The 55,219-nt window shown below is 60.9% G+C and carries 54 protein-coding genes (2 of these 54 cut by a window edge); 29 read left to right on the plus strand and 25 right to left on the minus strand.

Features of this window, described 5'->3' with window-relative positions; all coding sequences use genetic code 11:
* The 5 genes from norR to ASC85_RS24885 all read left to right on the plus strand — a co-directional run.
* Window positions 1–222: the final stretch of a nitric oxide reductase transcriptional regulator NorR gene (gene norR / locus ASC85_RS24865; RefSeq protein WP_057451775.1), read on the plus strand. The gene continues 1,335 nt to the left of window position 1, outside the view; the window shows 222 of its 1,557 coding nt (coding positions 1,336–1,557); the start codon falls outside the window, past its left edge; the stop codon is at window positions 220–222.
* A gap of 345 nt (window positions 223–567) precedes the next feature.
* Window positions 568–1,470 carry a chemotaxis protein CheV gene (locus ASC85_RS24870; protein WP_057451776.1) on the plus strand — a complete coding sequence of 301 codons (903 nt, stop codon included), beginning with the start codon at window positions 568–570 and terminating at the stop codon, window positions 1,468–1,470.
* Window positions 1,471–1,571: 101 nt separating this feature from the next.
* On the plus strand, window positions 1,572–1,898 hold the full coding sequence (locus ASC85_RS24875; RefSeq protein ID WP_057451777.1) for a hypothetical protein: 327 nt from the start codon (window positions 1,572–1,574) through the stop codon (window positions 1,896–1,898).
* Window positions 1,899–1,977: 79 nt separating this feature from the next.
* Window positions 1,978–2,727, plus strand: coding sequence for a YkgJ family cysteine cluster protein (locus ASC85_RS24880; RefSeq protein WP_057451778.1), 750 nt, complete (start codon window positions 1,978–1,980; stop codon window positions 2,725–2,727).
* A gap of 208 nt (window positions 2,728–2,935) precedes the next feature.
* A complete protein-coding gene (locus tag ASC85_RS24885) occupies window positions 2,936–3,907 on the plus strand; it encodes a 2-hydroxyacid dehydrogenase (RefSeq protein ID WP_057451779.1) in 972 nt (323 codons plus the stop codon).
* Between the two features lie 45 nt (window positions 3,908–3,952).
* On the opposite strand, the gene ASC85_RS24890 is transcribed toward ASC85_RS24885, so the two are convergent.
* Window positions 3,953–4,855, minus strand: coding sequence for a DMT family transporter (locus ASC85_RS24890; RefSeq protein WP_057451780.1), 903 nt, complete (start codon window positions 4,853–4,855; stop codon window positions 3,953–3,955).
* A gap of 136 nt (window positions 4,856–4,991) precedes the next feature.
* On the opposite strand from ASC85_RS24890, the gene ASC85_RS24895 reads away from it, so the two are divergent.
* Window positions 4,992–5,867 carry a helix-turn-helix domain-containing protein gene (locus ASC85_RS24895; RefSeq protein ID WP_057451781.1) on the plus strand — a complete coding sequence of 292 codons (876 nt, stop codon included), beginning with the start codon at window positions 4,992–4,994 and terminating at the stop codon, window positions 5,865–5,867.
* 134 nt (window positions 5,868–6,001) lie between these two features.
* Here the strand turns inward: ASC85_RS24895 and ASC85_RS24900 are convergent, their stop codons facing one another.
* Window positions 6,002–6,412 (minus strand): HPF/RaiA family ribosome-associated protein, encoded by a 411-nt coding sequence (locus ASC85_RS24900; RefSeq protein WP_057451782.1) that lies wholly within the window; start codon window positions 6,410–6,412, stop codon window positions 6,002–6,004.
* 507 nt (window positions 6,413–6,919) lie between these two features.
* Between ASC85_RS24900 and ASC85_RS24905 the strand changes: the two genes are divergently transcribed.
* Window positions 6,920–7,237 (plus strand): DUF3509 domain-containing protein, encoded by a 318-nt coding sequence (locus ASC85_RS24905; protein ID WP_003205408.1) that lies wholly within the window; start codon window positions 6,920–6,922, stop codon window positions 7,235–7,237.
* Here the strand turns inward: ASC85_RS24905 and ASC85_RS24910 are convergent.
* Window positions 7,234–7,734: a phosphate-starvation-inducible protein PsiE gene (locus ASC85_RS24910; protein ID WP_047699631.1), complete on the minus strand. Its 501-nt coding sequence runs from the start codon at window positions 7,732–7,734 to the stop codon at window positions 7,234–7,236. The genes ASC85_RS24905 and ASC85_RS24910 overlap by 4 nt on opposite strands.
* Before the next feature lie 322 nt (window positions 7,735–8,056).
* Here ASC85_RS24910 and ASC85_RS24915 point away from each other — a divergent pair, with 322 nt between their 5' ends.
* Window positions 8,057–8,317 (plus strand): YebG family protein, encoded by a 261-nt coding sequence (locus ASC85_RS24915; protein WP_003205410.1) that lies wholly within the window; start codon window positions 8,057–8,059, stop codon window positions 8,315–8,317.
* Between the two features lie 67 nt (window positions 8,318–8,384).
* On the opposite strand, the gene ASC85_RS24920 is transcribed toward ASC85_RS24915, so the two are convergent.
* Window positions 8,385–9,773 (minus strand): aminotransferase-like domain-containing protein, encoded by a 1,389-nt coding sequence (locus ASC85_RS24920; RefSeq protein WP_057451783.1) that lies wholly within the window; start codon window positions 9,771–9,773, stop codon window positions 8,385–8,387.
* Between the two features lie 321 nt (window positions 9,774–10,094).
* Between ASC85_RS24920 and ASC85_RS24925 the strand changes: the two genes are divergently transcribed.
* Both ASC85_RS24925 and glyA read left to right on the plus strand, forming a co-directional pair.
* Window positions 10,095–11,300, plus strand: coding sequence for a benzoate/H(+) symporter BenE family transporter (locus ASC85_RS24925; RefSeq protein ID WP_057451784.1), 1,206 nt, complete (start codon window positions 10,095–10,097; stop codon window positions 11,298–11,300).
* A gap of 128 nt (window positions 11,301–11,428) precedes the next feature.
* Window positions 11,429–12,667: a serine hydroxymethyltransferase gene (gene glyA, locus ASC85_RS24930; RefSeq protein WP_057451785.1), complete on the plus strand. Its 1,239-nt coding sequence runs from the start codon at window positions 11,429–11,431 to the stop codon at window positions 12,665–12,667.
* 138 nt (window positions 12,668–12,805) lie between these two features.
* On the opposite strand, the gene ASC85_RS24935 is transcribed toward glyA, so the two are convergent.
* Entirely contained in the window at window positions 12,806–13,825 is a 1,020-nt protein-coding gene (locus ASC85_RS24935) for a Glu/Leu/Phe/Val dehydrogenase family protein (RefSeq protein ID WP_018604214.1), read from the minus strand.
* A gap of 187 nt (window positions 13,826–14,012) precedes the next feature.
* Here ASC85_RS24935 and ASC85_RS24940 point away from each other — a divergent pair, with 187 nt between their 5' ends.
* Window positions 14,013–14,816 carry a SirB1 family protein gene (locus ASC85_RS24940; RefSeq protein WP_057451786.1) on the plus strand — a complete coding sequence of 268 codons (804 nt, stop codon included), beginning with the start codon at window positions 14,013–14,015 and terminating at the stop codon, window positions 14,814–14,816.
* 84 nt (window positions 14,817–14,900) lie between these two features.
* Here ASC85_RS24940 and maiA read toward each other — a convergent pair whose 3' ends face one another.
* The 3 genes from maiA to hmgA are packed head-to-tail and all read right to left on the minus strand — an operon-like array spanning window position 14,901 to window position 18,159.
* Window positions 14,901–15,536, minus strand: a complete 636-nt coding sequence (gene maiA, locus ASC85_RS24945; protein WP_057451787.1) for a maleylacetoacetate isomerase — start codon at window positions 15,534–15,536, stop codon at window positions 14,901–14,903.
* A 10-nt stretch (window positions 15,537–15,546) separates the two neighbouring features.
* Complete coding sequence (fahA, locus tag ASC85_RS24950) at window positions 15,547–16,851, minus strand: fumarylacetoacetase (RefSeq protein WP_057451788.1); 1,305 nt, start codon at window positions 16,849–16,851, stop codon at window positions 15,547–15,549.
* Between the two features lie 3 nt (window positions 16,852–16,854).
* Window positions 16,855–18,159: a homogentisate 1,2-dioxygenase gene (gene hmgA / locus ASC85_RS24955; RefSeq protein ID WP_057451789.1), complete on the minus strand. Its 1,305-nt coding sequence runs from the start codon at window positions 18,157–18,159 to the stop codon at window positions 16,855–16,857.
* Between the two features lie 151 nt (window positions 18,160–18,310).
* Here hmgA and ASC85_RS24960 point away from each other — a divergent pair, with 151 nt between their 5' ends.
* The gene (locus ASC85_RS24960) at window positions 18,311–19,108 is read left to right on the plus strand and encodes an IclR family transcriptional regulator (RefSeq protein WP_057451790.1); all 798 of its coding nucleotides are present in this window, start codon (window positions 18,311–18,313) and stop codon (window positions 19,106–19,108) included.
* Here the strand turns inward: ASC85_RS24960 and ASC85_RS24965 are convergent.
* From ASC85_RS24965 to ASC85_RS24980, 4 genes are all read right to left on the minus strand, one after another.
* Window positions 19,097–19,798, minus strand: a complete 702-nt coding sequence (locus tag ASC85_RS24965; RefSeq protein ID WP_057451791.1) for a hypothetical protein — start codon at window positions 19,796–19,798, stop codon at window positions 19,097–19,099. The genes ASC85_RS24960 and ASC85_RS24965 overlap by 12 nt on opposite strands.
* A gap of 200 nt (window positions 19,799–19,998) precedes the next feature.
* Window positions 19,999–22,548, minus strand: coding sequence for a LuxR C-terminal-related transcriptional regulator (locus tag ASC85_RS24970; RefSeq protein ID WP_057451792.1), 2,550 nt, complete (start codon window positions 22,546–22,548; stop codon window positions 19,999–20,001).
* 300 nt (window positions 22,549–22,848) lie between these two features.
* Window positions 22,849–24,216 carry a DUF1329 domain-containing protein gene (locus ASC85_RS24975; protein ID WP_003205434.1) on the minus strand — a complete coding sequence of 456 codons (1,368 nt, stop codon included), beginning with the start codon at window positions 24,214–24,216 and terminating at the stop codon, window positions 22,849–22,851.
* 22 nt (window positions 24,217–24,238) lie between these two features.
* Complete coding sequence (locus tag ASC85_RS24980; protein WP_057451793.1) at window positions 24,239–26,032, minus strand: DUF1302 domain-containing protein; 1,794 nt, start codon at window positions 26,030–26,032, stop codon at window positions 24,239–24,241.
* A gap of 653 nt (window positions 26,033–26,685) precedes the next feature.
* Here ASC85_RS24980 and ASC85_RS24985 point away from each other — a divergent pair.
* Window positions 26,686–27,453, plus strand: coding sequence for an N-acetylmuramoyl-L-alanine amidase (locus ASC85_RS24985; protein ID WP_057451794.1), 768 nt, complete (start codon window positions 26,686–26,688; stop codon window positions 27,451–27,453).
* A 45-nt stretch (window positions 27,454–27,498) separates the two neighbouring features.
* On the opposite strand, the gene ASC85_RS24990 is transcribed toward ASC85_RS24985, so the two are convergent.
* The 4 genes from ASC85_RS24990 to ASC85_RS25005 form a co-directional block, all read right to left on the minus strand.
* Window positions 27,499–28,410 carry an SDR family oxidoreductase gene (locus ASC85_RS24990; RefSeq protein WP_053181805.1) on the minus strand — a complete coding sequence of 304 codons (912 nt, stop codon included), beginning with the start codon at window positions 28,408–28,410 and terminating at the stop codon, window positions 27,499–27,501.
* Between the two features lie 323 nt (window positions 28,411–28,733).
* Window positions 28,734–29,636, minus strand: a complete 903-nt coding sequence (locus ASC85_RS24995) for an alpha/beta fold hydrolase (RefSeq protein ID WP_057451795.1) — start codon at window positions 29,634–29,636, stop codon at window positions 28,734–28,736.
* Window positions 29,636–30,418 carry a class II aldolase/adducin family protein gene (locus ASC85_RS25000; protein WP_057451796.1) on the minus strand — a complete coding sequence of 261 codons (783 nt, stop codon included), beginning with the start codon at window positions 30,416–30,418 and terminating at the stop codon, window positions 29,636–29,638. The genes ASC85_RS24995 and ASC85_RS25000 overlap by 1 nt, the downstream gene beginning before the upstream one ends.
* A gap of 136 nt (window positions 30,419–30,554) precedes the next feature.
* Complete coding sequence (locus ASC85_RS25005; RefSeq protein ID WP_057451797.1) at window positions 30,555–31,010, minus strand: flavodoxin; 456 nt, start codon at window positions 31,008–31,010, stop codon at window positions 30,555–30,557.
* Between the two features lie 153 nt (window positions 31,011–31,163).
* Between ASC85_RS25005 and ASC85_RS25010 the strand changes: the two genes are divergently transcribed.
* Together ASC85_RS25010 and ASC85_RS25015 are read left to right on the plus strand one after the other, a co-directional pair.
* On the plus strand, window positions 31,164–31,637 hold the full coding sequence (locus tag ASC85_RS25010; protein WP_057451798.1) for a PAS domain-containing protein: 474 nt from the start codon (window positions 31,164–31,166) through the stop codon (window positions 31,635–31,637).
* Window positions 31,638–31,691: 54 nt separating this feature from the next.
* Window positions 31,692–32,297: a hypothetical protein gene (locus tag ASC85_RS25015; RefSeq protein ID WP_057451799.1), complete on the plus strand. Its 606-nt coding sequence runs from the start codon at window positions 31,692–31,694 to the stop codon at window positions 32,295–32,297.
* Between the two features lies 1 nt (window position 32,298).
* Here the strand turns inward: ASC85_RS25015 and ASC85_RS25020 are convergent, their stop codons facing one another.
* Complete coding sequence (locus ASC85_RS25020) at window positions 32,299–33,258, minus strand: MerR family transcriptional regulator (RefSeq protein ID WP_057451800.1); 960 nt, start codon at window positions 33,256–33,258, stop codon at window positions 32,299–32,301.
* Between the two features lie 220 nt (window positions 33,259–33,478).
* Here ASC85_RS25020 and ASC85_RS25025 point away from each other — a divergent pair, with 220 nt between their 5' ends.
* The 7 genes from ASC85_RS25025 (at window position 33,479) to ASC85_RS25060 (ending at window position 38,182) form a co-directional block, all read left to right on the plus strand.
* The gene (locus ASC85_RS25025; RefSeq protein WP_057451801.1) at window positions 33,479–34,048 is read left to right on the plus strand and encodes an antibiotic biosynthesis monooxygenase; all 570 of its coding nucleotides are present in this window, start codon (window positions 33,479–33,481) and stop codon (window positions 34,046–34,048) included.
* Window positions 34,049–34,259: 211 nt separating this feature from the next.
* The gene (gene folM / locus ASC85_RS25030) at window positions 34,260–34,970 is read left to right on the plus strand and encodes a dihydromonapterin reductase (RefSeq protein WP_057451802.1); all 711 of its coding nucleotides are present in this window, start codon (window positions 34,260–34,262) and stop codon (window positions 34,968–34,970) included.
* A gap of 20 nt (window positions 34,971–34,990) precedes the next feature.
* Complete coding sequence (folE, locus tag ASC85_RS25035) at window positions 34,991–35,551, plus strand: GTP cyclohydrolase I FolE (protein ID WP_003205453.1); 561 nt, start codon at window positions 34,991–34,993, stop codon at window positions 35,549–35,551.
* On the plus strand, window positions 35,552–35,932 hold the full coding sequence (gene folX, locus ASC85_RS25040) for a dihydroneopterin triphosphate 2'-epimerase (protein WP_025211888.1): 381 nt from the start codon (window positions 35,552–35,554) through the stop codon (window positions 35,930–35,932).
* 99 nt (window positions 35,933–36,031) lie between these two features.
* Complete coding sequence (locus tag ASC85_RS25045; RefSeq protein ID WP_003205454.1) at window positions 36,032–36,328, plus strand: DUF1244 domain-containing protein; 297 nt, start codon at window positions 36,032–36,034, stop codon at window positions 36,326–36,328.
* A complete protein-coding gene (locus ASC85_RS25050; RefSeq protein WP_003205456.1) occupies window positions 36,321–36,659 on the plus strand; it encodes a HopJ type III effector protein in 339 nt (112 codons plus the stop codon). Before ASC85_RS25045 ends, ASC85_RS25050 begins: the two co-directional genes overlap by 8 nt.
* A gap of 272 nt (window positions 36,660–36,931) precedes the next feature.
* Complete coding sequence (locus ASC85_RS25060) at window positions 36,932–38,182, plus strand: 2-aminoadipate transaminase (RefSeq protein ID WP_057451804.1); 1,251 nt, start codon at window positions 36,932–36,934, stop codon at window positions 38,180–38,182.
* A 197-nt stretch (window positions 38,183–38,379) separates the two neighbouring features.
* Here ASC85_RS25060 and trxB read toward each other — a convergent pair whose 3' ends face one another.
* Entirely contained in the window at window positions 38,380–39,342 is a 963-nt protein-coding gene (gene trxB / locus ASC85_RS25065) for a thioredoxin-disulfide reductase (RefSeq protein ID WP_057451805.1), read from the minus strand.
* Between the two features lie 311 nt (window positions 39,343–39,653).
* Between trxB and cysZ the strand changes: the two genes are divergently transcribed.
* Together cysZ and ASC85_RS25075 are read left to right on the plus strand one after the other, a co-directional pair.
* Window positions 39,654–40,409, plus strand: a complete 756-nt coding sequence (gene cysZ / locus ASC85_RS25070) for a sulfate transporter CysZ (protein WP_057451806.1) — start codon at window positions 39,654–39,656, stop codon at window positions 40,407–40,409.
* Between the two features lie 40 nt (window positions 40,410–40,449).
* The gene (locus ASC85_RS25075) at window positions 40,450–41,649 is read left to right on the plus strand and encodes a glycosyltransferase family 4 protein (protein ID WP_057451807.1); all 1,200 of its coding nucleotides are present in this window, start codon (window positions 40,450–40,452) and stop codon (window positions 41,647–41,649) included.
* Between the two features lie 118 nt (window positions 41,650–41,767).
* Here the strand turns inward: ASC85_RS25075 and ASC85_RS25080 are convergent, their stop codons facing one another.
* The 3 genes from ASC85_RS25080 to ASC85_RS25090 all read right to left on the minus strand — a co-directional run bounded on the left by ASC85_RS25080 (window position 41,768) and on the right by ASC85_RS25090 (window position 44,218).
* A complete protein-coding gene (locus ASC85_RS25080; RefSeq protein WP_057451808.1) occupies window positions 41,768–42,871 on the minus strand; it encodes an NADH:flavin oxidoreductase in 1,104 nt (367 codons plus the stop codon).
* A 257-nt stretch (window positions 42,872–43,128) separates the two neighbouring features.
* Window positions 43,129–43,611 carry a glutathione peroxidase gene (locus tag ASC85_RS25085; protein WP_057451809.1) on the minus strand — a complete coding sequence of 161 codons (483 nt, stop codon included), beginning with the start codon at window positions 43,609–43,611 and terminating at the stop codon, window positions 43,129–43,131.
* 121 nt (window positions 43,612–43,732) lie between these two features.
* Complete coding sequence (locus tag ASC85_RS25090; RefSeq protein WP_003205467.1) at window positions 43,733–44,218, minus strand: FKBP-type peptidyl-prolyl cis-trans isomerase; 486 nt, start codon at window positions 44,216–44,218, stop codon at window positions 43,733–43,735.
* Between ASC85_RS25090 and ASC85_RS25095 the strand changes: the two genes are divergently transcribed.
* From ASC85_RS25095 to ASC85_RS25105, 3 genes are read left to right on the plus strand one after another with little or no spacing between them, the layout of a single operon-like run.
* The gene (locus ASC85_RS25095; protein ID WP_082534492.1) at window positions 44,187–44,525 is read left to right on the plus strand and encodes a DUF3565 domain-containing protein; all 339 of its coding nucleotides are present in this window, start codon (window positions 44,187–44,189) and stop codon (window positions 44,523–44,525) included. The genes ASC85_RS25090 and ASC85_RS25095 overlap by 32 nt on opposite strands.
* Window positions 44,526–44,579: 54 nt before the next feature.
* Window positions 44,580–46,679: a phosphate acetyltransferase gene (gene pta / locus ASC85_RS25100; protein WP_057451811.1), complete on the plus strand. Its 2,100-nt coding sequence runs from the start codon at window positions 44,580–44,582 to the stop codon at window positions 46,677–46,679.
* 3 nt (window positions 46,680–46,682) lie between these two features.
* Window positions 46,683–47,591: an acyltransferase gene (locus ASC85_RS25105; RefSeq protein WP_057451812.1), complete on the plus strand. Its 909-nt coding sequence runs from the start codon at window positions 46,683–46,685 to the stop codon at window positions 47,589–47,591.
* A 178-nt stretch (window positions 47,592–47,769) separates the two neighbouring features.
* Here ASC85_RS25105 and cysN read toward each other — a convergent pair whose 3' ends face one another.
* The 4 genes from cysN to ASC85_RS25125 all read right to left on the minus strand — a co-directional run bounded on the left by cysN (window position 47,770) and on the right by ASC85_RS25125 (window position 52,114).
* Complete coding sequence (cysN, locus tag ASC85_RS25110; protein ID WP_057451813.1) at window positions 47,770–49,668, minus strand: sulfate adenylyltransferase subunit CysN; 1,899 nt, start codon at window positions 49,666–49,668, stop codon at window positions 47,770–47,772.
* A 53-nt stretch (window positions 49,669–49,721) separates the two neighbouring features.
* On the minus strand, window positions 49,722–50,063 hold the full coding sequence (locus ASC85_RS25115; protein ID WP_057451814.1) for a four helix bundle protein: 342 nt from the start codon (window positions 50,061–50,063) through the stop codon (window positions 49,722–49,724).
* A gap of 104 nt (window positions 50,064–50,167) precedes the next feature.
* Window positions 50,168–51,085 (minus strand): sulfate adenylyltransferase subunit CysD, encoded by a 918-nt coding sequence (gene cysD, locus ASC85_RS25120; protein WP_003178041.1) that lies wholly within the window; start codon window positions 51,083–51,085, stop codon window positions 50,168–50,170.
* A gap of 270 nt (window positions 51,086–51,355) precedes the next feature.
* Window positions 51,356–52,114 carry a Nif3-like dinuclear metal center hexameric protein gene (locus tag ASC85_RS25125; RefSeq protein ID WP_057451815.1) on the minus strand — a complete coding sequence of 253 codons (759 nt, stop codon included), beginning with the start codon at window positions 52,112–52,114 and terminating at the stop codon, window positions 51,356–51,358.
* 104 nt (window positions 52,115–52,218) lie between these two features.
* Here ASC85_RS25125 and algW point away from each other — a divergent pair, with 104 nt between their 5' ends.
* Window positions 52,219–53,379, plus strand: coding sequence for a Do family serine endopeptidase AlgW (algW, locus tag ASC85_RS25130; RefSeq protein WP_014340162.1), 1,161 nt, complete (start codon window positions 52,219–52,221; stop codon window positions 53,377–53,379).
* A 237-nt stretch (window positions 53,380–53,616) separates the two neighbouring features.
* Window positions 53,617–55,219, plus strand: the 5' portion of a protein-coding gene (locus ASC85_RS25135; RefSeq protein ID WP_057451816.1) for a TonB-dependent siderophore receptor. It continues 503 nt past the right edge of the window; only the first 1,603 of its 2,106 coding nucleotides appear in the window; it begins with the start codon at window positions 53,617–53,619; its stop codon lies off the right edge, out of view.

Consider the following 55,219-nt stretch of genomic DNA (forward strand, 5'->3'; position numbering starts at 1 on the left):
CCCCAGGCGCCAGTGGATACCCCCACGCCTTCGTCCATCAGCCTCGCGCCGACCGCGCAGGGCGTAACGGGGGACTTGCGCGAAGCGGTGGACGAATTCCAGCGCAAGCTGATCGCTGCCTGCCTGGAACGTCACCAGCACAACTGGGCCAGCGCCGCCCGGGAGCTGGGGCTGGATCGGGCGAACCTGGGGCGGATGGCAAAACGGCTTGGCCTGAAATAGTGGCTGCGGACGCTTTTGTGGCGAAGGTGCTTGCTCCCGCTGGGCTACGCCGTAGGAGCTGTGTAGGAACTGTGTAGGAGCTGTCGAGTGCAACGAGGCTGCGATCTTTCCACAGCCAATTGAGTCCAGAGCGAAAGATCAAGATCAAAAGATCGCAGGCTTCGCCAGCGCCTACAGAGCCGAGCGGAAGCAAGCTCCCTCGCCACAAAAGCGGGCTTGTTACAGCGATCCTCGTTATTGACGGCTTTCGTCCTAAAGCCTGTCCCCAACAAGTCGATAACCCAATATCACAAGCTGTTCTGGCGATCGGTATGCTCGCCCCACCTTTTTCCACAGAAGGTTTTTATGTCTTCCAACAAAGCCCGCGCAGATTCACTTTCGCTTCTGCTGTTTACCTTGCGCAGCGGCAAGCTGATGGCAATCAACCTGCTCAAGGTCAGTGAAATCATTCCCTGCCCACCGTTGACCAAGCTGCCGGAGTCCCATCCACACGTCAAAGGCATCGCCACCCTGCGCGGGACATCGTTGTCGGTGATCGACCTGAGCCGCGCCATTGGCGAGCGGCCGCTGGAAGACCCGGACGGCGGCTGCCTGATCGTCACTGACGTCAGCCGTTCCAAACAGGGTTTGCATGTGCAGGCGGTGAGCAAGATCGTGCATTGCCTGACCACCGACATCAAACCGCCGCCCTACGGCTCCGGCGGTGTGCGTTCGTTCATCACCGGCGTGACCTCAGTGGATGGCACGCTGGTGCAGGTGCTGGACATCGAAAAGGTCATCCACGGTATCGCCCCGGCGCAGATCGAAACCGCGCCGACCGAACTGAGCATGGAAGACGCCGAGGTGCTGGGCAACGCACGGATCCTGGTGGTCGATGACAGCCAGGTCGCGCTGCAGCAATCGGTGCACACCCTGCGCAACCTCGGCCTGCAATGCCACACCGCGCGCAGCGCCAAGGAAGCCATCGAGTGCCTGCTGGACCTGCAAGGCACGGCCGAACAGATCAACCTGATCGTCTCCGACATCGAGATGTCGGAGATGGACGGCTATGCCCTCACCCGGACGCTGCGCGAAACCCCTGACTTCGCCCACCTCTACGTGTTGCTGCACACCTCGCTGGACAGCGCCATGAACAGCGAAAAAGCCCGGCTGTCGGGGGCCAACGGCGTGCTCACCAAGTTCTCCTCGCCGGAACTGACCAAGTGCCTGATCACGGCGGCCAAGGCCGTTGCCGAGCAGGGTCACTGAGTCATCTCGGTTGCTCGCTTCTGCGTTCCGGCGCGGGAGCGATCACCGTCCGACAACCTCAGGCATACTCTTGTCCTGGCTTCCCGGAACAAGGCTCCCTGATGAAAATCCGCCTATTGACTCTCCTTGGCCTCACCGTCCTGGCCTCCCAGGTTCATGCTTCCAGCACGGACGCCTGGGCCGCCCACGACAAAGCCGTGCTGGCCAGTTGCATCAAGGCCAGCGGTTTGAAGAGCGCTGAACCGGTAGGTAGCGCCGCTCGATTCGACGACCGCGTCGGCTACACCGCGCTGTTGCTGCAAGGCCAATATCCGCAGAAACACATGAAAGGGGCGATCGGCACCGAGTTGTGTCTCTACCGCAAGAAAACCAAAACCGCCTACGTGACCGAGTGGGACTCGATCCGCCCGGCCGCTACCGACCGGTGAATGGCGCATAACTTGCTTCGCACGGTCCATCACGGCGTTTTTCTGTCGCCGTCTCCAGCTTTCTGCGACCGGGCGCTCAATGAACACAACATTTTCCTGTGTAGGGTGCGGCAAATGCTGCACCGATCACCACGTCCCCCTGACCCTCGACGAGGCCCGGATGTGGGCGGACGACGGCGGCCAGGTGATTGTCCTGGTGGAAGCCTTCCTGCCCAACGGCCTCGGCCTGCCGGCAGGGCAACGCGAGCATGCCGAGCGCCGCTCGGCGGTGGTCCACAGCGGCGGCACCGAGGCCCTTGTGGCGATCACCTTTGCCGCCTACAACGTCGGCCGCTGTCGGAATCTTGACGATGAAAACCTGTGCCGCATCTATGAGCGCCGCCCCTTGGTGTGCCGCATCTATCCGATGGAAATCAACCCGCACATTCCCCTCAATATCGCCGTCAAGGAATGCCCTCCAGAGTCGTGGGAAACCGGGCCACAACTGATACTCGGCGGTGAACTGGTCGATCAGGAACTGGTCCGGTTGATCGAGCGTTCACGCCAGGCCGACCGTGAAGAGATCGCCATCAAGGACCGCATATGCGCCGCCCTGGGCATCCGCACCACCGCGCTCAAGGGCGACGGGTTCACCGCGTATCTGCCGCAGATGAGCGCATTCGTGGCCGCCTTCGATCAGGCACGCCTGCAACCTGCGCAACAGCACACCAGTGAATGGCAGTTCCATCTGTCTGGCGATGATGTGGCCAGCCAGGTATTGGCCAGCGGCGCGCGGGTGGTCACTGAAGCGCCGGTCAATTACGCCTTTATTTCGCTGCGGGCGGCGTAGATACCCAAAGGATGAAGTAGAGCCCTGTGGGAGCGAGCCTGCTCACGATAGCGGTCTGTCAGCCCCCTCTATGTGACTGATGCAACGCCATCGCGAGCAGGCTCGCTCCCACAAGGGATTTGCTACGCTCAATCGCTTTCCCCTCTCGCCTAACCCTCGCCAGGAATGTTAGCGTGCTTGGTATCTTCTCCCCGACGAGCCTTGCACGATGAAAAAAACCGTACTTGCCTTCAGCCGTATCACGCCCCAGGTGGTCGAGCGCCTGCAACAGGACTTCGACGTGATCGTGCCGAGCCCGTCCAAGGGCGATATCAGCGCACAGTTCAACGAAGCCCTGCCCCACGCCCACGGGCTGATCGGGGTCGGTCGCAAGCTCGGGCGCGAGCAATTGCAAGGCGCCGCGAACCTGCAAGTGGTATCCAGCATATCGGTGGGTTACGACAACTATGACCTGGCCTACTTCAATGAGCGCGGGATCATGCTCACCAATACCCCCGACGTGCTCACCGAAAGCACCGCAGACCTGGCCTTCGCCCTGCTGATGAGCAGCGCCCGGCGCGTGGCCGAACTGGACGCCTGGACCAAGGCAGGCCAATGGCAGGCGACAGTCGGCCCGCAACTGTTCGGCAGCGATGTACATGGCAAGACCCTGGGTATCGTCGGCATGGGCAACATCGGCGCAGCCATTGCCCGGCGTGGCCGGCTGGGGTTCAACATGCCGATCCTCTATAGCGGCAACAGCCGCAAGACCGAACTGGAAAACCAATTGGGCGCACAATTTCGCGAACTGGACCAGTTGCTGGCCGAAGCGGACTTCGTCTGCCTCGTCGTGCCATTGAGCGAGAAGACCCGCCATCTGATCGGTCAGCGTGAGCTGGGCCTGATGAAACCGAGCGCCATCCTGGTCAACATTTCCCGGGGCCCGGTGGTGGATGAACCGGCGCTGATCGAAGCCCTGCAGAACAATCGCATCCGCGGCGCCGGGCTGGATGTCTACGAGAAAGAACCGCTGGCCGAATCGCCGCTGTTCCAACTGAAAAATGCCGTCACCCTGCCCCACATCGGCTCGGCCACCCACGAAACCCGTGCCGCCATGGCCGATCTGGCTGTGGATAACCTGCGCAGTGCATTGCTGGGCGAGCGACCGCAGAACCTGGTCAACCCGCAAGTCTGGAAGTAAACCCTTAGGCCGGCCCGCCTGAGCGGGCCGGCCAACGCGGTCATTTCAACGTGCGCCCAAGGCGGCCTTCATGGGCTGTGGTCGAGGCTTGCGAAACACAAGCACGTTCCCCAGCATCACCAACACCAGCCCCACCAACGCCGGCACCGTCCACTGATAGCCCTCGACAAACGCCGACACGTTCAACGCCACCACCGGGAACAACACGGTGCAATACGCCGCCCGCTCCGGCCCCATGCGCCCCACCAGCGTCAGATAGGCAGTAAAGCCGATCACCGAACCCGGGATCACCAGGTACAACAGTGAGCCGATGTAGCGCGTGTTCCATTCCATGTCGAACGGGATGCCTTTGAATGCGCACCACACCGCCAGCATCGCCGCGCCATAGGCCATGCCCCAGGCGTTGGTGGTCAACGGCTTGAGGCCGGCCTTCTGTTGCAGGCTCGACAGCATGTTGCCTGCCGAGAAACACAAGGTGCCCAGCAACGCCAGCGCCAAGCCAAGCAAGGTTTGCGGGCTTGCACTATGGCCAGCCAGTTCCGGCCAGAACAGCAGCGCCAGCCCCGAAAGCCCCAGGGCGCCACCCAACAGCACGTTACGGGCAATCCGCTGACCGAAGAACACGCGGGCATTGAGGGCATTCCAGAGCGTAGCGGTGGAAAACACCACGGCGACCAACCCACTGGGAATCCACTGGCTGGCGGTCAGGAAGCACATGAAGTTGATGCAGAACAGACACAGGCCCTGGGCAACGCAAATCAAATGGCCGCGCCGGTTCATCACCTGCAAGCGCCGGCTGAGCAAGAGCATCGCAAACAGGATCAGGGCCGCAAGGCCGAAGCGATAGACAATCGACACCGGGATGGCGACGACGCCCAACTGCAGTTTCAGGGCAATCCAGGTGGTGCCCCAGATGAGCACGGTAAGCAGGTACAACGAGAGGTTCATGGTGACGGCTCCTGACAATGACGTTCAGTGTCCCGCCGCCATTGACCCGGCGCTTGCGTAAACTTGCGGTTTTGTCAGCTGACAGGCTGGCACGGACCGGCCGACGGAGTAGGATGCAAGCGTTGGAGAACCGATCATGTCCACACTGCAAACCCTGCAAGTCTTTCAAGCCCTCAACAGCTCGCCCAATGCTCGCCTGGAGCACAGCGCCGAGCTCGGGGACGGCTTGGCGGCCGCTTTGTGGAGCAATCACCACGACGCCCGGGACTACGAGGCGCCAACGCACCATACGCTGTCGTGCTACATCGCTGGCGGCACCGGTACGTTTCGCCGCGAGCGGCCCGACACTACTGGGGCACCGGACAAACTCTGCATCCTGCCGGCCGGGCATGAATCAGCCTGGGTCATCAACGGCGATATTCGCCTCGCCCACCTGTATTTCAGTGCGGAACAATTTGCCCTTGGTTGCGTCACGCTGCTGGACCGCGAGCCCCGGCAGGTGCAACTGCACGAGGAAACCTTCCTCGACGACCCGCGACAGGCACAGCGTTTTCGCCAGTTGATCGCACTGAACTGGGACGAACCCGGTGAACGCCTGCTGACCACCAGCCTGGCCCATGAATTGCTCAATCACCTGCTGCTCAGCCAGGTGGGCCAGCGCCAGGGACTTCGCCTCAAAGGCGGCCTGGCCGCTCATCAACGGCGGTTGCTGGTGGATTACGTCGACAGCCACTTGGCCGATGCCATCAGCCTCGGCCAATTGGCGGCGCTGTGTGCGTTGTCCGAATACCACTTCGCGCGGATGTTCCGCGAAAGCTTCGGGCTGCCGCCTCATCAATATGTGCTGGCCAGACGCTTGACCTGCGCGCGGCATTTGCTGCGCACCACCTCACAACCGCTGGGCGACGTGGCGCTGGCCTGCGGATTTGCCAGCGCCAGCCACTTCACCAATCGATTCCGTCAGGCCCTGGGCGCGACGCCTGGGGAGTATCGGCAGGCGTTCTTGCGCTAGCGCCGGCTATTGCCATCGCGAGCAAGCTCGCTCCCACAGGAGAAGGTGATCAATGCAGGAGTGGAAACCGATAAAAACAAAACGGGCCTGCGATTGCAGGCCCGTTTTCAGTCGCAAGTGAAATGAACGAGGTTTCAGCCGTGAAGCGCGGCCCGTTCGTTTTCCAGGAATTCCTCTTCCAGCATCGCATCGGCCAAGGCTACGGATTCGCTCGGCTCATCAATGACGGCGCGCTTGCCGCGCAGTTTGCCGAACAAATGCTCCAGGGCATTTTCAAGTTTGGTGGCCGCGCCTTCGATCGCCAGTTCCAGCGATTCGGCCTTGTGCGTCACGGAAATCGGCTGATGGCCCTTCGGCCGTGCTTCAAGCTGGCAACGCAGATCATGGGGACCAGGCTTATCGCCGTTCTCGTCCCGCAGATGAACCTCGACCCGTGTCAGGTCCTCTTCATAACGTTCGAGCGTGCTTTCGATGGTAGTACGTACCCACTCCTCCAGTCGGATGCTGCTTTGAATATGGTTATCGCTGTTGACTTGGATTTGCATAGTTCATCCCTTATTTCAGCTAGCTCGCCGGGGGCCGTCGACGTTGATGCAACGGCCCCTTGAATACAGAGTCGGGCTGGCGGAAGAACAATTCAACCCCTAAAAAAAGATAAATATTCATATGCAAATAAAGCCAGACAACAGGCAAAAGCGCTGTTAATGTCGGGAGTTACCCCTGCCCTGCCTACCCACCGCAAATCGCCTCCCCTCCTGCACCGTCAGCGAACATCCGCGCGTTATTGCCCCGAAACGGGCAGCGGCCACAGCCGCATTCCAGAGCGTTTGGCGCCCAGGCGCCGTGATCATTGTCCGACAGTTTTTCCGGCATGCCACTTGCTAACTCCCTGTAGGAGCTGCCGCAGGCTGCGATCTTTTGATCTTGGGCCTACCTGGCCCCCGGAATCTTGAGATGAACACGATCATGGAATGGCCGATGGTCCGGTGTTGCGAACTAATCCCGATCATGGCCGGTCAACAACTGCACGTTCAATCAGGCGGTGACGCATCATGGACAACCCTTTTCAGATCATTACCGACGCCTTTGCGCCGCATTATCAAATCAACCTGAGCATTCAGGGCCTGGACGGCAGCATCATGCTGACCCTGTCCAAGAGCGGGCGCATCGTTGCCAAACGCATGATCAGCGCGCAGCAGCGCAACGACCCGGAGCGGCTCAAGCGCCTGGTGCAAAGCATTCAGTTCGGCATCGCCATCGAGCAGGGCCACAGCGCCGTGGCCATCCTCGAAGCCATGACCGGCGGTGACAGCATCAAGCTGCCACCACCGCACGCACAGGGGCCGGCGCCCTCTGCCGCCGGGATCTAGATTTCTCCTTTCTCCACCTCGGCATGCTCGCTGGAACCCGCGCCGACCTTGCGGTGCGGGTGCTCGATCTTCACCGAGGGGAACTGCGACGAAGCGTAGCGCACCACCAGGATCGAAAACGCCAGCAGCAGGATGCCACCGCACAAGTAGATGATCCCCAGGTCTGGCGGGCTGTGGTGGGAAACGTTGGAAATCAGCAGCCGCGTCAGCGCCGTGATCGCCACGTAGATCAGAAACCGCACCGGCATGTGGTTGGTCTTGAAGTAGATCCCGACCATCGCCCCCAATTCCAGATAGATGAACAGCAGCAGGATGTCATCGATCTTGATGTGTCCTGCTTCGATCATCTGCAAGAATTCCATCACCGCCGCCCACGCGGTCACCGCACCAATGGCGAACAGCGCCAGGTAGTGGAAGGTCTCGACGAACAGGTTTCCCAGGGACTCGGCCAGTTGATGGACGTTCTGGCGCAGGTTCTCGGCCCAGTTGATTTTCACGATGTAGTTTCCTTAGGTCGACTCGACCGGATGATGCGGATTGGACGTGACGGTTGTTCTGCATGCAGAAAAAAGGCCAGCGACTGAGGGTGAGATGGCGATAGGCTGGTATCCGGCACTTTTGTGATCGTCATGCGGCCTTATCGCGAGCAAGCTTTGCTCCCACACAAGCTTTCACTCCCACAAGCTTTGCTCTCACATGCAGAAACCGGTCTACATTAAAAAGCCACTATCCAAAGCAACAGGATTCGCTTATCCTTTTGCCTGTATATAAATACAGTAGTCACAAAGACAACCAATGTGAAGGCATGTGAGGTGGTGAATGGCCGTCGAAGTGGTATACCGCAGCAGCCGAGATCTGGAGCGCTTGTTCATGGATAAAGCCGAAGCTGACCGTCATGACAAAATGCTGGAACTCGCCGAATTACTGGCAGAGGTGTTGCAAAAAGCCGTTCCATCGCTGAGCGAGCAACAGGTCGAAGAAGCCGGGATCTACATGGCGAAGAATCGCGATGTGTTCGCCAAGGCATTCAAGAGCCAGCCGGACGCCTTGTCAGAACTGCTCAATCCGTCGGACGAATGACCAAAAAAGATCGCAGCCTTCGGCAGCGCCTACACCGCGTAGGAGCTGCCGAAGGCTGCGATCTTTTTCAATAATAACGGCGCGGGTCTGAATCGATCAGGCTGGCCAGCTTGGTCAGGGCGAAACGCAATTCGTCCTGGCTGGTGGGGGACATCAACACCAGCCGTACACAGCGGGTGGTCCCTGAGCGCTCAGCCTGGAACTGGGTACCGCTGAGGACCAATACGCCGTTGGCCCGGGCGAGCATGGTGAACTCGTCGCTGGTCCATGGCTCCGGCAGCGTCAACCAGACGTGATAGGAATATGGCTGGGTCTTGAGTTCGAAATTGGCAAAGATTTCCCGGGCGATCGCTTGTCGCCCCGCCGCCTCGTTGCGCTGGATACGGACCAGTTTTTTGTCCAGCCCTTCGGTGATCACATTGCTGGCCAGTTGCGCGGTCAACGGCGATGGCATCCAGACGCTACTGCGCACCATCGAGGTCAAGCGTGACAGCAATTTCGGCGGGCTATAGAGATAGCCGATGCGAAGCGCCGGCATGATCGACTTCGACAAGCTGGTCAGGTACACCGAACGCTCCGGCGCAAATGCCGCCAGCGGCTTGATCGAAGGATCGGTGGCAAGGAAGCCGTAAATGTCATCGTCCAGGATGATGAAGTCGAACTCTTCGGCCAGTGCCGCAATTTGGGCCCGACGCTTCTGCGACATGATCGCTGCCGTCGGGTTCTGGCAGGTCGCCACGCAGACCAGCATCGCCGGTTTCTCTCGCAGGCACAGCTCACGCAGTGCTTCGGGAATGATGCCTTCATCGTCCATTGGCACGCCACGCAGGCGGCGCTCAAGGCCATGGGCCAGGGAAATGATGCCGGGGTAGCAAAGCGCTTCGCAGAGCACCAGGTCACCGGCGTTGGTCAGGGCGCTCATCGCCACCATCAAGCCATGCTGGGCACCGGCCGTGATCACCACTTGCTGCCATTGCGCGTCGGGCAACGAATGACGCAACCATTGCGCCCCCGCCTCGCGATGCGCCGGGTGACCGCCATCCGGCGCGTAATCCAGTGCGCGCGCGAAATCAGTGCTCTTGGCCATGCCCACCAGCGCATCGCGCAACCAGTACTCCAAGGTTTCACTGGACGGCTTGATGATGGAGAGGTCGAGTAATTCGGCCTGCCCCAGATTCAGCGGCGCAACGCCGGTGCTCGCCGGCGATTCCAGCGACTTCTGGCCGAGTACATAAGTGCCACGCCCCACCTCCCCTTGCACCAGCCGGCGCCGATGGGCCTCGCTATAGGCCCGGCTGATGGTACCGGGGGTGACATTCAGGGTGGTGGCCAGCTCGCGCAGAGTCGGCAAGCGATCACCTTCGTTCAACACGCCATTGCTGATATCGCGCGCCAACGCATCGGCAATCGACAAATACATCGGCTGGTTGGACTCGCTTAGCTGGGGAACCCACATGAATGATCGCTGCCATCGTAGAAATGATGAATATCCGAGCATATCACATGGAGGTAAAACCCCTGACAAATCGACAGAACCTAAAAATTGAGTCGATTGAGTCGATACACAAATCAGTAACCCCGCCTGATACAAATTATAGAAAAAATTATATCTATATAAATCAATCAATTAATCAGAAATAAACGGTAAAACAAGTAAAACAAATCACCCCTCAATTGAATCAACTCAATTCTTTCAAATACACTGATAAAGAATCGAACCAATCGACTCAATTCTCCCCTGATCACCGCGCGACCTGCCGCGCCCAGTCGAGGCATCATGGACACACTCAGAAAGGATCTATCCCTGTCGGCGATCATCGCGGGCTTCATCGCCGTGATCATTTCCTACGCCGGCCCGCTCATCATCGTGTTCCAGGCTGCCAAGGAAGCGCACCTGCCCAACGACGTGGTGTCTTCATGGATCTGGGCCATTTCCATTGGCAGCGGGATTACCGGCCTGTTCCTGAGCTGGCGCCTGCGTGTTCCGGTCATCACCGCGTGGTCGACACCGGGGGCAGCGTTACTGGTGTCGATGCTGCCCACCGTGACCCTGCCCCAGGCCATCGGTGCCTATGTGGTAGCGTCGGTGATCATCGCGCTGGTCGGCCTGTCCGGTGCGTTCGACAAACTGATGAGCCGCCTGCCCAAGGCCATTGCCGCCGCCATGCTCGCCGGTATCCTGTTCCGCTTCGGCGCCGAGCTGTTCACCTCGATCAAACTGCAGCCGGCGCTGGTGTTGGCGATGATCGCGGCGTACCTGATCTTCAAGCGTTTTTCGCCACGCTACGCGATCCTGTCGGTGCTGATCGTCGGTTGCGCGGTAGCCGCGTCCTTCGGTGAACTCAACAGCACCTCGATCACCATCGCCGTGGCCCAACCGGTCTTCATCGCTCCTGAATGGAACTGGCATGCAATCATCAACATCGGCCTGCCACTGGCGCTGGTGACCTTGACCGGCCAGTACGTGCCAGGCATGGCGGTGTTGCGCACCTCGGGCTACAACACGCCAGCACGCTCGATCATTTCGGTCACGGCGATTGGCTCGATCCTGATGGCCCCGTTCGGTTCCCATGGTTTGAACCTGGCGGCCATTACCGCAGCGATCTGCACTGGCCGCGAAGCCCACGAAGACCGCGACAAACGCTACATGGCCGGGATCGCCTGCGGGGTGTTCTACATTCTGATGGGTACCTTTGGCGCCACCCTGGCCTCGGTGTTCTCTGCACTGCCGAAAGAATTGATCGCCTCCCTCGCCGGCCTCGCCTTGTTTGGCGCGATCAGTGCCGGGCTGACCGGCGCCATGGCTGACGAGAAACAACGCGAAGCGGCACTGATCACCTTCCTGGTGACGGCTTCGGGCATGAGTTACCTCGGCCTGGCCGCCGCGTTCTGGGGCTTGATATTCGGCCTAGTGGCGCACTTCGTGCTGACCTACACCCGCGAACGCAAAGCCGTCGTTATCGCCGAGGGCAGCCGACCATGACCGCTCGATGCAACCAATCGAACGCCGGCCATCCACCAGCCTGACCGACTCGACTGAAGCCAGCCACGGGTGTTGCCGCACTACGTGATTGCGCCACTGGCCGAAGCACTTACCCAAGGAATCACACCATGAGCCTGCACAATTTCGACCCCGCCATTGCCCGCCTGATCGACCGCGAGCGCAACCGCCAGGAAACCCACCTGGAACTGATCGCTTCGGAAAACTATGTCAGCGAGGAAGTGCTCCAGGCCCAGGGGTCCGTGCTCACCAACAAGTACGCCGAAGGCTATCCGGGCAAGCGTTACTACGGCGGCTGCAAGGTCGTCGATGAAATCGAGAACCTGGCCATCGAACGCGCTCGCAAGTTGTTCAATTGCGAATACGTCAACGTGCAGCCGCACTCCGGCTCCCAGGCCAACCAGGCGGTTTTCCTGGCGGTACTTGAGCCCGGCGACACCATCCTGGGTATGTCCCTGGCCCATGGCGGCCACCTGACCCACGGTGCCTCGGTGAATTTTTCCGGCAAGAACTACCGGGCATTTTCCTATGGCCTGGACACGGAAACCGAAACCCTCGATTACGAAGAAATGGAAGCCCTGGCCAGGGAACACCGGCCGAAGATGATCATCGCCGGGGCCTCGGCCTATTCGCGGACCATCGACTTCCAGCGCTTTCGCAAGATCTGCGATGAAGTCGGCGCCTACCTGATGGTGGACATGGCGCACTACGCCGGGTTGATCGCTGCGGGCGTGTACCCGTCGCCGGTTGGCATCGCCGACTTCATCACTTCCACCACCCACAAGACCTTGCGCGGCCCGCGCGGCGGTCTGATCCTGGCCAAGGCGCAATATGCCGCCCTGCTCGACAAGACGATTTTCCCGGTGTACCAGGGCGGCCCGCTGATGCACGTCATCGCTGCCAAGGCCGTGGCATTCAACGAAGCCTTGGGCGACGGGTTCAAGCATTACCAGCAGCGGGTGATCGACAACGCCCGCGTCATGGCCGACGTCCTGACCCGCCGCGGCTTGCGGGTGGTGTCCGGCGGTACCGATTGCCACATGTTCCTGCTCGATCTGCGCTCGATGAACATCACCGGCAAAGACGCCGAGGCGCTGCTGGAAAGTGCCCACATCACACTGAACAAAAACGCGATCCCCAACGATCCGCAGAAACCGGCGATCACCAGCGGCATTCGCATCGGCACGCCAGCACTGACCACCCGCGGCTTTGGCGAAGCGGAATGTGCCGAAGTGGCGAATTTGATCGCCGACCTGCTGGAACAGCCGGACAACGCAGCACGCCTGGATAACACCCGGCGCCGGGTGATGCATTTGTGCGAATGCTTTCCGGTGTATCTGCTGAGGTAATTGCATCTGTGGGAGCAAAGCTTGCTCGCGATGAGCGATGACTCGGTTAGCCTGAACAGTCGCGGCGCCTGCATCGCGGGCAAGCCTTGCTCCCACAGATAGGCTGCTTCACTGCTACCCATTACTTCCTTTTGATTTTCAGCGGTACAACAAACGCTCCGCCAGCTCATCGGCCACCCGGGCCGGTGAGCGCTTCTCTGCCTGGGCGTGGGCAAAGACTTCCGTGAGCCGGGCACCGATCTTCGACAAATGCGCGGTGATCGTCGACAGTTCTTCGCCGCGATGCTTCAGCGCGACGTAGATCAGGCCACCGGAGTTGATCACATAGTCCGGCGCATAGAGAATTCCACGCCTTTCCAACTGGTCGGCCACTTGCAGGTTGCTCAACTGATTATGGGCCGAGCCGGCAACGGCCGAGCAGCGCAGTTGTGCCACGCTTTGGCTGTTGAGCACCCCACCCAGGCCGCAAGGAGCAAGGATGTCGCAGGGTGTGCTGAGCAACGCGTCGTTGGCGATCGGATGGGCGCCCAGCTGCTCCATCGCCAATTGCACCTTGCCGGGGTCGATGTCGCTGACCAGCAACTCGGCACCGGCCGCGTGCAGTTGTTCGGCCAGGGCATAACCGACATTGCCCAAGCCCTGGATCGCCACCCGCAGGCTTTCAAGGTTATCGCTGCCCAGACGGGCCATGGCGGTGGCACGGATGCCGGCAAAGACCCCCATTGCCGCGTGCGGCGCGGGGTCTCCCGAGGCCGTGGTGCTGGTGACATGGCGAGTCTGCTGGGCGATGCAATCCATGTCGGCCACCGACGTGCCGCTGTCGATGGCCGTGATGTAGCGCCCGTCCAATTGCTCGATACAACGGCCGAAGGCTTCGAACAGCGCCGCCCGACTCTCGACATGGGCCGGACGCATGATCACCGCCACCCCGCCGCCCACGGGCAAGCCGGCCAGCGCCGCCTTGTAGCTCATGCCTTGGGCCAGGCGCACGGCATCGACCACGGCACTTTCGTCGTCGGGGTAGGCAAGGTAACGACAGCCTCCCAGGGCAGGCCCCGGACGACTGCAATGAATGGCAATCACCGCCTTCAACCCGGTTGCCGGGTCTACGCTTAGGTGCAGCGATTCAAGGCGGGAGCTTTGCATGAGAGCAAACATCGAAAGGCTCCCGAATCACTTTTGTTTGTTTCGCCAGTATAGGCGTGCAGTCGAAATTTGCTGGAGCACGCAGGAATAAGTCGCCTCGGTGGTCAGTCTTTTTCGGCATAACCTGTTACAGCCTCTGTCCGAGACTGGACGAAAATCCACGGCAGGGCTAAAACGGGAGCATAGCCCGGAGAGTTTGATGAAACCGCGCCAAGCCTTTTTTGATTGCCTGCACCGCTCGCCACCAGCGCTGTTCGAAGCGGCGCTGTGGATCGCTGCCGAACATGATCGCGAGGTCGAGGTACCGGCCTTGCTGAAGGATTTCAAGGAGCTGCAACAGCGGGTCAGCCATGGCCTGCCGATGTTGCCTGTCAGCGAACTGGGCCAGCCCTTGCTGCGACGGCTCAATGACTTGGGCTTCGCCCAGGACGACTTCACGCCTCTGCGACCACGAGCGGCGCTGCTGGACAAAGTCCTGGCACGCAAACGCGGGCAACCCCTGGCGCTCGGCCTGATTGCCCTGGAACTGGCCCGAGGCCTGGAAATTCCGATGGTCGGTGTCAATTTCCCCGGGCATTTCCTGTTGAAGGTGCCCGGCGCCGATCACCTGCTCGATCCGTGCGGTGGCCGCCGGTTGTACCCCAATGACTGCCGGGAACTGCTACAGCGCCAATACGGCGCGAACATGCAGCTCAAGGCTGAACACTTGGTCAACGCCGAGCCGATGCAGATGCTTCAGCGCCTGTCGCGCAACCTGCGTCAACTGCATCTGGCGAACGACGATTACATCGCGGCCTTGATCGACGCCGAACGGGTGCTGGAACTGGGCAACGCCAGCGCCGCCGACTACCTGGCCCGGGCCAGCCTGTATCAGCGACTCGATTGCCCCAACGCCGAACGCTTCGACCTGGAGCATGCCCTGATGCTCAGCGACGATCCGATCCAGCGCATCCGACTGACGGAGCGGCTGGGGCATTTGCCGCCGAATTCAGTTGTGCATTGAGCTGTCGTAAGGCTGCACATCGTTGTCGACGGTTGAATCGCCTTCGCGAGCAAGCTCGCTCCCACAGGGACAAGAGACGGGCCCTTATGGAGTATCCGGCTGCTTCGCCGGGTGCGCCTGTTGGAACGCCGCATGTCCAGCCGCCAACGCCGCAACACGACGGATCCGCGGATATGCCTGCAACGAAACATTGAACCGCTCGGCGGCGTACAACTGCGGGATCAAGTACACATCCGCCAGCCCCGGCGCTGCACCGAAGCAATAGCCGTCGTCGCCGATCAACTGCTCCACCGCCGCCAAGCCCTGGCTGATCCAGTGCCCGATCCACTCCGTCACCTGCGTTTCATCGTGGCCCCACTGCCGCAGTTTGTTGAGCACGCTGACGTTGTGCAGGGGGTGAATGTCGCAACCGATCAGCGCGGCGACGCCACGCTCATGGGCGCGCACCGTCAGGTCGGCGCTGAGCAGCGGCACCTGTGGATAACGTTCCTCCAGGTATTCGATGATGGCGGACGATTGCACCAGCAGCGCGCCCTCATCGGTACGCAACGCCGGCACCCGGCCCTGGGGATTGATCGCCAGATAGGCCGGCTGGCGATGCTCGCCCCCAGGCGCAGCGATCAGGTTGACGGGCAAGGCCTGGTAATCCAGACCCTTGAGCGCCAACGCAATGCGCACCCGATAGGACGAGGTGGAGCGGTAGTAGGTATAGAGTTCCATGCCCAGCCCCTCAACGCGCCGGCAGGATCTTGCCCCGGCACTCGCCGAAGCCGATGGACGCGAAACCCTCGCGGCGGCAACGGGCCCGCAAGATGATTTCGTCACCGTCCTCAAGGAATCGGCGCACTTCGCCAGACGCCAGTTCGATCGGTTTTTTACCGCCTTCGGTGATTTCCAGCAGACTGCCGAATTGATGGTTTTCAGGGCCCGACAGGGTGCCCGAGCCAAACAGGTCGCCGGCCTGCAACTGGCAACCGTTGACGCTGTGGTGCGCAACCATTTGCGCCACGGTCCAGTACATGTACTGGGTGTTGCTCAGGGTCAGGCGCTGGGCCGGCAGGTTTTGCTCGCCCATGGCCTCGGTCAGCAACAGGACTTCCAGCTCGATGTCGAAGGCACCGCCGGCCTGGTCACGCTTGTCCAGCAGATACGGCAGCGGTTGCGGATCGCCTTGCGGGCGTGCCGGTTGCGGGCGACGGAACGGTTCCAGGGCTTCAGCCGTCACCACCCATGGCGAAATACTGGTCAGGAAACTCTTCGACAGAAATGGTCCCAAGGGCTGGTATTCCCACGCCTGGATATCCCGGGCCGACCAGTCGTTGAGCAGGCAGAACCCGCCGATGTGCTCGGCGGCATCGCCGATGGGGATCGGTTCGCCCAGGGCATTGCCCTTGCCGATCCAGATGCCCAGCTCCAGCTCATAGTCCAGCCGCGCACACGGGCCGAAGGTCGGCTCGCTCTGGCCGGCCGGCAGGGTCTGGCCCTTGGGACGGCGCACGCCGGTGCCGGACGGGCGAATGGTCGAGGCGCGACCGTGGTAACCGATGGGGACGTATTTGTAGTTGGGCAGCAACGGATTGTCGGGGCGGAACAGCTTGCCGACATTCTGCGCGTGCTCGATACCGACGTAGAAGTCGGTGTAGTCGTTGATCCTGGCCGGCAAGTGCATCTGGCAGTCGGCAGCGAGGAGCAGCAATTTCGCGCCCTGGGCTTCGACCTTGCCCCTCAGGGGACTGTCCTCGCGCAGCAGTTCCAGCAGTCGTTCACGCAGGGCAACCCGGGCGCCTCGGCCCAGGTCGAAAAACCCATTCAACTGGCCGTCGGCCATGGCCTCGACAGCTTGGCGTGCCGCGCCGTCAAACAAGCCCGCGTGCAGCGCCGCCTGCAGATCGAAAATCCGCTCGCCAATCGCCACACCACTGCGCAGGGCTCCGCCATCGACACTGAAGATACCCAATGGCAGGTTCTGCAGCGGGAAGTCCGCATGGCCGTTGGCACAGGCGACCCAGCTACGGGCAGGGGAAAGTTGAGTCATGGGTTATCTCCGGGTCGGGTCGAACGTGACAGGCAGTGAGGCCCAACATGCATCGTAGTCGGTTTGCAGTTGCGGGCAGTCCAGGGCGAAACGGCTTGGACGCAGCACCTGGCTGGTCTCGAACATGAACGCCATGGTGTTGTCGATTTTCGCCGGCTGAAGATCGGCGTTGATCGCCTTGGTACAGGTCTCGCCGTCCGGGCCATGGGCACTCATGCAACTGTGCAAGGACGCGCCGCCCGGCAGGAAACCTTCGGCCTTGGCATCGTAGGCGCCCTGGATCAGGCCCATGAATTCGTTCATCAGGTTGCGGTGGAACCACGGTGGACGGAAGGTGTTCTCTGCCACCATCCAGCGTGGCGGGAAGATCACGAAATCGAGGTTGGCCAGGCCGTGGACGCTGGTGGGCGAGGTCAACACGGTGAAAATCGACGGGTCCGGGTGATCGAAGCTGACCGTGCCAATGGTGTTGAAGCGGCGCAGATCATATTTATACGGCACGTTGTTGCCGTGCCAGGCCACCACGTCGAGGGGCGAATGATCCAGCTCGCAACCCCACAACTCACCGAGGAATTTCTGCACCAGCGGGGTCGGTTGCGCGAGGTTCTCGTAATGGGCGACCGGCGTCAGGAAATCGCGCGGGTTCGCCAGGCCATTGCTGCCGATCGGCCCGAGGTCCGGCAGGCGCAGCGGCGCGCCATGGTTTTCGGCGAGGTAACCACGGGCCTGCGGGTCGAGCAGTTCAATGCGAAATTTCAGCCCCCGGGGCAGCACGACGATTTCCAGCGGTGCCAGTTCCAGCACGCCCAACTCGGTGGCGATCCGCAGCCGTCCCAGTTGCGGCACGATCAGCCATTCACCGTCGGCATTGAAAAATACCCGCTCCATGGAGCGGTTGGCCCGGTACTGATAAAGGCTGATGCCGGCCGGCTTGTCCGCACCGGCATTGGCCGCCATGCACACCAGCCCGTCGATGAAATCGGTGGGCTCGGCGGGAATCTCCAGCGGGTTCCAACGCAGGCGATTGGGCGTGACGTTGCCCAATGGGCCCCCCGCCAATTGCCGTTCGAGCTTGGTGAAGGCCGGGTGATTGGCCGACGGCCGGATGCGATACATCCAGGTACGCCGCGCTTCACTGCGAGCCATGGTGAACGCCGTGCCGGAGAACAACTCGGCATAGAGACCGTACGGGGCTTTCTGTGGCGAGTTCTGGCCGACGGGCAGTGCGCCGGGCAATGCCTCGCTGGCAAATTCGTTGCCCAAGCCTGATTGGTAAGCCAGGTCCGACGCTGGGGAATCGAGGTTCATGGAGCCTCCAGGAATGCGGCCCGTCACTCAACGGAGTGGTTGAGGCGCACCGGGTTATTTTTATCGTAATTCAATTACGCATAACGTAATTTGCTCGACAGCGACCGTCAAGCTATAAAGACGCCCATTCGCCTCTGGACCCTGCGCCTCCATGGAAACCCCGCTCAGCAACGGTAAACAGAAAGTCCGCTCGGCCGAAGTCGGCACCGACATCCTCAAGGCCCTGGCCGAACTGTCGCCCTCCACGTCGCTGTCGCGGCTGGCCGAACACGTGCAAATGCCGGCGAGCAAGGTTCATCGGTATCTGCAGGCCTTGATCGCCAGCGGGTTTGCCGAGCAGAACGCCGCCACCAACCACTATGGCCTGGGCCGCGAGGCCCTGCGCGTAGGCCTGGCAGCGCTCAACGGCATGGATGTGCTGCAAGTGGCCGCCCTGCCCCTGGCCGAATTGCGCGACGACTTGAACGAAACCTGCTTCCTGGCGGTGTGGGGCAACCATGGTGCGACCGTGGTGCGCATCGAACCCGCCGTGCGGGCCGTGACCGTGGTGACGCAACTGGGCTCGGTATTGCCACTGCTCAGTTCGTCCACGGGGCTGGTGTTCAGCGCTTATTTGCCGGAGCGCGAAACCATCGGCTTGCGCGAGCAGGAAGTACAAGGCACCGAGCACCACGCCCTCGCCGACGACCGCGCTTATGCCGTGTTGTGCGAACAGATTCGCAGTCGCGGCCTGCACCATGTGCATGGCTTGCTGATGCCGGGGGTGGATGCCTTGTCCGCTCCGGTATTCAATGCCGTCGGCGAGGTGAAAGCGGTGATGACGATCGTGGGTCCGGCCTCGCTGTTTCACGCCGACGAAAACGGCCCGGCGGCGCAACGCCTGTTGGCGGCGACCCGGGCCGTGAGTTGGCGGATGGGGTATGAAGCGGGTCCAGGATCAGCCCAGTAAATCCGGGACAATCCTGATCACTAAATCATTCAGGTGAGAGGTGATCAGTTGCGGATGGAGATAACGCTCTTCGCCGCTGAAGGGAACGGTATAAATCCCCTGGTGACGGCCCTTGGAGTGATAGGGAATCACATCATTCTTGAAGTGGCCCAGTAGATACTCAATCAGTTGCTCGGACGACGACACCATGCGCTTGCCGGGGCCATGCGCAATAAAACTGGTCACGTAGACGCCAGCCGGATCGACGTTGGGCACATGGACTTTCAATGCCCCGTGCACGTCCTCGACGGACAAGGGCCTGAGGGGACGCGGGGATAAATCCATTGCAGGCTTGTCCGTCAAACTTGCAACAATGTCCGTGACGATTGTCTCAAACGCTATCAAGTCCAGCGTCCTGACCCGGTCCTCGGCGGCAAAGGAATAACGCTTGCTGAAAATATTACTGATGCCCTGCGTATAGGTGGGCAGGCTTTGCTTTTCAACGCAGGCCAGTGCTTCATCGAACAACGTTCGAGAGGTTTGCACGACAGGGTTCTGAAAGTCTTTCAATGTATTCACATAGGCAGTGAATGGGTTGACGCCCAACGGTTCCAGGTAATGCCCCAATAGCACTTGCACGGCAAAATCCACGCGCGTGTTCTTAAGTGCAAAGAGTCTTTCAGAGTGGGAAGAAAACAACGGGGTATTCATAAGGCATCCTTGTCATTTCATCGCCTCGAACTTCCTGTCCGGGCCGTTATTGATTGTGCGACTGATACAACAGCGCGGTATCTCGATTCAACTGAAGACGCAACTTAGGCTTGAACTTCAGTCTCGCCGTTATACACAGGCCGGCGCGTGACTGTAAAAAAGGCAAGTGTAAGCGCGCGTGAAGTGTCGAATCATTGCATCTAACCCATCACGCCCATGACCTTGGCTTTTGCCACTGCCTGCGTACGCCGCTGCACGCCCAACTTGCTGTGGATTCGCCGCGCATGGGTTTTCACCGTGTGCAACGAAATGAACAGCCGTTCGGCAATCTGTTGGTTTGAATGACCTTGCGCAATCAGTTCCAGGACCTCCAGTTCGCGATGACTGAGCAAGGTGTCCTCGGCGCTGACGGGCGGCTCGACCTGCTCTGCCGATTGTGCCCAACGCACCAGCTCGGGCTGGCGCAAGCGCAGCTCGCACAAGGCTTGCTGGGCCCGCCAGCAAGTGACTCGCTTGAGCCCTTCTTGCAGGAGTGTCCGGGCCTGGGAACGATCGCCGGACAACCAGACAACCTCCGTCAATACCAGATGCAGTTCGGTTTCCAGGCTGTGCATTTCACTCTGCTGTGCCCGGGTGATCATGGCTTGCAGGCGCGCCTGCGGCTCCTGCGCCCGTTGCAGGTAGACCTCGGCCAGCACCAGCAGGTATTCAAGTCGTGCAATCAATTCCAGGGTCGCGGGAGGCGCGTGCTTGGCCTGCGGCCCGCGAAAATGGCGCAAGACGCGGGTCAAGGCTTCATGGGCCAGTTCCGCCCGCCCCTGTTGCAACCAGAACTGGCAGCTGGTTTGCAGCAACACGCCACGGTAAACGGTGTCGGGGATGTGCCGCTGCTGCATGATCCGCTCGGCATCGCGCAGTTGCATGAAGGCCTCGCCATAGTCGCCCTGGTTGGCAGCCAGGCTGGCCTTGCCGAGAAAGCCGTAGAGCACCTGTTTGTCCAGGCTGTGCAGGCCTGTTTCCAGGCCCGTTTGAAACTGCTCGGCGGCGCGCTCTTCAAACCCCATGCGCAATGCCAGGCGCCCGCGCCGCAGGGCGATACGCCCCAACAGCGGGGAAAAATCCTGGCCTGGTTTATCCAGAAGCGCCTGGACGGCGGCCAGCAGATGATCGGCCCGATGAGGCGCGCCACGCTGTTCCAGGACTTGGGCGTGGTCCAGTTCCAGCAATCCTTCGAATACCAGTGAACCTTGCGCACGCGCCAGGCACAGTGCCTGGCGGTTGATCCGATGCGCAGAAGCCAGTTCGCCTTCAAGCAGCGCCTGCTGCGTGAGCCCACCCAGGCACAGCACCCGTTGGGCCCAGGCCTCGGGGTCCAGGCTGGCCTGGGCCTGGAGGAAGTGCTCGCGCGCCTGTTCGCCATCGCCCGAGAGGTGCAGCAGCCAGCCCCGCAAGACCTGCCACCTGGCCAGCAGCTGTCGCTGCCGGCAGGCCGAAGGCTGCGGCATGAACCTGGCCAGTTGCTCAATGCATGTCGACGCCTGGTCGAAGCGGCCGGCGAACAACAGCGCAGCGGTGACCAACCCCACCGATTGCGGCGTACAGAGGGTCAGTGCTTCGCCTTGTTGATCGTGCAGGCCCAGCAACAGCACCACGTTGCGACGCTGCAAGACGTGCTCGAAGCTCAAATGCTGCAAGAAACTGACGGCGGTCTCGAACTCCTCGGCCAACATGGCTTGCTCGAACGCCATTTGCCAGTCCTGTTCGGCAGCAAACCACTGGCAGGCCCGTCGATGCCAGGAACGCCCCTGCGGCCAGGGCTCTTCACGTACCAGCCGGGCCAGGGCCGGAAAAATCTGCAACCAGTCCGACGTCTGCTCCCATGGCTCGATGAAACATCCCAGGTCCAGCAGCAAGGGCAGGCATTGCGCGCCCACGGTGTCGCCGAACAGATGCTCGCATAGCCGGGCATTGAAGCGCGGCAGATGCGCCAGCACACGCCAGGCCTGCGCCAGATCCGGGGTCAGCGTGCTGAACAGTTCGTACTCCAGGTAGTCGACCAAGGTCCCCGGCCGTCCCGGCGTTGCATGACTGCGCGCCCACTCGCAACGCTCCAGCAGCGTGATGCGCACCCCGGCACACCAGCCGCCACTGCGCTGGATCACCTCGTGGGCAGTGCGGGCAGCCAGGGGGCCGGGCAGATGACGCAGCAATGGCAGGACATCGTCAGGGGTGAAGAACAATGCCTGTGCATCGAACTCGTGCAATTCGTCATCGAGCAACAACCGCGGCCAGTTGCAGTGGGGGCGGCGGCGGCTATTCAGCCACAGGTGCAACGCCGGACTGCTGGTGTTCAACAGACGATCGAGCAACTGGTCCAGTTCGGGATTCGGCACCCGGCAGTAGTCATCCAGGAACAACCACGTGGGTGTCTGCAAACGCGCCAGGTGGGCCAGCAGTCCCGCTTCATCGAGCATCGGCAACCCGAGGGCCTGGGCCAGGCGCTCGCACATTTGCACCGCGCTCAACGCCGCGCCCCCCAGCGGCAACCAATGCAGCCGACACCCGGCGGGAGCCTGCAGGAAGCACTCGGCAAACAACGCACTCTTGCCACTGCCCGCTGGCGCGCAAAGCAGTTTCACCCGCGCTTCAGACGTCAGCAGCGGCTCGCTCAGGGACCGCCGCGGCACGTGCGTCGAGGACAGGCGAGGCAACAATCCAGGACGGTCCGGACACGGGGTCATGGCGGTCATGTGTGCAGATCCTGTTTATTGTTATCTCACCACCCTAGTCCTGTGTCGCCGAGCTTTGGAGAAGTATTCAGCGCGCTGATTGGCGCCCATAAAAAAACGACCGGCAGGGGCGCTGCCGGTCGATCACGATCATCAAGTCAGGCACAACCTTGTGGGGAAAGGATTCACTGTGGGAGCAAGGCTTGCCCGCGATGAACGATAACGCGGGCAAGCTTTCAGACCGCGGTGCGGCCATCGCGGGCAAGCCTTGCTCCCACAGATAAATCCCGTCGCCACAGTTATCTTTCCAACAGTCAGACCCTACCGAACCCCGGTCGAACGCAGCGCTGCCGGCGTGTAGTCGGCGGCCCTGGCCTCGAAGCCGTACTCGTAGCTGTGCTTCTCTTCGTTCTTCATGCCCAGCGCAATGTAGCGACCGGCAATGATGTCGTAGAGCGCCTCGAGGGTGTAGCCCGGATTCTGATGGTCGTAGTAGAACTGGGCATGACCTTCGGCCACCCGCCACAGTTGGCCGCGACCGTCGTAGTGATCCACCAGCGCCGCCTGCCAGCTGTCCTCGTCGAAGTACATGTGGCGCTTGGCATAGATGTGCCGCTCGCTCGGCTTGACCGTGCCGACTACTTCCCAGACCCGGTGCAATTCATAGCGAGTCAGGTCCTGGTTGATGTGGCCGGCCTTGATCACATCGTCGTACTTGAGGCTTGGCGAATCGAGCTTGTAGCTGTTGTACGGGATGTACATTTCCTTTTTGCCGACCAGCTTCCAGTCGTAGCGGTCCGGCGCACCGGAAAACAGGTCGAAGTTGTCGGAGGTGCGCAACCCGTCGGCGGCGGTGCCCGGGCCGTCGTAAGCCACTTGCGGGGCACGACGCACCCGCCGCTGGCCGGCGTTGTAGATCCAGGCCAGACGCGGTTCCTTCACTTGGTCGAGGGTCTCATGCACCAACAGTACGTTACCGGCCAGGCGCGCCGGCGCAGTCACCTCTTGCTTGAAATAGGTCAATACGTTGCTGGCCTTCTCCGGGTCGGCATCCTTGATCAGGAACGGCACGGCAATTTCTTCCTCAAAGCGGATCGGCGTGAAGCTGCCATTGGTCTGCGGCGTAGCCTGGGTGATGATGCGCCGCAAGTTGCCGCCGTGATAACGGGTGACGTGATTCCACAGCACTTCCACGCCGCTCTTGGGAAGCGGGAAGGCGTAGTAGCGGTTGCCAGTGAAATTGGCCAGGCCATTGCCGTCGTTGATGGCGTTCACGTTGAGGGCGCTGCGCTTGGCCGACTCGTAGATTTCCGGCGGCAGGCCCACGCTGCGGTGGGTCGGATAGACCGGGATCTTGTAGGTTTCCGGGTAGCGCTTGAACATCGCGACCTGGCCTTCGGACAGCTTGTCCTTGTACTTGTCCACGGTCGCGGCGGTGATGGTGAACAGCGGTTTTTCATTGGCGAACGGGTCGGCCAAAAAGCCCTTGCTGTCCACGGCACCGGCGTTTTTCGGGATACCGCCGGTCCAGGCCGGAATCGAGCCATCGGCATTGCCGGCTTTTTCCGCGCCCAACGGCGTAAGGCTGGTACCCAGTTTATTCGCTTCATCCGGCGAGACCGCCGCCATCACGTTCGCGGCCAGCAGGCTCAGGGCCAGGGCACCGCATTGCAGGATCATCTTGCGCATTGGGTTTTCCTTGTCAGCCAGATCAGAAGTTCACGCCGAAGCTCAACGCGAGGAAGTCGCGGTCTTCGAGAACGTTGTAATCGCCGCCAAAAAAGTCGGTGTAGCTCAAGCTGGCGGTGTAGGTGTTGCGGTAGTCGGCATCGACACCGACGCTGATAGCCTTGGCGCCTTCGTTGAATAAACCGTTAGGGCCATAACCGGCCACGTCGTGGGACCAGGAAACGTTGGGCTTGAAGTTCACACCACCGATCACGTTCGAGTAATCGAGAATCGCCCGGGCGCGATAGCCCCAGGAAGTCGAAGTGACAAAACCATCGGTGTCACCTTGGAAGCCATATTGGCCATAGACCGAGTCGCGGCCATAACGCAGCTTGTCCTTGGATTCCAGCCCGCCGACGTGCACCACTGCCGCCTCGCCGACCAGGGTCAGGCGATCGGCACCCAGTACCTGATCGACAAAATGCGTCAGGGTGCTCTGGACCTGAGTGATTTCCTTGCGCCGGTAGCCGGTGTTGTCCGCACCCGGCGTGGTCGCGATGGGCGACGCCGCGCCACCGGCAATCGGGTTGACCAGGGCCAGGGTCAAGTCGTTGGTATTGACCTGCACCGGTGCGTTGGGGCGGTAGCTGATTTCCCCGGTCCAGGCGGTGCCGGTGGGCAACGTCGTGGAGAAACTGGCGCCGTACAGGCGGATGTCTTCGGGGTATTCAAGGTAATACTGACCGCGTCCCAGCATCACACTCTGCGCCAGGCCCGCACCGCTGCCGGGGGCCAGCCTGTTGGCGGTCGCGACCATTCCCGGCAGCGCCGTCAGCGTCGAGAGCCCCGCCGTGGTGGTCCCGACGGTAGGCGTGCGGCTGTGGTAGTTCATGAAGTACAGGCCGTACTCGGTGTCATCACCGAGCCAGCGCAACGCCGTGCCCCACTGACCAGAGTCACGGGCGTCGCGGTCACCGCCGCGGGGAATGATCACCCCTTCGCTGGACACCTGGATCTCCTGGCCAAATGCCCGGGTCAATGGCACGAACGGCGCAATCGCCGGGCTGCCCACGGTGTAGCCACTGGTGCAACCATCGGCCACCACGTCATTGCCGAAGAACGTGCCGCAGTTATCCACCACCGTCTGGTCCCACTCCAACTGGTAGAAACCTTCGACGGTGAGCTTGTCTGTCAGGCCCTGGGAGGCGAACAGCATGTTCACCGGGATCAAGCCTTCCTTGATCTCCGCACCGGGACGACGGAACGCGGATACGTCCACCGGGTTGATGCTGTTGATGGAGTTGCCGATGAAGGTACTTTCCCCCCAACTGACCACCTGCTTGCCGGCGCGCACGGTGCCCGGCAAATCGGCGATGGAATAGTTGTGATAGACGAAGGCATCGAGAATCTGCGCCCCAGAGGACTTGGCGCCTTCCTTGCGATTGCTGTCGCTGATGTCCTTGAATGGACGGTTTTCGTCCTTGAGTTCGAAGTCATACCAGTACTTGCCGCGCACGAACACGCCGGTATCGCCGTACTTGAGTTCGAGGTCGTGCAGGCCTTTGAAGATTTTGGAAAAGGTCTCGCCCTTCTTGAAATTCAGCCGTCCATCATCACCGGTGGAGGACTGGCCCCGACCGCCGTTGACCGTGCCAACCAGGTCCTTGTCGGCATCGCGCATGCCCCAGCTTGCGCCCACGGACAACGACGAATCGAACTGACCCTCGATCTCGCCAATGTTGAATGAAACGGCCTGCGCCTGGGCACAGCAACCCAAGGCCACCGCGACGGCCAGCGCCTGCGGCTTGAAGATGGCGCGCATTGTTATTGTTGTCATGCGTCTTCCCCGGTGAGTGACAGAGGCTTCACCCTACTGCCGCACGCCATGGGCGATAAGCGCACCAAGGAGGTATTCGCGCTGTACCTAAAAAGGATTACAGCCCATGCGGGACGGGCCTTTGCGCCGTGCATGGATGGACTGGATGATGGGTCATCAGCGCCGCGCATACTCATGCCCGGCCTTCGACTGTTACGCGCCCTGCAACGGTGCATGTCCGGATCCGGGCTGTTTCCCGCAAGGCTCGATGCCTATGCTTGCCGGGCTTTCAGGGCAACGGGCCTGCAAGCACAAGCCTCATGGCATCCCTCATGCCTGGCACCGTCTTCGGATGGATTGGCGTATCGGTCCATCATCCCGTGTTTACCGACGTTGGTTTGTAGCTCCTTTGCAACGTCATGTTTAGGCCGCTGCTTTTTTGCAGCGGCCTTTTTTATGTGGTTTATTTTCCCCGAACGAGTTTTTCAGGCGGTTGTTTAGTTATCCCAGAATCGCTTCTACCTTCTTACTTCTATGAACAATCAATTCCTAGATATCTAAATGCCTGCTCCTACAACAAAGCAGGAAACTCACTACAAGCCCATGAAAAATCCACTGGTAGGCTGAAAGTCAGTCGCAGCATTTTGCTTCGATTTTAACTTAGTGAAGTTTCCATGACGCCAATCAACTACAACAGCTATCGATCAAAAAAAGGCTACAACAGCCGAATTCGTTTCCTGGTTTTCCATTACACCGCGGCTAACTTCTCATCCTCCGTCACCGCGCTGACCGGCGCCTCCGTCAGTGCCCACTACTTGATTCCGGACATCACCGACCCAAGCTATTTGAATGCAGGTTTCAACGACCAACAGATCTTCAACCTGGTGGACGAAAAACAGCGCGCCTGGCACGCAGGAGTGAGCAGTTGGGGTGGCCGAACCAATCTGAATGACACTTCGATTGGCGTTGAGATCGTCAATCGCGCCACCGATAACCAAGGGCAGTTCAGCTTCCCGCCGTATCAATCCCGGCAGATCGAGGCGATCGAAGTCCTGGCGCTGGACATCCTCAAGCGTTATCCCGACATCAGCCCCGTCAATGTGGTGGGGCATTCGGACATTGCCGCTGGCAGGAAAAGCGACCCGGGCCCGATGTTTCCCTGGCAGGCGTTGTACGCCAAAGGCATCGGCGCCTGGTTTGATGAGCCCACGCAGAAGGCGTACAGGGAGGTGTATCAAGGCAACGGATTGCCGACTCGTGAACAACAACTTGGACTGTTCAAGAAGTATGGCTATGACACGTCGGCTGCCACAACGGACACAGGTTTTCAGCGCCTGGTGCGCGCCTTCCAGTTGCACTTCCGTCCGGCCAGATATGACGGGGTGATGGACATTGAGACCGCCGCGAACCTGGCGGCCCTGGTGAAAAAGTATTGTCCATGAGCACGGTTGCCGTGGCTGACGGCAACCGTGCTCGGGCAATGAGGCTTAGATGGCGTGGCGTTGCAGATTCGCCATCATTTCCTTCAGCGCTTCCAGATTGTCGTTCGGGTGTACGGCATTTTCGAAGTCGCATATCTGCTGCCAATGGGCGGCGACGTCTTCGGGTGAAAACCCTTTGCGCGGATCGAAGCCCGCCCCCAGGCTGCGCTCCCAGCGCACCTTGCCCATCCAGCCGCCGCCCACTTCGAACAAACCGGAGGTTTCCTGGCAGGTTTCGCTGGCCAGGTACACCACCAGCGGGCTGACGAGTTCGGGCTTGAGTTGTTCGAACACCTGCGGCGGGATCAGGCCTTCGGTCATGCGCGTGCCGCCGGTGGGAGCGATGGCATTGACCAGGATGTTGTTCTTGCGGCCTTCGATGGCCAGGGTCCGCGTCAGGCCATAAAGGCCGAGCTTGGCCATGCCGTAGTTGGATTGGCCAAAGTTGCCGTAGATGCCCGAGGTGGAAGCGGTGAAGATCACCCGTCCGTAGTTTTGCTCACGCAAGTGCGGCCACGCGGCGCGGGTCACTTTGTAAGCGCCCTCGACGTGGACGCGGTAGACCAGGTCCCAATCGGCGTCGTCCATTTTGTGGAACGTCTTGTCCCGCAGGATCCCGGCGTTGTTGACCACCACATCGACGCGACCGAACGCGTCGAGGGCATTTTGTACCAGCTTGTCGCCATCGGTCACCGAGTCATGGTTGGCCTCGGCGATACCACCCGCCTCGCGGATTTCGGCGACCACCCGGTCTGCCGCCGAGGCGTTGGCCCCTTCCCCTTGAGCCGAGCCGCCAAGGTCGTTGACCAGCACTTTCGCGCCTTGTCTGGCGAACAGCAGCGCATGGGCGCGGCCCAGGCCCCCGCCGGCTCCCGTGACGATCACGACTTTATCTTCGAAGCGCACAGACTCACTCATGGCAGAACTCCAGCAGGCGGACAGGACAATGGGCACGAGTGTCCGGCACAAGTTGGCCGGTCACAATCAACACGGTTGCAAGTGAATGGTGGCCGATAAGGTGAGGGGATGATGCAGGCCCAGGCCACGGCGGCATATTCGACTTCCGGCACCGCAATCGCGAGCAGGCTCGCTCCCACAAGGGATTTTTGTTGCCCACAAGTTCCGTATTCACAATCGATCTACTGTGGGAGCGAGCCTGCTCGCGATAGCGGTCTTTCAATCAGAATAGATGCTGGCTGTGCTGACGCCATCGCGAGCAAGCTCGCTCCCACAGGGTGTCGTCATGAACAGGCCATTTGTCTGCACGGCTCGGCGATGGCTTCGCGAAACGCCAGGTAATGCTTGAGCACCTGCACCGGCGCCTCGGTGTGTGGGTAATGACCGATGTCGGGCAACAACACCGTGTCCGGGTTCGGAATCAGGGCCTCGTAGCGCGCCACCATGTGTTCACCGGAAATCGGGTCGACCGCGCCGTCGATCACCCGCAACGGCACGTCGCCGCGCTGCATCGCCTGCACCCAGCGATCACGCTGCACACAGCGTTCGGGAATATAGGCGATGAGCTTGTGCATGATCCGCGGACCACGATGGGCTTCTACCAGGCTCCAGAAATCATCCAGTTCGCTTTCAGTGGGGGTGGTCCTGGGGCCGAAAATCTGCCGAAAGCTGCTGACCAGGCTTTCCCGGGAAAACGCTCGCCCCAGCAGCCAGCCCAGGGGGCTGAGCAAGAGTTTCTGGGCCCAGACCGGACGGTGGGTTTCCGGGAACAGGCCGCCATTGAGAAAGACGCAACTGGCGAGGTGGATACGCGCCTCGTAATGCCGCGCCAGCAGCTCCTGGGCCACGCTGTCACCGTAATCGTGGGCGAGCACATGCAGCGCGCCTCTCACATTCAGGTGCGCCAGCAAGGCCTGTTGCAAATCGGCTTGCTCCAGCAAGCTGTAGACGTGATCCGTCGGTTTGGCGGAGTCGCCGAAACCGAGCATGTCACACGCGATCACCCGGTAGCGTTGCGCCAACGGTTGCCATAGGTAATGCCAATCCCAACTGGCGGTGGGAAAACCGTGGATCAGCAGCAGCGGCTCGCCCTGCCCGGCCACCCAGTAACGGATGGCATGGCCACGGAACATGAAGATCTGGCTGCGCTGGCGCCAGATACGCAGTGGAATCTGGGCCAGGGCCATCAACTTCTATACCCGGCATCTTGTTGATCGAGCTTGCGCAATAACGCCGGCCAGGCCAACGCGCCGCCCATGCCTTGGGCGCTTTTGGTCACCCCGGCGATCATCGCCCGGGCACCCGCCAGGATCTGCGGCTCGATGGCGATCAGCTCGGCCCCGCCGCTCTGCGCCAGGACCTGGATGTCACAGGTCCGTTGAAAGATGAACATCATCAGGAAGGTATCGGCGATGGTCCCGCCGCAGGTCAGCAAGCCATGGTTGTGCAGCATCAGGAAGTTGCTCTCGCCCAGGTCTGCCTGCAGGCGAGCCTTTTCTTCGTGATTCAAGGCCACCCCTTCGTAGGCGTGATAGGCCAGGCTCGACAGCACGAACAGCGATTGCTGGCTGATCGGCAGCACCCCCTGCTTCTGGGCCGATACCGCCACGCCGGCTGCCGTGTGGGTGTGCAGAACACAGGCCACATCATGGCGCACCTCATGCACCGCGCTGTGGATGGTGTAGCCGGCCGGGTTGATCTCGTAGGGGCTGTCCATCAACTTGTTGCCGGCCTGATCGACCTTGACCAGGCTCGAGGCGGTGATTTCATGGAACATCATCCCGAACGGGTTGATCAGAAAATCCTCGGTACCGGGAACCTTTGCGGAAATATGGGTGAAGATCAGGTCATCCCAACCATGCAGCGCGACAAGCCGATAACAGGCGGCAAGGTCCACCCGGGTTTGCCATTCGGCCGCACTGACCTGATCCTTGATGCTGAGTGTCGTTTGGATGGGCGCTACGCTCACGGCTCTGACCTCTGGTTTCTTGTTACATGTCTCGATCGAAACGTCGTACGCAAGAAAATCAGTCTAGTCAGCTCTTTCAGAGGCGGTAGTTGCATTGGCAGCCAGCTTACTGGCCGAACGAGTCAGCGCATCCGCTTCAAGCGCGCAACGTGTCGATCAACTCAGCGAGCCATGGCTCGGCGTCGGTTTCCGGCGTGACACTTTCGCTGGCATCCAGACGCAGCATCGGCAGCACCTCGCGTACGCCCAATTCGGCGAACAGCTCGCACAGCTGCTCGCCGCCGGCGCAGAAAGTATCCCCATAGCTGGCGTCGCCCAGGCCGATCACCGCGCCAGGCAAACCGCGAAAGAACCCGGGCAACTGGTCGCGGATGACCGAATACAACGGCATCAAATTGTCCGGCAACTCGCCCATGCCGGTGGTGGAAGTCACTGCCAGCACGGCCTCTGGTGCGAATGCCTGTACATCCGCCAGGGTTGCGCGAGGGTCGTGCCAGGCTTCGAAGCCTGCCTCGCGAAGCAGTTTGGCGGCGTGCCGGGCGACTTCTTCGGCGGTGCCATACACCGAGCCGGAAAGAATGGCGACTTTCATCAATCTGATCCTGAACCTGAAAAAAGAGCCAGGATAATAACAGTTGCACCTGTCAGGCTGCGAATGGCTCTCAACAGCCCTAATGGCCAGTGGACAGCCTATCGATTTCTTTTAGAATGCTGATCCTACAAGGATGTTCAAAGGGTTCTCCCCATGATCAACGCTCAACTGATGCAACTGGTCATCAATGCTTCGAACGACGGGATTGTCATCGCCGAAAAAGAAGGTGAAGACAATATCCTGATCTACGTGAACCCGGCCTTCGAACGATTGACCGGTTATCACCGCGACGAAATCCTTTATCAGGATTGCCGGTTCCTGCAATCGGGTGATCGGGACCAGCCCTCGCTGGAGTCCATTCGCAAAGCCTTGAAGGAGGGCGGTGCCTGTCGTGAGGTGCTGCGCAACTACCGCAAGGACGGCACGCCGTTCTGGAATGAGTTGTCACTGTCCACGGTAAAAAACCAGGCTGACGGGCATACCTATTTCGTGGGTGTGCAAAAAGACGTCACGACCCAGGTCAAGGCTCAACAACGCGTCGCCCAGCTGGAAAAGGAGCTGGCCGACGCACGGGAGACCATTGCCCGACTCGAAGCGACGAACGGTTCAAACAAACCCACGAATTAATGGTCAGTCACTACAATCACCAGTGAACACGTAAATTATCATTTCGAGCAGATCATGCAGCGCGATGCCCTCCTGACGCAGGATGAACTGGATTTCATCCGGACCATGCAACACAACCCGCAGTTGAACGAGCGGGATGTCACGTCGAGCTTGCTGGTAAACGGTGGGTCGCAGATCCGTGACTTGCTGACACGTCTGGCGGCAAATGAGCAGGTTACGCTGCAAGCCAATTTCGAAAACCAGCAAATGACCTTTCCGCTGCATCTGGTGGAAGACGAATTCCATGCGATGCACCTGCGCCTGGGTGTGCCGAGCATCTACGAGGACGGACCGAAGATACGCCCATGGCGCCTGGCGCTCGAAGAGCCGGTGGCGCTGGAAAATATCAAGGGTCAGCCGGGACCGCTGTGGGTCCACGAAGTCTCCTGCAAAGGCGTATTGGTAGAGAACCGCAGTCGAACCAAACCGCCGAAGCAGTTTGCCTTGTGGTTCAGCCCATCAGGCTACGAGAGAATTTCGTTGCGAGGCACCTTCGAACGGGAAACCGATCGCGGCCTGTTTGCCTACCACCTGAGCCAGAATGACCAGGACGAGACGGAGCGCCTGCGCCAGTACATCCTGCAGCAACATCGCCTGACCCATCCGACCATGCACCTCTGATTCAGGTATCCAGGTTGCCTGCCAGAAATTGACGCAGGCGCTGGCGCATCACTGTCCCCTCACTCCCCAGACAACCGATCGACGACCCGACAAGGCTCTCCTGTGCCAGATCGGATGCTTCACCGGCCAGCATCAACGGACAATCCAGGCTCATCGCCAACTTGCCCAGGCGCTTGGGCAAGTCTGGAGCCGGCGCATGATTGGAAACCAGCACCAATGCCACCGGCTGGATCTTCTGGCACACCAGGGTCAGTTCCTCGAACGGCAGGCCGATCGACAACAGCCTGACGCCCACTTCCGCCTTGGACAGGAACAGCCCTGTAACCAGCAACTCCAGTTCATGGCAATGATCGGCAATCGCGCAGACCAGGACACGCGGCGACGCACCTTCGCGCTTGAGCAAGAGCCGCTGGATGATGCGCGAACGCAGGAAACCATCGAGAAACACCCATTCGCTGGCTTGCCCGAACGTCTGCTGGCGTTGCAATAGCTGTCGCCAAAGCGGCATCAGGATGTCCTGGAAGACGATTGGCACGGTATAGGTGGAAAAGACCTGCCCGTAGACGCGATCCAGCTCCACATCGTCAAAGTTGCTAACCGCGTCCGCCACCTGTTGTTGCCAGCGGGCGTGATCCACCCTGACCAGATCGGAGGAAATCAGCGTGGAGACCGGTTGCACCGACTCGGTCTTCGCCAGGATCTTTCCCACTTTGCTGACGGCCACCCCGCGCTCTATCCAAGCCAGGATGCTGCGCACTTTTTCAATATCGCCCAACGAGTACAGGCGATGCCCGCTTTCGGTGCGGGTAGGTTGGATCAACCCGTAGCGCCGCTCCCAGGCACGGAGGGTCACGGGGTTAACGCCGGTCATGCGCGCGACTTCGCGAATGGGAAACAGGTCTTCCCGCTTCAAGGCACCTGATGCCTGGAAAACGAAGCCATCCTCTGTGATTACACTCATTTTGGCAGACAATTCCGGCTGGCAAATTGGATCCTAGTCTACCCCTCCCAGGACATGTCATGACAAGGATAAACGTACTCGATGTGCGGTTTTGTTGTTTTACGCGCAATCGGGAATAATCCTTGCCTGTTTTTTGGCGACCAGACGCTACCCACCACCCCGGGGCGTCCCCCGCGAACCTCCTACCCGGAGTACCGCGCCTGTCTTTCGGAGATACATAATGTCTACCTCACCCGTTACCCTGATGGTTGCCCGCCGCGTCGCCAATGGACGCTATCAGGATCTGATCGCCTGGTTGCGCGAAGGCGAACAACTGGCAACTGACTTTCCCGGCTACCTGGGTTCCGGCGTGCTCGCACCACCGCCCGAGGACGATGAATTCCAGATCATCTTCCGTTTTGCCGACGAGCAGACGCTGCACGCCTGGGAACACTCGGCCTCGCGTACGGCCTGGCTGGGACGGGGCAGCGATCTGTTTGCCCATCCCTCCGAACACCGGGTGCGTGGCATCGATGGCTGGTTCGGCGCAGTCGGTCAGCGTCCGCCACGCTGGAAACAGGCCGTGGCCATCTGGCTGGCGTTTTTCCCCGTGTCGCTGTTGTTCAATTTCCTGTTGGGGCCGCTGCTGGGCGAACTGGGCCTGCTGAGCCGCGTACTCATCAGCACACTCATGCTGACGCCGCTGATGGTCTATCTGTTTATACCGATGTCGACCCATCTGCTGGCGAACTGGCTCAACGGCGCGCCACAGCGGACGTTGCCGGCCAAGCCTTTCACACAGAATCGGTGATGCTGCCAGCCTTGGCAGCGTTCTCTGTGGGAGCGAGCCTGCTCGCGATAGCGGTGTGTCAGGCGATATTTGTGTTGGCTGACCCAGCACATCGCGAGCAGGCTCGCTCCCACAGTGGAATACGGCGATATATCCGCTGGATTAGCCATCAATAGGTACACACTACCCGTCGCTGTTATAGTTTTGCTCTTGCCGTGAACCGAGCCGTCCCATGTCCAACGCCACCGCTCCGATCCTGATCACTGGCGCAGCCCAGCGCGTCGGCCTGCATTGCGCCCGGCGATTGCTGGAAGACGGGCAACCGGTGATCGCGACCTATCGCACCGAACGCCCAGGCGTGCAAACGTTGCGGGACCTGGGCGCGGTCATGCTGTTTGCCGACTTCTCCGGAGAAGCGGGGATCCTTGCCTTTATCGAACAACTCAAGCAGCACACCGACCGGCTGCGGGCCATCGTGCACAACGCCTCGGCCTGGCTGGCCGAGGGCCCGGGCAGCGAAGCCGCGGCCTTCAACGCCATGTTCGGCGTGCACATGCTTGCGCCTTACCTGATCAACCTGCACTGCGCCGAGCTGCTGCAGCGTTCAGCCCCGGCGGATATCGTGCACATCAGCGATGATGTGACCCGCAAGGGCAGCGCCCGGCATATCGCCTATTGTGCCACCAAGGCTGGCCTGGAAAGTCTTACCCTGTCGTTCGCGGCGAAGTTCGCCCCGGCGATCAAGGTCAACGGCATCGCCCCGGCCCTGCTACTGTTCAACCCCGAAGATGACGCGGCTTACCGCGCCAAGGCCCTGGCCAAGTCCGCGCTGGGCATCGAACCCGGCAGCGAAGTGATCTACCAGAGCCTGCGTTATCTGCTGGACAACCCTTATGTCACCGGCACGACCCTGACCGTCAACGGCGGGCGGCACGTCAAATAGCCTTGTTTCGAGGATGCACCATGACGCTATCCCTGCCCCAGAACTACCGCGAGATCCTTATAGGCCTGGGGGAAAACCCCGAGCGCGAGGGTCTGCTCGATACCCCGGTCCGTGCCGCCAAGGCCATGCAGTACCTCTGCCATGGTTATGAACAAAGCGTCGAGCAGATCGTCAACGGCGCGCTGTTCGCCTCTGACAGCGATGAAATGGTGATCGTCGCCGACATCGAACTCTATTCACTCTGCGAACATCACCTGTTGCCCTTCATCGGCAAGGCCCATGTGGCTTATATTCCTACGGGCAAGGTCCTGGGGCTGTCGAAGATCGCCCGGCTGGTGGACATGTTCGCCCGCCGCCTGCAAATCCAGGAGAACCTGACCCGGCAAATCGCCGACGCGGTGCAGCAGGTCACCCAGGCCGCCGGCGTGGCGGTGGTGATCGAGGCCCAGCACATGTGCATGATGATGCGCGGTGTCGAAAAACAGAACTCGACCATGAACACCTCGGTGATGCTCGGCGCCTTTCGCGATTCCAGCACCACGCGCCAGGAGTTCCTGCAATTGATTCGACGGAGCAATTAAATGCCACAACTTCAGCCAGCCATGGCACGCATCAAGGTCAAGGACCTGCGCCTGCGTACCTTCATTGGCATCAACGAGGATGAAATCCTCAACAAGCAGGATGTGTTGATCAACCTGACCATCCTCTATGCCGCCCAGGAAGCAGTACGCGACAACGACATCGACCACGCGCTGAACTACCGCACCATCACCAAGGCGATCATCGCCCACGTGGAAGGCAACCGCTTCGCCCTGCTCGAACGCCTGACCCAGGAATTGCTCGACCTGGTCATGGCCAACGAATCGGTGCTGTACGCCGAAGTCGAAGTCGACAAGCCCCACGCCTTGCGATTTGCCGAGTCGGTGTCGATTACCCTTGCGGCAAGCCGGGCTACTTCGTAGCAGCCAAAAGCTTCAAGCTGTAAGCTTCAAGCCTGACCACCGCAAATCCACTCTTGCAGCTTGAAGCTTGCCCCTTGAAGCTGTCTCGCAGAGACCACCATGAACGACCAACAACGCCTCGAACTCGAAGCCGCCGCTTTCCGTCGGCTGGTTGCCCACCTGGACAGCCGCAAGGATGTGCAGAACATCGACCTGATGAACCTCGCCGGCTTCTGCCGCAACTGCCTGTCCAAGTGGTACAAGGCCGCCGCCGATGAACGCCAGGTCGAGGTCAGCCTCGACGACGCCCGCGAAGTGGTCTACGGCATGCCGTACGCCGAGTGGAAAGCCCAATACCAGAAAGAAGCCAGCGCCGAACAACAGGCGGCGTTCGCCAAAGGAAAACCCGATGCCTGATCTCAATACCCTGCGTGCCCGCCTCAAGAGCGGCGAACATGCCTTCGCCGACACCCTGGCCTTTATCGCCGCCGGTTACGACTACCAGCCCCAGGCCTTCGACAACGGTGGCGTGCACAACGCCGCCGGGCAGAACGAAGGTTCGTGCAAGACCCTGGGCCTGGCGCTGCTCGAAGGCTTGAGCGATGAAGAAGCGCTCCTGGCGTTCGGCGAACATTACCGTTCGGTGCTGGCCACGCCCGAAGGCAGCGATCACGGCAATATCCGCGCGCTGATGGCCCATGGGCTGGCCGGTGTGACGTTCGAGGCACAGCCGCTGCAGCGGCGCTGATCCACAGATTCTTGCAGCCCTCTTCTGTGGCGAGGGCATTCATCTGTGGGAGCATGGCTTGCCCGCGATGGGCGCGCCGAGGTTTAACAGCCGAACCGCGTTATCGTTCATCGCGGGCAAGCCATGCTCCCACAGGTCTTCCTCCCGCAAATAAATCCTCCCGCTCCACATCCCGACTTTTAAGATTGACCCGGCAACTTTATTTCGTTTGCCGGGCCCCTCTGCTCGCGGCTTAGATAATGGAAATTTCTCCACTGTCCGAGCCGTCATCCATGAGCAGCGAAACCATCAGCCAATCGATCTCCATCGTGCATCCCGTCAGCCTCAGCCACGGCAAGAACGCCGAGGTCTGGGACACCAACGGCAAACGCTACATCGATTTCGTCGGCGGCATCGGTGTGTTGAACCTCGGCCATTGCCATCCGCGCATCGTCGAGGCGATCCGCGAACAGGCCACCCGGCTGACCCATTACGCATTCAATGCCGCCCCCCATACGCCGTACATTGAATTGATGGAGCGCCTGGCGGCGTTTATCCCGGTGGATTATCCGGTCAGCGGCATGCTCACCAACAGCGGCGCCGAGGCAGCGGAGAACGCCTTGAAGATCGTACGCGGCGCCACGGGCCGTACCGCGGTGATTGCGTTTGATGGCGCCTTTCACGGCCGCACCCTGGCGACCCTCAACCTCAACGGCAAGGTCGCGCCTTACAAGCAGAAAGTCGGCGTACTGCCCGGGCCGGTGTATCACCTGCCATACCCCAGCAAGGACAACGGCGTCACCGGCGAAGAAGCCTTGAAGGCCATGGAGCGGCTGTTCAGCGTCGAGATCGACGTGAATGACGTGGCCTGTTTCATTGTCGAGCCGGTGCAGGGCGAAGCCGGCTTCCTGGCGATGGACGTGCCCTTCGCCCAGACCCTGCGGCAGTTCTGCGACGACAAGGGCATTGTGCTGATCGCCGATGAAATCCAATCGGGCTTCGGCCGCACCGGCCAGCGCTTTGCCTTCTCACGATTGGGCATCGAACCGGACCTGATCCTGCTCGGTAAAAGCATTGCCGGCGGCGTGCCCTTGGGTGCGGTGGTGGGACGCAAGGCGCTGCTGGACAACTTGCCCAAGGGTGGCCTGGGCGGCACCTACTCGGGCAACCCCATCGCCTGCGCCGCCGCCCTGGCGACCCTGGATGAAATGACCGACGCCAACCTGCACACCTGGGGCTCGCAACAGGAGGAGGCGATCGTCAGCCGCTACCAATCCTGGCGCAGCCGTGGGCTGACGCCCTATCTCGGACGCCTGACCGGCGTCGGCGCGATGCGCGGCATCGAGCTGACCCACGCCGACGGCACCCCGGCCTCAGCGCAGTTGACGCAACTGCTGGCCCTGGCGCGAGACTCCGGGTTGCTGCTGATGCCCAGTGGTAAATCGCGGCACATCATCCGGCTGCTGGCGCCGTTGACGACCGAGCCGGCCGTGTTGGAGGAAGGCTTGGATATCCTGGAGGCGTGCCTGGCGAAGCTGGCCTGAAATACACTGCTTCTGCCCCCACAAAACCTTGTGGGAGCGAGCCTGCTCGCGATAGCGGTGTATCAGCCAACATCAGCGCTAGCCGGTCTGACGCCTTCGCGAGCAGGCTCGCTCCCACAGAGGTTGTCCACAGGGGGCGTGTAGAACATCCAGGCATGAAAAAACCGGCCGAAGCCGGTTTTCTTGTACCCGCTGAATCAGAACGAAGCGTTCTGCAAGCCATCCAGGTAGCGCTCGGTGTCCAAGGCTGCCATGCAACCGGCACCGGCCGAGGTGATCGCCTGGCGGTAGACGTGGTCGGCCACGTCGCCGGCCGCGAAGATACCCTCGACGCTGGTGGCGGTGGCGTTGCCGTCGCGGCCGCCCTTGACCACCAGGTAGCCCTCCTTGAGTTCCAGCTGGCCTTCGAACAGCGAGGTATTCGGGGTGTGGCCGATGGCGATGAAGACGCCGTCAACCTTGATCTCGTCGAAGCTGCCGTCGTTGTTTTTCAGGCGGGCACCGGTCACGCCCATGTTGTCGCCCAGCACTTCGTCCAGGGTCGCGTTGAGCTTGAGGATGATCTTGCCTTCGGCGACGCGGGCATTGAGCTTGTCGATCAGGATCTTCTCGGCGCGGAAAGTCTCGCGACGGTGGATCAGGGTGACCGTGCTGGCGATGTTGGCCAGGTACAGTGCTTCCTCGACCGCGGTATTGCCGCCACCGACCACCGCCACTGGCTTGTTGCGGTAGAAGAAACCGTCGCAGGTGGCGCAGGCGGAAACACCTTTGCCCATGAAGGCTTCTTCCGACGGCAGGCCCAGGTAACGAGCGCTGGCACCGGTGGCGATGATCAGGGCATCGCAGGTGTAGGTCGCGCTGTCGCCGGTCAGGGTGTATGGCTTGGCGGCGAAATCCACGGCATTGATGTGGTCGAAAACGATCTCGGTCTCGAAGCGCTCGGCGTGCTCCTTCATGCGCTCCATCAACGCCGGGCCGGTCAGGCCGTGGACGTCGCCCGGCCAGTTGTCGACTTCAGTGGTGGTGGTCAATTGACCGCCGGCCTGCATGCCGGTGATCAGCAGTGGCTTGAGGTTGGCACGGGCCGCATAAACCGCAGCGCTGTAACCGGCAGGGCCGGAACCGAGAATAATCACTCGCGAATGACGCACTTCAGACATGACCTGCTCCTGTTGACCGGACCTTGCGGGCCGGAACGCCGGGTGAGCGGCGCGAATAAAAAAGGACCGTTGACGCACTTGGGGAAGGCTTGGGTTCGACGGTCCTGAAAAAGAATGGGTGCAGCGTATCGAGGGAGCGAAGATTAAGGAAATACGGTTTAACAATCCAGCTCATAGGTGAGCTCTATCCCCGGCGGTCCTTTCAATAGACGCCTTCGCCTCAAGAAACGTTGTTACACGCCATGTCGCCGCTTTCCCGGGCGGGGCAAAGCCGGTAAGGTCGGCGCGTTCACCTTCGCTCGGAGCCACCTATGCCCGCCCCCGTCCTGTCCGGCCCGCAGTATTTGCGAGAGGGCCTCAAGCTGGTCTTGAGCCCGGGCCTGCGCTTGTTCGTACTCTTGCCCCTGGCGATCAACCTGGTGCTGTTCGTCGGATTGATCTACCTGGCCGGCCATCAGTTCAGCCTGTGGGTCGATACGCTGATGCCGTCGCTGCCAGACTGGCTCAGTTTCCTCAGCTACGTCCTCTGGCCACTGTTCGTGATGCTCGTCGTGCTGATGGTGTTTTTCACCTTCACCATGCTCGCCAACGTCATCGCCGCACCGTTCAACGGCTTTCTCGCGGAAAAAGTCGAAGTGGTCATCCGTGGCACCGACGACTTCCCGGCCTTCAGTTGGGCCGAGTTGATCGCCATGGTCCCGCGGACCCTCGGCCGGGAAGCGCGCAAGCTCGGCTATTTCCTGCCCCGTGCCCTGGGGTTGTTCGTGCTGTCGTTCATCCCCGTGGTCAATCTGGTGGCGGCACCGCTGTGGCTGCTGTTCGGCGTGTGGATGATGGCAATCCAGTACATCGACTACCCGGCGGACAACCACAAGCTGGGCTGGAACGAGATGCTCGCCTGGCTGCGGGAAAAACGCTGGCAGAGCCTGGGCTTTGGTGGCAGCGTTTACCTGGTGCTGCTGATCCCGGTGGTCAACATCCTGATGATGCCAGCGGCCGTGGCCGGGGCGACGTTGTTCTGGGTCCGTGAGCAAGGCGCCGAGACCGCTTTGGCCCGTCAGGGCTGAGCCGGTCACAAATCCATCATCTTGTCGTCACAATGACGAAATGGCCCCGGTCGACACTGGGGTCATGACCACACCTCTGCACATTACCCTGATCACTGAAACCTTCCCGCCGGAAATCAACGGCGTGGCCAATACCCTGGGCCGCCTGTACGAAGGCCTGCGCGCCCGCGGGCATCAGGTCGAGCTGATACGGCCGCGCCAAATCGACGACCAACGCCAGGCCAGTGACGAGCAGTTGCTGCTGTGCCGGGGCTGGCCGTTGCCGGGCTATCCGGGTTTGCAGTGGGGCCAGGCGTCGATGCACAAATTGCTCAGGCGCTGGAAACGCCATCGTCCGGACGTGCTGTACATCGCCACGGAAGGGCCGCTGGGTCTGTCGGCACTGCGCGCGGCCCGACGCCTGGGTATCTCGGTGGTCAGCGGCTTTCACACCAACTTCCAGCAATACACCCAGCAGTACGGCCTCGGGCTGTTGAGTCGCGTACTCACCCATTACCTGCGCTGGTTTCACAACCGCTCCAGCCTGACCCTGGTGCCCAGCCTCAGCCAGCGCCTGGAACTGGAGCGACGACATTTCGAGCGCGTGGCGCTGCTGTCGCGCGGCGTGGACAGCCAACTGTTTCATCCGGTCAAGCGCTCGGCGAGCCTGCGTGAGGCGTGGGGCCTGGGCGACGATGACATCGCAGTAATCCACGTCGGACGCCTGGCTCCGGAGAAAAACCTCGGGCTGCTCAAGCGCAGTTTCGCCACGCTGTGCAGCGCTTTCCCGGGGCGACGGATGAAGTTGGTGGTGATCGGCGACGGCCCGCAGCGCTCCGCCCTGGAGCAGGAACTGCCCGAAGCGATCTTTTGTGGCTCGCAACGCGGCGAGGCGCTGGCCAGCCATTATGCGTCCGGGGATGTGTTTGTCTTTCCAAGCCTGACCGAAACCTTCGGCAATGTGGTGCTGGAGGCGCTGGCGTCCGGGCTGGGCGTGGTGGCCTACGATCAGGCTGCGGCGGCGCAACATATTCGCCACGGCTACAACGGCGTGCTGGCGATGCCGGGGGATGAGGAGGCGTTCTGCGACGCCGCCCGTTGGCTGCTGGAAGAGCGCGAGACCTTGCGTTGCGTGCGGCTCAATGCGCGCCAGCATGCCAGTCGCCAGGGCTGGGCGTCGGTGATCGAGCAGTTCGAGGCGCAGTTGCGGGGGGTTTGCCAGGTCGAATCGTCGCTGCCCCAGGCCGTGTCGCAACGCTGAAAAGCATCGCGGGCAAGCCTTGCTCCCACATTGATCTTCAGCGAACACATTATGCGTGAACGACTGACAACTCTGTGGGAGCAAGGCTTGCCCGCGATGAGGCCCTACAAGACGCCGCTTAAACCAACGTCATCAACGCCTCACGACTGAACGGCAAGATCTCCTGCTCCCGCCCTTCACGGACTTTCTGCGCCCAGTCCGGATCCACCAGCAGCGCACGCCCCACCGCCACCAGGTCGAACTCGTCGTTGTTCAGGCGCTCCAGCAGTTTTTCCAGGCTGGCCGGTTGCGCGACTTTGTCGGTGTTGACCATGAACTGCAGGAACTCGCCATCCAGGCCAACGCTGCCGACGGTGATGGTGGGCTTGCCGGTGAGCTTGCGGGTCCAGCCGGCCAGGTTCAGCTCGGAGCCTTCGAACTCCGGCTCCCAGAAGCGCCGTGTCGAGCAGTGGAAAATATCCACGCCGGCGTCAGACAAAGGCTTGAGGAATTCGCCCAGGGCCTCAGGGGTCTGCACCAGACGCGCGGTGTAGTCCTGCTGTTTCCATTGGGAGAAGCGGAAAATGATCGGGAAACCCTCGCCCACCGCCGCGCGCACGGCACGGATCAATTCGATCGCGAAGCGCGAGCGGTTGGCCAGGCTGCCGCCGTAACCGTCGGTACGCTGGTTGCTGCCTTCCCAGAAGAACTGGTCCACCAGGTAGCCGTGGGCGCCGTGGATTTCCACCCCGTCCATGCCGATGCTTTGAGCGTCTTTCGCCGCCTGGGCGAACGCGGCGATGACGTCGTCAATGTCCGCCTGGGTCATGCCGTGGACCACCACCTGGCCGTCCTTGAGCTTTTCGGTCGGGCCATAGCCCGGCACGCTGGCGTCCGGCTCGGTGCCGATGCGTCGCACACTGCCCACATGCCACAGTTGTGGAACGATCTTGCCGCCTTCGGCATGCACCGCATCAACCACGTTCTTCCAGCCGGCCAACGCGGCGTCGCCATAGAAATGCGGCACGTTCGGGTAGCCGTTGGAAGCCTTGTGTCCCACCGTCGTGCCCTCGGTGATGATCAGGCCGACCCCGGCAGCCGCGCGGCGACGGTAATACTCGATGACCTTGGCGTTCGGCACGCCGCCCGGCGAAAACGAACGGGTCATCGGCGCCATCACCACCCGGGACGGCAACTCGAGCGCGCCGAGGTGGAAAGGTTTGAACAAGGCTTTTGCAGGCATGAGGCACTCCACGGGACAAGGTCGCAGGTCGATATGACGACGATAATATGCAGAGTCCGTGGCGCTCGGTAGCACTATTGATTGGAGTGATTAAGGATCAAAAGGAGGCCGCGTAGGAATTGCGCAGGAGCTATGTAGGAGCTGTCGAGTGAAACGAGGCTGCGATCTTTCCCCAGACACTTGAATCTCAAGCGAAAGATCAAAAGATCAAAAGATCGCAGCCTTCGCCAGCTCCTACATCTGCAATTTCTTGGGGATCAAGCCAGCGCTTTTTCGATCGCCTGGATCACGGCAGGATCATCCGGCGCCGTGCGCGGTGAGAAACGCGCCAGCACACGGCCGTCCTTGCCGAGCAGGAACTTTTCGAAGTTCCAGGTAATGTCCCCGGGAAACTCGGCCCCCTCACCCGCCAACAGACGGTACAACTGGTGACGATCATGGCCATTCACGTCCAGCTTGCTGGACAGCGGGAACGTCACGCCGTAGTTGAGGCTGCAAAATTCCTGGATTTCCTGCTCAGTCCCCGGTTCCTGCCCGGCGAACTGATTGCAGGGCAGGCCCAGCACGCTGAAGCCCTTGGCCTTGTATTGCTGATAGAGATTTTCCAGCGCCGCGTATTGAGGCGTCAGGCCACATTTGGAGGCGACGTTGACCACCAGCACGACTTGCCCCTTGAACGGCGCCAGAGCAAGCTCCTGACCATCCAGGGCTTTGAGTTTAAGGTCGTGGAAAGCACTCATGACGAACTCCAGGTTTGCGGATCTTTTCGAAACAGCCATGGTTGATGCTAACAGCAACCGACTAAAAAGGCGCCGTATGGCGCCTTTCCAGTTCACTGGTCATTTGAGCGTAGCGCACAAATCAGTGGTGATGGCCGCCTTCGCCATGGACGTGACCATGGGCAATTTCTTCTTGGCTGGCGTCACGGATGTCGACGATCTTGACTTTGAAGTTCAAGCGCTGGCCGGCCAACGGGTGGTTGCCGTCAACGGTGACATCGTCGCCTTCCAGGTCGCGAATGGTGACGATCTGCATCTGGCCATCGGGGGCAGAAGCGTGGAACTGCATGCCCACTTCCAGCTCATCGACGCCTTCGAACATGCTGCGGCTCAGGGTGCTGACCAGTTCGGCGGAGTATTCACCGTAAGCGTCTTCCGGCTCGACGGTAACGTTCAGGTCGTCACCGACCGTTTTGCCTTCCAGGGCTTTTTCCAAGCCCTGGATGATGTTGCCTGCGCCATGCAGGTAGACCAGCGGAGCGCCGCCGGCAGAGCTGTCGATGACCTCACCAGCGTCGTTGGTCAGGGTATAGTCGATGGAGACAGCCTTATTGGCGGCGATCAGCATGGGGCGAGACCTTTTGCATAAGAATGAAGAACGGACAAGTCTAAACAAGGATTTGCCCGAAAGCGAACGGAACCCGGACAAACGGGCCTGCTCGAACAGACCGACGGTCACCGGCTTCCATCAGGACGAGGACGGGCACTGGGTGGCCGAGCTGTCTTGTGGCCATACCCAGCATCTGCGTCACCAGCCACCGTGGCAGTCCCGGGCCTGGGTGCTGGACCCCGGGCAACGTATTGAAAAAATAGGCCAGCCCTTTGATTGCGGCTGGTGCGCACAGGGCCCGGTTAGCGATAACCTTGGCGACTGAATTGTGGGTAGACGGCCAGTCATAGGCCGCGCCATTCCCCCTTAGAGAATTCGCATGCAAACTTTTTTTATCGCACCCACCGATTTTGGTGTGGGTCTGACCTCCATCAGCCTCGGGCTGGTGCGTACCCTTGAACGGGCCGGGCTGAAAGTCGGCTTTTTCAAACCCATTGCCCAACCTCACCCCGGCGACACCGGGCCGGAACGCTCCACCGAGCTGGTGGCCCGCACCCATGGCCTCAAGCCGCCGCAGCCCCTGGGCCTGGCGCACGTCGAGCGCATGCTCGGCGACGGCCAGCTCGATGAGCTGCTGGAAGAAATCATTACCCTTTATCAGCAGGCGGCCATCGGCAAGGACGTGCTGGTCGTCGAAGGCATGGTCCCGACCCGCAACGCCAGCTACGCCGCCCGGGTCAACCTGCACCTGGCCAAGAGCCTGGACGCCGAGGTCATCCTGGTGTCGGCGCCGGAAAACGAAGTGCTGACCGAACTGTCTGGCCGGGTAGAGTTGCAGGCGCAGTTGTTTGGCGGGCCGAAGGACCCGAAAGTCCTCGGGGTGATCCTGAACAAGGTCCGCACCGACGAAAGCATGGAGGCGTTTTCCGCACGGCTCAAGGAACACTCGCCCTTGCTGCGCAGCGGCGATTTCCGCCTGCTCGGTTGCATCCCGTTTCGCCCCGAACTCAACGCCCCGCGCACCCGCGACGTGGCCGACCTGATGGGCGCGCAGGTGCTCAATGCCGGCGACTACGAAACCCGGCGCATGAGCAACATCATCATTTGCGCCCGTACCATGCGCAACACCGTGGAACTGCTCAAGCCCGGCGTGCTGGTGGTGACCCCCGGCGATCGCGACGACATCATCCTGGCCGTGAGCCTGGCAGCGATCAACGGCGTGCCGCTGGCCGGCCTGCTGCTGACCAGTGACACCCTGCCCGACCCGCGCATCATGGACTTGTGTCGCGGCGCCTTGCAGGCGGGGTTGCCGGTGCTGTCGGTGAGCACCGGCTCCTACGACACCGCCAACCTGCTCAACAGCTTGAACAAGGAAATCCCCATCGATGACCGCGAACGTGCGGAGATCATCACCGATTTTGTCGCCAGCCACCTGGACGCCAAGTGGCTGCACCAGCGCTGCGGCACGCCACGGGAAATGCGCCTGTCGCCAGCGGTGTTCCGCTATCAGTTGATCCAGCGCGCCCAGGCCGCCAACAAACGCATCGTGCTACCCGAGGGCAGCGAACCGTTGACCGTCCAGGCCGCCGCCATTTGCCAGGCCCGGGGCATTGCCCGCTGCGTGTTGCTGGCAAAACCGGCCGACGTCGAAGCGGTGGCCCGCGCCCAAGGCATCGAACTGCCGCCGGGGCTGGAGATTCTCGACCCGGATTCGATTCGCGAGCGTTATGTCGAACCCATGGTGAGGTTGCGCAAGAGCAAGAGCCTGAACGCACCGATGGCCGAGCAGCAATTGGAAGACACCGTGGTCATCGGCACCATGATGCTGGCCCTGGATGAAGTGGACGGGCTGGTATCCGGCGTCATCCATTCCACTGCCAACACCATCCGCCCGGCATTGCAACTGATCAAGACCGCGCCAGGATGCTCGCTGGTGTCCTCGGTGTTTTTCATGCTGTTTCCCGAGGAAGTGCTGGTCTACGGCGACTGCGTGATGAACCCGCACCCCAGCGCTGCGGAGCTGGCGGAAATCGCCCTGCAAAGTGCCGACTCGGCCGCGGCGTTCGGCATCACGCCGCGGGTGGCGATGCTCAGCTACTCCAGCGGCGAGTCGGCCAGTGGCGAAGAAGTGGAAAAAGTTCGCGAAGCCACCCTGCTGGCCCACGAGGCCCAGCACGGCCTGTTGATCGATGGTCCGTTGCAATACGACGCCGCCGCCAACGAAACCGTGGCACGGCAATTGGCGCCCAACAGCCAGGTGGCCGGCCGGGCGACGGTGTTCATCTTCCCGGACCTCAACACCGGCAACACCACCCACAAGGCCGTGCAGCGCAGCGCCGATTGCGTCAGCCTCGGGCCGATGCTGCAGGGCTTGCGCAAACCGGTGAATGACTTGCCACGCGGCGCCCAGGTCGACGACATCGTGTACACCATCGCCCTGACCGCGATCCAGGCCGCCAACCGACCCATGGATATTTGATCAATGCTGGATTTCCTACCCGCCCCCTTACGCGGCGTCATCGCCTCGCTGCTATTGGCGCTGAACACCATCGCCTGCTGCACACCGCTGTTCATCGTGGCGATCTTCAAGCTGTTGCTGCCCTTTCCCGCCGCCCAGCGCTTCACCGACTGGCTGATGGGCCACATCCACGAAGCCTGGATCAGCAACAACAAGGCCTGGATGAACCTGCTGCGCCGCACTCGCTGGCACCTCAGCGGCCTGGAGGGCCTGGACTACCAGCATTCGTACCTGATCACCAGCAACCACCAGAGCTGGGTCGACATCATGGTGTTGCAGTACGTGCTGAACCGACGCATCCGACCATTGAAGTTCTTTCTCAAACAGGAACTGATCTGGGTGCCGGTGATCGGCCTGGCCTGGTGGGCGCTGGGCTTCCCGTTCATGAAGCGCTACTCCAAGGCTTACCTGGAAAAGCATCCGGAAAAGAAAGGCAAGGACCTGGAGACCACCCGCAAGACCTGCGCGAAGTTTCGCAACAACCCCGTAGGTATTTTCAATTTCGTCGAAGGCACACGCTTCACCGACGGCAAGCATGCCCAGCAGCAGTCACCGTTTCGCTACCTGCTCAAGCCCAAGGCCGGCGGCATCGCGTTTGTACTGGATGCCATGGGTGAGCAACTGGAGTCGATCATCAACGTGACCATTCATTATCCGGGCGGTCGTCCGGGATACTGGGATTTGCTCTGTGGCAACGTTGGAGAGGTGGTGGTGCATTTCCAGGAACTGAAGATCCCGCCGCAGTTCATTGGCAAGAACTACGACCAGGACGGTGTGTATCGCCTGGAGTTCCAGGGCTGGATCAACCAGTTGTGGCAGGACAAGGATGCGTTGCTTGCGCAGATGCATCGGGAGTATCCCAGCCGGCACTGATCCCCTTGTGGGAGCGGGCTGTGTGGGAGCAAAGCTTGCTCGCGATCCAGGCGCTGCGGTCCTCAAGAGACCGCGGCGTTTTCATCGCGGGCAAGCCTTGCTCTCGAGTTGTTCTTTAGGAATGAAAAAGCCCGCGGATGATCACTCATCTGCGGGCTTTTTGTTACAGCGACTTGCCTTAGATCGCCCCACGCTTGCGCAGTAGATCCAGCACCTGCTTGACGCTCTCTTCCAACGTCAGCGCCTGGGTGTCGATCACCAGGTCGGCATCCAGCGGCACGTCATACGCGAAGGACTCACCCGGGATGTTGTCGCCGGCGGCGGCATACAGCCCTTGCGGATCACGCTGGGCGCACACCGCTGGCGAGGCCTGGACGTAGACCGTCAGCAGACGCTCCTTGCCGATCAGCGCCTTGGCCTGTTCGCGGCCTTCGGCATCCGGGGCGACAAACGCGGCGAGGGTCAGCAGGCCGGCTTCGTTGAACTGACGGGCGACATGAGCCGCACGGCGCCAGTTCTCGGTACGTCCGGAGCGATCCTGCGGCAAGCCCTTGTTCAGGTCATGACGCAGGTTCTGGCCATCGAGGACAAAGACCGCACGGCCCGAGTCGAACAACTTGCGCTCGACCGCATAGGCCAGCGTGCTTTTGCCAGCGCCCGACAGGCCACTGAACAAGACCGTGGCCGGCTGCTGGCCGAAACGCTGGGCGCGTTCTTCCACCGACACATGGGCCAGCTTGCCGTGGTGCGTGCTGCTGCCGTGAGCCAGCGGCTGGGCGACGATCATGCCGGCACCGACCGTGCCGTTGGTCAGGCGATCGATGACGATGAACGCGCCGGTGGTGCGGTTGCTCTCGTAACCGTCCAGGGCGATCGGCGCATCCAGGGCGATCTTCACCTTGCCGATTTCGTTGAGTTGCAACGCGCTGGCCGGACCCTCTTCAAGGGTGTTTACATCGACCTTGTTGACGATGCTGGCAATCGAGCCTGGCACGTAACTGGTGGCGCGCTTGATGTCGTATTTCTTGCCCGGCAACATCGGCTCTTCGGCCATCCACACCAGCATCGCTTCGAAGCTGTCGGTGACCGGCGGCACGTTGTCGGCATGTACCAGCAAGTCGCCACGGGAGATGTCGATTTCGTCTTCCATGGTCAGCGTTACCGCCTGGCCAGGACCTGCATGTTCCAACTCGCCTTCGAAGGTGACGATGGATTTCACGCGGCTGCTCTTGCCCGACGGCAGCACCACCACTTCGTCGCCCTTGTGCACGATGCCGCTGGCGAGGGTGCCGGCGAAACCGCGGAAGTTCAGGTTCGGACGGTTGACGTACTGCACTGGGAAACGCAGGTCGGTGAAGTTACGGTCGCCCGCCACTTCCACGGTCTCGAGGATCTCCATCAGCGACTGGCCGGTGTACCACGGCGAACGCTCGGACTTGTTCACCACGTTGTCGCCCTTGAGGGCGGACATCGGCACGAAGTGCATGGTGGTGGGCTTCATCTTCAAGCCTTCGGCGAACTTCAGGTAGTCGGCCTTGATCGACTCGAACACGCCCTGGTCGAAGTCCTTGAGGTCCATCTTGTTGATGGCCACGACGATGTGCTTGATGCCCAGCAACGAGGCGATGAAGCTGTGGCGACGGGTCTGGGTCTGCACGCCGTAGCGCGCGTCCACCAGGATGATCGCCAGGTCACAGGTGGAGGCACCGGTGGCCATGTTGCGGGTGTACTGCTCATGGCCTGGGGTATCGGCGATGATGAATTTACGCTTGGCGGTGGAGAAATAGCGGTAGGCGACATCGATGGTGATGCCTTGCTCGCGCTCGGCCTGCAGGCCGTCGACCAGCAACGCCAGGTCGATATCGTCACCGGTGGTGCCGACTTTCTTCGAATCGCGGGTGATGGCTTCCAGGTGATCTTCGTAGATCATCTTGGAGTCGTGCAGCAGGCGCCCGATCAGGGTGCTCTTGCCGTCGTCGACGTTACCGCAGGTCAAAAAGCGCAGCAGCTCTTTGCGCTCGTGCTGGCCCAGGTAGGCGAGGATGTCCTCGCTGATCAAATCAGATTGATGGCTCATTGTGTTCAAGCTCCGAGCTGTAAGCTTCAAGCGGCAAGCTTGTCGGCATACAGCTAGTCAGAAATTTTGTTGATCAAGCCGCAGAGCATTTTTGAGAGCTCGCGAGTTTCTGCAATCCAGTTATCAGCCAGCGGCTGGGCGATGTAAGCAATGTCGCTGCCTATGAGGATCTGTGTTCGTAACTCTCCACAAGAAGCCTTTGCGATCCAAAGAAAACGTACCTTTTCCTTGGCGCTGGGACGCTCCATTCCTTCAGCAATATTGGAGGGCACCGAGAGTGCTGATCGGGTAACTTGGTCCTTGAAACCAAGATCCCTGCATTGGGCAAACTCCCGGTAGATTTCCACCGCCAGACACTTGCTTCTCTGCCAAACAACCAACTTCTCGAAATCCATTACGAGTCACTCAATCGCGGCTCGCAACGACCGGCTGCAAGCACCAAGCTGCAAAATTACGCATACCGCCTTTAACTTGCAGCTTGCCGCTTGTAACTCGAAGCTTAAAAGTACCCTTGACGTTTTTTATCTTCCATCGAGCCTGCGCCATCGTGGTCGATGACCCGGCCCTGGCGCTCGGAAGTTCGCGTCAGGAGCATTTCCTGGATGATGTCCGTCAGGCTTTCGGCCTCGGACTCCACCGCGCCCGTCAACGGGTAGCAGCCAAGGGTACGGAAACGCACTTTCTTCTTGACGATACGGGCTTTGTCTTCGTCGGACAGGTGCTCGAGGATGCGCTCGTCGTCGATCATGATCAGCGTGCCGTTCTTCTCGATCACTTCACGCTCGGCGGCAAAATACAGCGGCACGATCGGGATGCCTTCGAGGTAGATGTACTGCCAGATGTCCAGCTCGGTCCAGTTCGACAGCGGGAATACCCGGATCGACTCGCCTTTGTTGACCTTGCCGTTGTAGACGTTCCACAACTCCGGGCGCTGGTTCTTCGGGTCCCAGCGATGCTTGCTGTCACGGAACGAGTACACGCGCTCCTTGGCGCGGGATTTCTCTTCATCGCGACGGGCACCGCCGAACGCGGCGTCGAAACCATATTTGTCCAAGGCCTGCTTGAGGCCTTCGGTCTTCATGATGTCGGTGTGCTTGGCACTGCCGTGGGTGAATGGGTTGATGCCCTGCGCCACGCCGTCCGGGTTCACATGGGTGATCAGGTCCAGGCCCAGTTCCTCGACCATGCGATCGCGGAACTTGTACATTTCCTGGAATTTCCAGCGGGTGTCGACGTGCATCACCGGAAACGGCAGCTTGCCGGGGAAGAACGCCTTGCGTGCCAGGTGCAGCATCACGGCGGAGTCTTTACCGATGGAGTACAGCATCACCGGGTTATCGAACTCGGCGGCCACCTCGCGGATGATGTGGATGCTTTCCGCCTCCAGCTGTTTCAGATGCGTCAGTTTGTCGACCATGGCTACTCACGAAAACTTTCTTATGAACGGCCAGCGGGCCGTGTTCGAGCGGGGAATCCTAGCACAGCGACCTCTTCTAATCAGGGCGCCAACTAGATCGAAACAGCATATGGATATGCCTGCCGGTTCGGGCGTTGCAGTGAATTTTGTGGGAGGCAGTGAACCCTGTGGGAGCAAAGCTTGCTCGCGATAGCGGCGTTGCTTGTGCCGACGTCATCGCGAGCAAGCTTTGCTCCCACAGGCTCGCTCCCATAAAGGTTCATCAGTGAATCAAATGGGATTCGGGCAATCGATGAAGATGTGCTCCAGGGCGAAGCGTCGCGCCAGGTAGTCGCCCAGCGCCTGGACGCCATAGCGCTCGGTGGCATGATGGCCGGCGGCGATGAAGCTGATGCCATTTTCCCGCGCGCTGTGGAACGTCTGCTCCGACGCCTCGCCGCTGAGGTACAGGTCAACCCCGGCCAGCACTGCCTGATCGATATAGCCCTGGCCGCCACCGGTGCACCAGCCGACTCGGCGGATCATCTGCTCGCCCTCGATCAACAACGGCTCACGCCCCATGGTTTCCTGGACCTTGCGCGCGAAATCCCGGGCCGTCATCGGTTCGGACAGGGAGCCGACCAGGCCGACGATCTTGGGGTTGTCCGGATCCAGCGGCCCCTCGACGGTGATGTCCAACTGGCGGGCCAACTGCACGTTATTGCCCACCTCCGGGTGCAAGTCCAACGGCAAGTGATAGGCCAGCAGGCTGATGTCGTGTTTGAGCAACGTCTTGAGGCGACGCTGTTTCATGCCGGTGATGCAAGGGTTTTCGCCCTTCCAGAAATAACCGTGATGCACCAGCACCAGGTCGGCCTCGGCCTCGACGGCAGCGTCAAGCAACGCCTGGCTGGCGGTGACGCCACTGACAATGCGCATCACCTGGGGCGCACCTTCGACCTGCAGGCCGTTGGGGCAGTAATCGGCAATCCGGCTGCTGGCCAGGTAACGGTCCGCTTCTTCAACCAGGGTGTTCAGGGCTACGGCCATGAAAAGACTCCTAAATATCCCGTTCAGAGGCGCGCGCGGCCTCGTATAATGCGCGACATTATGGGCGGTCTCATACCGCCTGCAACCTTTGTAGGACGTGCTTAATGCTCAAGGCGCTGCGTTTTTCCGGCTGGCCGCTGTTGGCCGGCGTGCTTGTCGCTCTACTGATTATCCAGCGCTACCCGGAATGGGTGGGCCTGCCGAGCCTCGACGTCAACTTGCAGCAGGCGCCGCAAACCAAGGCGGTGCAACAGGGGCCGGTGTCCTATGCCGACGCCGTGACCACCGCCGCGCCAGCCGTGGTGAACCTGTACACCACCAAGGTCATCAACAAACCCAGCCATCCGCTGTTCGAAGACCCGCAATTCCGGCGCTTCTTCGGCGACAACTCGCCCAAGCAGAAGCGCATGGAGTCGAGCCTGGGGTCGGGCGTGATCATGAGCCCGGAAGGTTATATTTTGACCAACAACCACGTCACCAGCGGTGCCGACCAGATCGTGGTGGCCCTCAAGGACGGCCGCGAAACCCTGGCCCGGGTGATCGGCAGCGACCCGGAAACCGACCTCGCGGTGCTGAAGATCGACCTCAAGAACCTCCCGGCCATCACCATCGGCCGCTCCGACAGCATCCGCATCGGCGACGTGACCCTGGCCATCGGCAACCCGTTCGGCGTTGGCCAGACCGTGACCATGGGCATCATCAGCGCCACCGGGCGCAATCAGTTGGGCCTGAACAACTACGAGGATTTCATCCAGACCGACGCCGCGATCAACCCCGGCAACTCCGGCGGCGCGCTGGTGGATGCCAACGGCAACCTCACCGGGATCAACACGGCGATCTTCTCCAAGTCCGGCGGCAGCCAGGGCATCGGTTTCGCCATTCCGGTGAAGCTGGCGATGGAGGTGATGAAGTCGATCATCGAACACGGCCAGGTGATTCGCGGCTGGCTGGGCATTGAAGTCCAGCCGCTGACCCAGGAACTGGCAGAGTCCTTCGGCTTGTCCGGGCGGCCCGGCATCGTGGTGGCGGGGATTTTCCGCGACGGCCCGGCGCAGAAGGCCGGCTTGCAACTGGGCGATGTGATCCTGAGCATCGATGGCGAGCCGGCCGGCGATGGCCGCCGCTCGATGAACCAGGTGGCGCGGATCAAGCCCACTGACAAGGTGACGATCCAGGTCATGCGTAACGGCAAGGAGCTCAAGCTCACCGCTGAAATCGGCCTGCGCCCACCGCCAGCGCCGGTGGTGCTCAAGGAAGAGCAGTAAGCCGCTTCAAGCCTTCCCCCTGTGGCGAGGGAGCTTGCTCCCGCTGGGCTCTGTAGGAGCTGCCGAAGGCTGCGATCTTTTGATCTTTTGATCTTTCGCTTGAGACTCAAGTGTCTGGGGAAAGATCGCAGCCTCGTTGCACTCGACAGGGCTCCATCTCTCTGAAAATCAGGAATAGCATAAATTCTCATTAGTAGTGTTATATTGTTTCAATACTAAAAATTGGAACAACATAACATGTCATCCCTGAAACGGATTTCCGTTGCCAGTCTCGCCCTGGGCTTGCTCGCCGATCCCACCTACGCCGAAGAAGTCCAGCCTCTGGAACTGGACGCCATCACCGTGACGTCCGACTACGAGTCCGCCACCGGGCCCGTCACAGGCTATCGCGCCACGCGCTCGGCCAGTGCCACCAAAACCGACACGGCCCTGCGCGACATCCCGCAATCGATCAGCGTGATTCCCGCCAGCGTGCTCAAGGACCTGGGCAGCACCAACGTCGAACGGGCATTGGAATACGCCGGCGGTGTATCGAAGCAGAACAACTTCGGCGGCCTGACGCTCTACGAATACAGCGTGCGCGGCTTCACCACATCTGAGTTCTACAAGGACGGCTTCAGCGCCAACCGTGGTTATCCGAGCACACCGGACGCGGCGAACATCGAACGCATCGAAGTACTCAAGGGCCCGGCCGCCAGCCTGTATGGCCGGGGCGATCCCGGCGGTACGGTGAACATTGTCACCAAGAAACCCCAGCCCGAAGCCTTCACCACCTTGCAAACCAGCGCCGGCAGTTGGGATCGCTACCGCACCGCGCTGGACGTCAACACGCCACTGGACACCGAAGGCAACCTGTTGTCGCGGGTCAACCTGGCGGTCGAGGACAATCACAGCTTTCGCGATCACGTGGACAGCCAGCGCGTCTTCGTCGCGCCTTCCATCAGTTGGCAATTGAACCCCGACACGCGGTTGCTGGTGGAAAGCGAAATCGTGCGCCACAGCTCCACGTTCGACCGTGGCATCGTCGCCCCGAACAACCGCTGGAGCGGCGTTTCCCGCTCGACCTTCTTGGGCGAACCCAACGACGGCGACATCGACAATCACAACAACATGCTCCAGGCCGCCCTCGAACATCAGCTCAATGACACCTGGCAACTGCGTCTGGCCAGCCATTACAAGCAGGGTGAACTCTGGGGCTTCGCCTCCGAAGCGCGCCCACTGAACGCCGATGGCCACACGGTGAACCGCCGCTATCGCGAGCGCGACAACAATTGGCACGACAGCATCACCCAACTGGAATTGCGCGGCCTGTTCGACCTCGGCCCCTGGCAGCACGAACTGCTGATCGGCAGCGAATACGAGGATTACCGCAAGAACGAGCGCGTGACCACCATCGGTGGCAGCACCTACCCCATCGACATCTATCAGCCGATCTACGGCCAGCCGAAACCCAATGGCGCTCGGTCCGGCACCGACTTCTTCGAACATGTGCAAAGCCGCGCGCTGAACCTGCAGGACCAGATCGTTTTCACCGACAAGCTGCGAGGGATGCTCGGCGTGCGTTATGAGCATTTCGAGCAGAGCATCGACGATCACACCCGCAATCGCACCAACCGCCAACGTCACGATGCCCTGACGCAGCGGGCCGGCCTGCTGTATCAACTGACGCCCGAGGTTGGCCTGTTCGCCAACGCCTCCACCTCGTTCAAACCCAACAATGGCCTGGATGCCGGCGGTAAATCCTTCGACCCCGAGGAAGGCGTCGGCTATGAAGTGGGGATCAAGAGCGAATTGTTCGACGATCGCCTGAGCACCACCCTGGCGGCGTTCCATATAGAGA

It is taken from the genome of Pseudomonas sp. Root401 (assembly GCF_001425105.1).
Taxonomy (GTDB): domain Bacteria; phylum Pseudomonadota; class Gammaproteobacteria; order Pseudomonadales; family Pseudomonadaceae; genus Aquipseudomonas; species Aquipseudomonas brassicacearum.

Excerpts from the sequence above, each read along its gene's own strand:
- ASC85_RS25050 (WP_003205456.1), top strand. The coding sequence starts at position 36,321 with ATGCCTGATCTCAATACCCTGCGTGCCCGCCTCAAGAGCGGCGAACAT.
- ASC85_RS25095 (WP_082534492.1), top strand. The coding sequence starts at position 44,187 with ATGGAGACAGCCTTATTGGCGGCGATCAGCATGGGGCGAGACCTTTTG.
- ASC85_RS24985 (WP_057451794.1), top strand. The coding sequence starts at position 26,686 with ATGACGCCAATCAACTACAACAGCTATCGATCAAAAAAAGGCTACAAC.
- ASC85_RS24990 (WP_053181805.1), bottom strand. The coding sequence starts at position 28,410 with ATGAGTGAGTCTGTGCGCTTCGAAGATAAAGTCGTGATCGTCACGGGA.
- ASC85_RS24925 (WP_057451784.1), top strand. The coding sequence starts at position 10,095 with ATGGACACACTCAGAAAGGATCTATCCCTGTCGGCGATCATCGCGGGC.
- ASC85_RS25015 (WP_057451799.1), top strand. The coding sequence starts at position 31,692 with ATGCAGCGCGATGCCCTCCTGACGCAGGATGAACTGGATTTCATCCGG.
- ASC85_RS24900 (WP_057451782.1), bottom strand. The coding sequence starts at position 6,412 with ATGCAAATCCAAGTCAACAGCGATAACCATATTCAAAGCAGCATCCGA.
- ASC85_RS24915 (WP_003205410.1), top strand. The coding sequence starts at position 8,057 with ATGGCCGTCGAAGTGGTATACCGCAGCAGCCGAGATCTGGAGCGCTTG.
- ASC85_RS25045 (WP_003205454.1), top strand. The coding sequence starts at position 36,032 with ATGAACGACCAACAACGCCTCGAACTCGAAGCCGCCGCTTTCCGTCGG.
- fahA (WP_057451788.1), bottom strand. The coding sequence starts at position 16,851 with ATGACTCAACTTTCCCCTGCCCGTAGCTGGGTCGCCTGTGCCAACGGC.
- ASC85_RS25075 (WP_057451807.1), top strand. The coding sequence starts at position 40,450 with ATGGCCCCGGTCGACACTGGGGTCATGACCACACCTCTGCACATTACC.
- ASC85_RS25085 (WP_057451809.1), bottom strand. The coding sequence starts at position 43,611 with ATGAGTGCTTTCCACGACCTTAAACTCAAAGCCCTGGATGGTCAGGAG.
- glyA (WP_057451785.1), top strand. The coding sequence starts at position 11,429 with ATGAGCCTGCACAATTTCGACCCCGCCATTGCCCGCCTGATCGACCGC.
- ASC85_RS25060 (WP_057451804.1), top strand. The coding sequence starts at position 36,932 with ATGAGCAGCGAAACCATCAGCCAATCGATCTCCATCGTGCATCCCGTC.
- ASC85_RS24920 (WP_057451783.1), bottom strand. The coding sequence starts at position 9,773 with ATGTGGGTTCCCCAGCTAAGCGAGTCCAACCAGCCGATGTATTTGTCG.
- cysZ (WP_057451806.1), top strand. The coding sequence starts at position 39,654 with ATGCCCGCCCCCGTCCTGTCCGGCCCGCAGTATTTGCGAGAGGGCCTC.
- folE (WP_003205453.1), top strand. The coding sequence starts at position 34,991 with ATGACGCTATCCCTGCCCCAGAACTACCGCGAGATCCTTATAGGCCTG.
- ASC85_RS25020 (WP_057451800.1), bottom strand. The coding sequence starts at position 33,258 with ATGAGTGTAATCACAGAGGATGGCTTCGTTTTCCAGGCATCAGGTGCC.
- ASC85_RS25115 (WP_057451814.1), bottom strand. The coding sequence starts at position 50,063 with ATGGATTTCGAGAAGTTGGTTGTTTGGCAGAGAAGCAAGTGTCTGGCG.
- folX (WP_025211888.1), top strand. The coding sequence starts at position 35,552 with ATGCCACAACTTCAGCCAGCCATGGCACGCATCAAGGTCAAGGACCTG.
- folM (WP_057451802.1), top strand. The coding sequence starts at position 34,260 with ATGTCCAACGCCACCGCTCCGATCCTGATCACTGGCGCAGCCCAGCGC.
- hmgA (WP_057451789.1), bottom strand. The coding sequence starts at position 18,159 with ATGAACCTCGATTCCCCAGCGTCGGACCTGGCTTACCAATCAGGCTTG.
- ASC85_RS24940 (WP_057451786.1), top strand. The coding sequence starts at position 14,013 with ATGAAACCGCGCCAAGCCTTTTTTGATTGCCTGCACCGCTCGCCACCA.
- ASC85_RS24960 (WP_057451790.1), top strand. The coding sequence starts at position 18,311 with ATGGAAACCCCGCTCAGCAACGGTAAACAGAAAGTCCGCTCGGCCGAA.
- algW (WP_014340162.1), top strand. The coding sequence starts at position 52,219 with ATGCTCAAGGCGCTGCGTTTTTCCGGCTGGCCGCTGTTGGCCGGCGTG.
- ASC85_RS24980 (WP_057451793.1), bottom strand. The coding sequence starts at position 26,032 with ATGACAACAATAACAATGCGCGCCATCTTCAAGCCGCAGGCGCTGGCC.
- ASC85_RS25125 (WP_057451815.1), bottom strand. The coding sequence starts at position 52,114 with ATGGCCGTAGCCCTGAACACCCTGGTTGAAGAAGCGGACCGTTACCTG.
- pta (WP_057451811.1), top strand. The coding sequence starts at position 44,580 with ATGCAAACTTTTTTTATCGCACCCACCGATTTTGGTGTGGGTCTGACC.
- ASC85_RS24875 (WP_057451777.1), top strand. The coding sequence starts at position 1,572 with ATGAAAATCCGCCTATTGACTCTCCTTGGCCTCACCGTCCTGGCCTCC.
- ASC85_RS24965 (WP_057451791.1), bottom strand. The coding sequence starts at position 19,798 with ATGAATACCCCGTTGTTTTCTTCCCACTCTGAAAGACTCTTTGCACTT.
- ASC85_RS25025 (WP_057451801.1), top strand. The coding sequence starts at position 33,479 with ATGTCTACCTCACCCGTTACCCTGATGGTTGCCCGCCGCGTCGCCAAT.
- ASC85_RS24975 (WP_003205434.1), bottom strand. The coding sequence starts at position 24,216 with ATGCGCAAGATGATCCTGCAATGCGGTGCCCTGGCCCTGAGCCTGCTG.
- ASC85_RS24905 (WP_003205408.1), top strand. The coding sequence starts at position 6,920 with ATGGACAACCCTTTTCAGATCATTACCGACGCCTTTGCGCCGCATTAT.
- ASC85_RS25010 (WP_057451798.1), top strand. The coding sequence starts at position 31,164 with ATGATCAACGCTCAACTGATGCAACTGGTCATCAATGCTTCGAACGAC.
- ASC85_RS24880 (WP_057451778.1), top strand. The coding sequence starts at position 1,978 with ATGAACACAACATTTTCCTGTGTAGGGTGCGGCAAATGCTGCACCGAT.
- ASC85_RS24995 (WP_057451795.1), bottom strand. The coding sequence starts at position 29,636 with ATGGCCCTGGCCCAGATTCCACTGCGTATCTGGCGCCAGCGCAGCCAG.
- ASC85_RS25090 (WP_003205467.1), bottom strand. The coding sequence starts at position 44,218 with ATGCTGATCGCCGCCAATAAGGCTGTCTCCATCGACTATACCCTGACC.
- ASC85_RS25080 (WP_057451808.1), bottom strand. The coding sequence starts at position 42,871 with ATGCCTGCAAAAGCCTTGTTCAAACCTTTCCACCTCGGCGCGCTCGAG.
- maiA (WP_057451787.1), bottom strand. The coding sequence starts at position 15,536 with ATGGAACTCTATACCTACTACCGCTCCACCTCGTCCTATCGGGTGCGC.
- ASC85_RS24870 (WP_057451776.1), top strand. The coding sequence starts at position 568 with ATGTCTTCCAACAAAGCCCGCGCAGATTCACTTTCGCTTCTGCTGTTT.
- ASC85_RS24895 (WP_057451781.1), top strand. The coding sequence starts at position 4,992 with ATGTCCACACTGCAAACCCTGCAAGTCTTTCAAGCCCTCAACAGCTCG.
- ASC85_RS24885 (WP_057451779.1), top strand. The coding sequence starts at position 2,936 with ATGAAAAAAACCGTACTTGCCTTCAGCCGTATCACGCCCCAGGTGGTC.
- ASC85_RS25005 (WP_057451797.1), bottom strand. The coding sequence starts at position 31,010 with ATGAAAGTCGCCATTCTTTCCGGCTCGGTGTATGGCACCGCCGAAGAA.
- ASC85_RS24970 (WP_057451792.1), bottom strand. The coding sequence starts at position 22,548 with ATGACCGCCATGACCCCGTGTCCGGACCGTCCTGGATTGTTGCCTCGC.
- trxB (WP_057451805.1), bottom strand. The coding sequence starts at position 39,342 with ATGTCTGAAGTGCGTCATTCGCGAGTGATTATTCTCGGTTCCGGCCCT.
- cysD (WP_003178041.1), bottom strand. The coding sequence starts at position 51,085 with ATGGTCGACAAACTGACGCATCTGAAACAGCTGGAGGCGGAAAGCATC.
- ASC85_RS24890 (WP_057451780.1), bottom strand. The coding sequence starts at position 4,855 with ATGAACCTCTCGTTGTACCTGCTTACCGTGCTCATCTGGGGCACCACC.
- ASC85_RS24935 (WP_018604214.1), bottom strand. The coding sequence starts at position 13,825 with ATGTTTGCTCTCATGCAAAGCTCCCGCCTTGAATCGCTGCACCTAAGC.
- cysN (WP_057451813.1), bottom strand. The coding sequence starts at position 49,668 with ATGAGCCATCAATCTGATTTGATCAGCGAGGACATCCTCGCCTACCTG.
- ASC85_RS25105 (WP_057451812.1), top strand. The coding sequence starts at position 46,683 with ATGCTGGATTTCCTACCCGCCCCCTTACGCGGCGTCATCGCCTCGCTG.